This is a genomic window from Sphingomonas horti, from assembly GCF_009753715.1.
Taxonomy (GTDB): Bacteria; Pseudomonadota; Alphaproteobacteria; order Sphingomonadales; family Sphingomonadaceae; genus Sphingomonas_B; species Sphingomonas_B horti.
Genome location: NZ_WQMS01000001.1, coordinates 169,488 through 227,158, shown reverse-complemented (window position 1 = coordinate 227,158; position 57,671 = coordinate 169,488). Strand labels below are relative to the sequence as shown.

The following is a 57,671-nucleotide window of genomic DNA, read 5'->3' as shown; positions in this document are numbered from 1 at the left end:
TGCCCGGCTACGAGGTGCGGCTGACGCTGAGGCCGGCGGGCACCGGCCCCGGCGAGCTGGTCGGCGACGTGACCGTTGTGCGCACGCCCTATCTGGTCGATTTCAACGTCCAGAACCTCGCCGCCCACGACACCGGTCCGTGGGGCGGTCAGCTCCGCGCGCAGTTCTTCGGGCTGACCGGGCTTGGCGACCGCACCAGCATCGCATTCTATTCGACCCCCGATTTCGACGAGCAGCAGATCCTGCAGCTTTCGCACGACTTCCGGCTGGGCGGCGAGGGGCTGACGCTCGGCGCCCGCTTCAATTACGCGTGGACCCGGCCGGATATCGCGCCGCAGGTGCCGGGCGGCGCCAGGCCCGACATCGTCGCGCACACGCTGTTCGCCAATGCCGAGGCGAGCTATCCGTTCGTCCGTACCCAGGCCGCCAATCTGCGCGGCGCCGTCGGGCTCGACTTCGTCAACCAGAATGTTCGCTTCGCCGGGGTGCCGCTGAACCGCGACCGGCTGCGCGTCCTCTATCTGCGTCTGGATGCGGATGCGACCGATCCGACGATCGGCGCTGTTCCCGCCTGGCGGCTGACCGGCAGCCTGGAGCTGCGTCACGGGCTCGACATTTTAGACGCGTCGGAGCGGGGCATCGTCGCCGGCCGCACGCCGCAGAGCCGGGCCAATGGGGATACGGAAGGAACGCTGATCCGCGCCACCGCGACCGGCGAAGTGCAACTGGTCCCGAATCTGGCTTTCTCGCTGACGCCGCGTGCGCAGATCGCGTTCGATCCGCTCTTGAGCTTCGAGCAGATCTCGGGCGGCAACTACACGGTCGGGCGCGGCTATGATCCGGGCACGATCATCGGCGACAGCGGCTTCGGCTTCGCGGCCGAGTTGAAGGTCAACCAATGGGCGCCGTTCCCAGGCCGCGAGATCGCGCTGCAGCCCTTTCTGTTCCTCGATTCCGCCTGGGTCTGGACTAAAAACGCGCCGGACGGGCGCAACAACCTCGTGTCGGTCGGCGGCGGCATCCGCTCCAGTCTGTTCAACCGCGCCCGGCTCGACATGACGCTGGCGGTGCCGACCAGGCGCGCCGGCCTGCAAGCCCGCCGCGGCGACGTCCGCTTTCTCGTCTCGCTCACCACCAAGCTGCTTCCTTGAGGAACCTTGTCATGCGTAAGATCGACAAGAGCCGCTTTTTCCGCCGCGCAGCGACCGGCACGTCCGCACTGGCGCTCGCCACCGCGCTGGCGGCAACTCCCGCCGGCGCGCAAACCGCGTTCAACGCGCCCGATCCGGGCGTTCCCTCCGGCAGCGTCACCTTCGTTCGCGGACAAACGCCGGGCGTCGATGTGTACACGGTGCAGACGCCGACGGCGGTGCTGGACTTCACGCCCAGCGACCAGAATGGCACCGGCGTCATCAATTTCCAGAATGCCGGCACGACGGCGGTGTTCCAGGGCAGCGGCAACTTCACGGTGTTGAACCGGATCGTGCCCACGGAGCCGAGCCGCGCGATCCAGTTCAACGGGACCGTCCGCAGCCTGGTCAATTCGACGACCGGCGGCGCCGTCTGGTTCTACGCGCCCGGCGGCATCATCGCCGGCAGCGGCGCGGTGTTCGACGTCGGCAGCCTTCTGCTGTCGACTGCCGATCCGACGCAGGGGACCGGCACGATCGGCTCGACGACGAGCTTCTCGCTGTCCAGCGCGAACGGCAACGCGGCCGTAACCATCCAGCCCGGCGCCCAGATAACCGCCTCGCCGGAAGGCAGCTACGTCGCGCTGGTCGCGCCGGTTGTGAACCAGAATGGCGCGGTGCGGGTGAACGGCTCCGCGGCCTATGTCGCCGCGGAACAGGCGACGCTGTCGATCAACCAGGGTCTGTTCGACATCAACGTGACCGTCGGTTCGGACGGCGGCGCCACGCCGCTTGTCCACAACGGCACCACCACCGGTCCTGCGAGCACCGGCAGCGGCGATCGCCAGGGTATCTTCATGGTCGCGGTGCCGAAGAACACGGCGATCACGATGCTGATCGCCCCGAACGGGCAGCTCGGCTTCGACGTGGCCGGCGGCGCCACGGTAGAGAACGGCGCCATCTACCTCCAGGCCGGCGGCAATTTGTCGGTCAACCCGAACGAGACCATCGTCAACCGGATCGTCGATCTGCCGGCGAGTACGCCGGGCGCCAGCATCCAGATCGATTCGGGCGATTTCACGTCCCCGATCGCGGCCCAAGCGAGCCGGGACATGCTGATCAACACCGGCGCCTCGCAGGGGCTCACGCTCGCGGGAGATGCTTATTTCTATGGGGCCAACCAGGCGCATCTTGTCGCCAACACCGATGGCGTGTTGACGGCGGACAAGAGCCTGATCCTGAACTCCTTCGGCGCCGCGCCCGGCACGGCCCAGATCGACGCGCTGGCCGGCAGCACCATGACGTTCGCCAGCCTTGATGTGCGTGCCGATACCCTGTCCGGACGCTTCTTCACCAATGCCGTCGACCCGAGCAGGGGCGGCACGGCGGCGCTGCGTAGCACGAACGGCAACATCACGGTCAACGCGGACCTCACAGTCAGCGCGATCGGCAGCTCGCCCGACGCGGTTTCGACCTTCGGCGGCAATGCCGACATCACCGTGATCGGCGGCACGATCACCGCCAAGGCCGACACCTTGGTGGACGTGAGCGCCAGCACCTCAGGCGCTTCGATGGAGGGCACGGGTGGGCAGGCGAATGTGTTCGCCAATGGCGGCGGTTCGCTCAGCTTCACCAACCTGCTTTCGCTGAGAGCGACCGGTTCCGCTACCAACGGGGCGTCGGGCGCCGGTGGCACAGCCTCTGTCGTGACCGGCCCCGGCGGCGGCTCGATCGCGGCCGCGACGATCAATCTGGATGCGACCGGCCTCGGCGGCTCCTACTCCGACGGTGCCGGGGGTGCCGGACGGGGCGGGCATGCGCTTCTCCAGACGCAGGACACCAGCGCCACGGCATCGATCACCACGGCCGGCCTCACGGCCAGCGCGTTCGGCTTCGGCGGCGATGCCACGATCGGCGCGGGCGCGGGGGGCGCAGGCGTGGGCGGCGTCGCGCAGGTGCTGATCGGCGGCAGGGGAAGCTTCACCAACAGCGGCCAGACCACCATGGATGCCTCGGCGCGCGGTGGAGACGGTGCGCGCGGCGCCGCGGGCGGCACGGCCACGGCGGGCAATGTCCAATTTTCTGCAACCGGCGGCGCGATCTCGGCGAAGGGCCTCGACCTGTCGACATCGTCGGCGGGCGGCGTCGGCGGCTCCGGCCCGGATGCCACGACGCCCGGCGGAGCTGGCGGAAACGTGCTGGCGGGCGGCGGCGTCTCGATCTTCGCAAACGGGGGCGGCACGATCAGCGCGACCTCGGTGTCGCTCGATTCCTCCGCACTGGGCGGGACCGGCGGCGACGGCTTCGAGAGCGGCGGCCTGGCGGGCGCCGGCGGGGCGGCCACCTCATCAGTATCCGGCATCAGCATTAGCGGGTCCGGCCAGATCACGGCAGATTCCGTCAGCATGATCGCGAACGCCTTTGGCGGCAGCACCGGCTCGGGCACCGCGCAGGCAAGCCTGTCCGGCGGCGCGGCAACCTCGGGCGACTCGTTCGTGTTCGCTAGCGGCGGCGCCATCCAGCTTGGCTCTCTCTCGGCACGCAGCGATGCGACTGGCGGCTTCGGCGCCGCGGACGGCAGCAGCGGCGGCGATGCGACCGGCGCTACCGCATCGCTTGGCGCGGATGTGGACGGCACGGCCAGAATCCTCGGTGGCTCCCTGTTCCTGTCGGCCGATGGCCGCGGCGGCTCGGTGAGCAGCGCATCAACCGGCGCTGGCGCCGGCGGCAAAGGCATTGGCGGAACCGCCGTGATTTTCGCCAATGCGAACAGCCTTGTCGATTCCGCCGCGACCTTCGTTGAGCTCGACGCCAGCGGCAGCGGCGGTTCGGCCGCCGGTTCGGGCAGTGGCGGGCTGGGCCAGGGCGGCAGCGCGCGGGTCAACGCCGGCGGTGGCGAGATCAAGCTGGCGAGCGGTCTCGAGCTGTTCGCGGACGGCAGTGGTGGTTCGGCTTCCGGCACCGGAAATGGCGGCGCGGGGATCGGCGGCGAAGCTCGGCTGGGCACGTTCAACGCGATGGCCTCAAGCAAGGTCACGGTGGCCGGCGATGTCGAGATCGACGCGTCCGGCAGCGGCGGCTTCGCCAGTGCCGGGCGAGGCGGCGACGGCCGCGGCGGCGCGCCCGCAGACCTGACGAACGGCCCGTTCGACAAGGGAGCCTACCTGGTCGCTACCGGCGGCAGCGTCTCGATTGGCGGCGAGCTCGACATGGACGCGAGCGGCAGTGGCGGCAGCGGGTCTGCAGGCGGAGGCGCCGGCATCGGCGGGCTGACCAACCTGGTCGAGTTCGGCGCGGCGGTCGACGCGCTCGGTTTCGTGTCGCTCGATTCCTCCGGCAGCGGCGGCAGCGCCTTCGGCGGAAACGGCGGGGCAGGCGGAGCAGGCGGTGCCGGCACCGGCGGCACCTCGATCATCTCGGCAAGCTCGGGCGGCGATTCCCAGGGCGGCGGCGTGGTGCCGACCGGGCAGCCCGGGAGCGTGCGGCTCGGCACCCTGGCCCTGGACGTGTCAGGCTCCGGCGGCGACGGCGGCACCGGCCTGACCGGCGCGGCGGGCGGCGCCGGCGGTGCCGGCCTTGGCGGCGTCACCAACCTGGTCGCGCAGGCCGGCAGCGGCACGCTCGTCACCGGCGACGTGACCATGGATATTTCCGGCTTCGGCGGAGAGGGCGGCCAAGGCGGCAGCGCGGCTGCGCCCGGCGGCCTCGGCGGAAATGGCGGCCGCGGCGGCGATGGCACCGGCGGCTTCACCAATTTCGGCACCGTAAGCGGACCGGCGACCACCAACAATGACGGCAGCGCGACGATGGGGATCGTCCAGGTCACCGTGTTTGGCGGCGGGGGAGCCGGCGGCGACGGCGCGAACGGCGGCAATGGCGGCGCGGGCGGTTCCGGCATCGGCGGCCAGGCGACCCTGCTTTCGCGGGGTGCCCCCGTGGTCACGCAGGCGGTAAGCCTGATCGGCATCGCGACCGGCGGCAATGGCGGCGCGGGCGCGACGGCGGGGGCTGGCGGCGACGCGGTCGGTGGCAGCGTCGGCCTGCTCGCGACCAACCGTTTCCAGCGGACCGAGCGCGGTTCCTACCAGGGGACCGATTTTTCGGCGACGGCCTTCGCCCAGGGCGGCACCGGTAGCACGAACGGCATCACGACGGGCGGCCAGGTCTTTGCCCAGGTCACGCAGGCGGACGTCAGCCTCGACACGCTCAGCCTGTTAAGCTTCGGCATCGATGCGCCGGCACCGGGGGAGGAATCGAGCCTGCTCGTCGATGGCGGCACGCTGACGGTCGGTACCTCGCTGGGCGTGTCCGCGACCGGTGATCTCCGCTTCGGCGCGGTCAATGGCGGCGTGCTGCGGACCAGCAGCCTGGAGCTGACGGCAACCGGCTCGCTGCTGCCGCCGCCCGGCGGCACGCCCGGCACGATCGACCTCAGCAACGGCTTCTTCGCCCAATTCGGGGGCGATTTTGTGACGAGTTCGAATTTCACCGCGAGCAGCTTCTTCCAGGTCAATGCCGGCGGACAGCTGCAGGTGGGCGACGTGACCACGGACGGCAATGTCTCGTTGTCCAGCGAGAACGGTTCGGTCACGGCCGGCAATATCGTCGCGGTCGAAGGCATCAGCGTCAGCGGGCAGACGGGCGTGACGGCCGGCAGCCTCAGCACCGAAAGCGGCTATGGCACCATCTCGCTTCGTTCGGACGCGGGGAACGTCGCGGCGGGCGATATCCGGTCGGCGGACGGCCTCTCGGCGCTTGCCGGCGGGGACATTGCGCTCGGCGACGTGACGGCCGGGCTGGGCGACCAGGAGCTCGTCTCCGGCAATGTCCAGATCGGCGCTTCGGGCGGAATTGATGTGGGCGACGTTCGCGCGCCGCTGGTGAACATCTTCACCGACGACGGCGCTATCGCCCCGTTCCGGGACATCCGCACCGGCGCGATCACCGCCGAGGCGATCACCGTCGACGGGCAGGGCAGCGTGACGACCGGCCCCCTGAAGACCGGCGACTTCTACAGCGGCATCGCGACCGATTTCGCCGATTACCTGATCGGCCTGACTGCAGGGGATGCCGTGAACGTCGGCGCGATCGATGGCGGCGGAACGGTGCTTGTGGCCGCCGGCAACCTCGCCACCTTCACCGGCCCCGTCGCGGGCACCGATATCAGCGTCACGTCGAACGACCTCCAGCTGGGGCCGTCCGGCGCGATCGGCACCGCCGCCACGACGCAGCTGGCGCTCGTTTCGACCAACGCGACCGGCCTCGCATTCGGCGGCCCGACGCCCGATGGCGGCTACAGCATCAGCGCGTCGGAAGCGCAGTCGCTCAGGGCGCAACGGATCGACATCGGCGCCTCCGGGCCCGTGACGATCGGTGCAGTGACGCTGAACGGGTCGGATGCAGGCGCGGACGCCAATCTGGTCGGCGGAGCCGGTCAGCTGACCATCGGCAGCGAAAGCGGCATCCGTGTGAACGGCGCTTTCACGCTCGCCAATGCGGCAAGCGGCAACCGGGTGACGTTGCGCGCGGGCGGCGGAATCGCGGTCGCCACGGACAGCGGCGGCGGGATCGCCCTGACCGGCTCCGGGCCCGGCTCGCTGGGCGGCACGCTCGAGCTTACCGGTAGCAGCATCGCCGTTGCGACGGCCAGCCTGCTCGACCAGCTTGCCGAGAACCCCAATTTCTCCGGGCGCAACCAGGCGCTGGCAACGCCGCCGGGCGGCCCCGCCAATCTTGCCGGCAATGTCCAGGCGAACCGGCTGGAGCTGAGCGCCACTCGCCTGATCGCAGTCCAGAACAGTGGATCAGCCGAGCAGTTCGCCGGCTTCTCGGCCGGTGCCGGAGGAATGCGGGTCACCAGCAACGCTCCCGGCAACGCGCCGCTCGACCTCGTCGCTTTCGGGCGCGTGGCGGACGGCAGCGGCGTCTTCAGGATCAACCAGGACACGCTGGGCGCGATCACCTTCACCAACGGCGAAGGCAATGGCGGCTTTTCCGCGGCTTCGATCGTGAACAACTGCGTGGTCGGCGGCTCCGGCTGTGCCGCGGCGCCGCCACCGCCACCGCCGCCACCACCGCCACCGCCACCACCGCCGCCGCCACCACCGCCGCCGGACACGCCGCCGCCGGCAGTGATCGCGCCGATCTCGACCGGCGTGGTGGACGCGGTTCAAGGCAATCTCGACAGCGCGGCCGATCCGGAAAAGGTCGCGGCGCTGCCGTCGGTCACGCTCATCACCACCATCGATACGGGCCAGCTTCGGACCGATCCGGTCATTTCCGATCCGGTTTCGGGCGGCGGCAATCCCAGCCTGTGGGATGCCCCCGACCAGCAGAACGACCGGCGCGAGGACGAACCCAGGCCCCGTAAGGGAGGCGACAAGTGATCAGGTCCTGTCTATTCGCAGCAGCGGCTGGCGCGGCGCTCGCGCAGCCGGTTCATGCCGCCCCCGGCAACCCGTTGAGCATTCAGGAAAGCTTCCGGATCGGCAATGCCGGGGTGCGGTGCACGGCGCAGCTCCGTCCGCTCGACGCTAAGCTGAAAGGCATGTTCGACCGCGGCTATGCGATCGTCTGCCGCGACGCGGCCGCGCCGGTCGGCAGCCTCTACGCGCTCAAAGGGGGTGATCAGGCCCGGCTTGCCGAAGCGGATCGACGCTGCGAGGCGCCGAAACCCGCCGAGGTGCCGGGCCTGGCCGATGTTTCGGTCCAGGACTGCGAAGGGGTCGACAAGCTCAATTACCGCACCTACAGCGTGGCCCGGGGCGGCACGCTGTACGCGTCGCAGGGCCTGACCGGCTATGATTCCGCGCTGAAGCTGGGGCTCGCCAGCATCGTAACCGACCAGCCGGTCGAGGGCGAAGTGCAGGTTGCCGTCACTGCCGCTGGCGATCCCTCGGCTTTCGCGCGGGTGCAGGCCGGCGCGCTCGACCCCGAAGGCGCGCTGACCGAGGCCTATGCCCGCAACAATGCCGGCAGCTATGCCGAGGCGGCCGAGTTCTTCCAGACGCTCTATGAGCGCACCGCCGGCAGCGGCGACGCGAGCCGGGCGGCCGAGTATCTGGTCAACCAGGGGTTGCAGCAGTCGAACCTCGGCAATGTTCCCGCCGCCGACGCGGCTTTCGCCGAAGCCGAGCAGCGCGGCGCCGCCGCCGACCCGATCGCCGGCCGGTTGCTGCGCAACTACCGCGCGATCCACCAGATGAACCAGCGCAAGCCTGGCGAAGCGTTGCAGGAGCTGGATCGCAAGGTCGCGGCCGTCGATCGCTATGCACAGGAAGCGATCAGCGGCGCCGAGATCACGCCCGAACTCGCCAAGGAAATCAACCGAACCAATACGGCGCTCAACCGCACCGGCGGCCTTGATACGCGGCTGACCCCGTACGAGCGCGCGCAGATCCTCGACGCCCAGGCCGAGCAACTGCGCGGCGTCGCGCTGCGCATGCAGCGGCGCTATCCGGAGGCTCTGCAGCTGCTGGAGCGCGCCGATCGCGATTTCGCCGGCGTCCGCCAGGGCCGGGTGATCTCGACCGCGTTCATGCGCGCCGACGCGATGGCGGAAGCGGGACTGGTGCGGGAGATGACCGGCAACCCCGGCGCCGCCGAAGCCTCGTTGAAGAGCGCGGTCGCGCTGCTGGCGACCAACTATCCGCAATCGGCTGCCCTGCTGCAGGCGAAGAGCCGGCTCGCCGCCTTCTATGCCCGTCAGAATCGCGCCGAGGAAGCGATCAAGCTCTACCAGGAAGTGGTCGGCGAGAGCGAGCGCGTCCCAGGCGCCGCCGCGGCGGTTCGCCAGGCACTGACGCCCTATTTCGCGCTGCTCGCCGCGCGATCGGCTAGCGATCCTGCCGCGCCGGCCGCGATGTTCGCCGCGAACCAGGTGTTCGTGCGGCCCGGTGTCGCCCAGACCCAGGCGGTGCTCGCGCGCGAGCTGTCCGAAGGCGACGATGAGGCGGCAATGCTGTTCCGCGAGGCGGTCAACCAGTCTCGCGAGGTCGTGCGCCAGAGCGGCGACGTCGCCCAGCTCGCCGCTGCCAACCCGGCCGAGGGCAGCGATGCCGCCAAGGAATTGACGGCGGCGCGGGACAAGCTTGCTGCACTGGAGCGCGAACAGACCGCGCTGCAGTCGCGGCTCAGCAAATATCCGCGCTATCGGGTGCTGTCGCCGCAGACGCTGACGCTCGCAGATCTGCAGAAGACGCTGAAGCCGGGCGAGGCCTACTACCAGCTCCGGCTGGTCGGCGACGATGCCTATGCCGTGTTCGCGACGCAGGATCGCGCCCAGGCCGTGAAGCTCGACCTGACCGCCGCCCGGCTCGGTGACATGGTCGCGAAGCTGCGCGACACGATCGTCACGGTCGACAGCGGCCAGCTCGTCACCCTGCCGTTCGACGTGCTGCGGGCGCGCCAGCTTTATCGGACGATGTTCGACCCGCTCGGCGCCGGCGCGCTGAAAGGGATCACGCATCTGATCGTCGAGCCGGACGGGCCGCTGCTGCAGCTGCCGCCGACGCTGCTCGTCACCGACCAGGCCGGGGTCGATGCCTATGAGGCGCGGATCGCGAAGCCCGGCGCCGACAAATTCGACATGCGCGGCATTGCCTGGCTGGGCCGCGACCGCGAAGTGACGACAGCTGTCTCCGCCCGCTCCTTCACCGACGTGCGCCAGATTGCGCCGTCAAGCGGCACGCGCGCTTATCTGGGGCTCGGCGAGAACGCGCCGCCGGTGACGGCCGCGAGCTTCCTGTCGACCACCGCGCCGGCGCGCGGCGATTGCGACTGGCCGCTCGAGACCTGGAGCCACCCGATCTCCGCCGCGGAGCTTCGTTTCGCCCGCACCGCGATCGGCGGTGCCCAGTCGACCGTGCTGACCGGGCAGGACTTCTCCGACACCGCGATAGAGCGGCTGCCGGACCTGCGCGACTATCGCGTGCTGCACTTCGCCACGCACGGCCTCGTCACGGCCCCGCGGCCGCAATGCCCCGCACGGCCGGCGCTGCTGACCTCGTTCGGCGGCCCCGCCTCGGACGGGCTGCTAAGCTTCAAGGAGGTGTTCGACCTGAAGCTGGACGCCGATTACGTGATCCTGTCGGCCTGCGACACCGCCGGCATGGCGACGGTCAAGGAAACGCGCGAGGCGGGAATCGCGACCGGCGGCAATTACGCGCTGGACGGGCTGGTCCGCGCCTTTGTCGGCGCCGGCGCGCGCGGCGTGATCGCCAGCCACTGGCCGGTTCCGGACGATTATGAGGCGACCAAGCGGCTCATCACCGGCCTGTTCAGCGCGCCGCCCGGCACTGCCGCCGGCGAGGCGCTCAGGGAAGCGCAGGTCAAGCTGATGGACGATGCGAATACCTCGCATCCCTATTATTGGGCGGCCTTCGCGATCGTTGGCGATGCCGAGCGGCCACTGCTCCAGAAGTAGGAGATCAGGCGGCGTCCTTCAGCGAATCCAGGCAGCTGCGCACGGCGTCCTCCAGCTGGTGCGGCCGGAACGGCTTGGGCAGGTAGATCGTGTCGGGCAGCTTCTCGCCGCCGCTCGGGAAGCCGGAAATATAGATGATCGGCAGGTCCGGCTTCAGCGCGCGGGCCATCTCCGCGACCTGCCAGCCGCTGATCCCGCCCAGCCTTATGTCGGTGATCAGCAGGTCGATGCCGGTAGGCGAGAAGGCGTCGAGCGCTTCCTCGCCGTTGGATGCCTCGACCGGCTCCAGACCCAGGCCCGCGACGCATTCGGCCAGGACCATCCGGATAAACGGTTCATCGTCAACGCACAGTACGCGGCGGCCCACAGTCGATCGGCTCCCTTGGATGATGTCCGCAAGCTAAGTGCCGAAGCGTGCCGGGCAACATCGTAGAAACCGCACCGGTAACGTAATGAAGGTGTCGGGAATCCTAACTTTCCCGCAGGCGGGGCATCAGCTCGACGAAATTGCAGGGGCGGTGCCGGCTGTCGAGCTGGAGGGCGAGAATGCCGTCCCAGCCGTCCTTCACCGCGCCGGTCGAGCCGGGCAGCGCGAAGATATAGGTGCCGCGCACCACCGCCGCGCAGGCGCGAGACTGGACGGTCGAGGTGCCGATCGACTGGTAGCTGAGCCAGCGGAACAGCTCGCCGAAGCCCGGAATGTCCTTGCCGCCCAGCGCCTGCAACGCCTCGGGCGTCACGTCGCGGCCGGTCACGCCGGTCCCGCCGGTCGAGATCACGCAATCGACATCGGGATCGTCGACCCAATTGTGGAGCCGGGCGGTCAGGTCCTCCAGCTCGTCGCGCACGATCGCGCGCGCGGCGAGGACGTGGCCGGCCCGGGTCAGCCGCTCGACCAGCACGTCGCCGGACGTGTCCTCCGCCGGCCCGCGCGTGTCGGAGACGGTCAGGACGGCGATGCGGACCGGCCGGAACGGCCGGCTCTCGTCAATGGGCACCGGGCGCCATCGTCCGTGCGTCGGCCATTTCGATCGGCGCGCGCGGCTCCAGCCGGACCCCCTTCGCGCCCGGCAGGCCGGGGAAGCGCGGCCACATGTCCTGCGCCAGCGCCTTCAGGCTCGGCGACTTCTGTCCAGAATTGCGCTCGTACATCCAGTAATTGCGCATCACGGTGACGGCATAGCCGCGCGTCTCCCAGAACGGGATCGATTCCATGAACAGCAGCGGGTCGTTGCCGCCTTTCACGCGCACGTTCCACTCGTCGAGCATGCCCGGCCCGGCATTATAGGCCATGATGACCTTCGGCAGCAGGCCACCGGTCGCGCCATAGTCGCGGACGTGCTCCAGCCGCGCCTGGCCGAAATCGAGATTGATGGCGGGATCGAGCAAAGCGGTGCGATCGGGCGCGCGTTCACCCCGGCGACGGGCGATCAGCTGCGCGGTGCCGGGAAGCACCTGCATCACGCCATAAGCCCCGGCGGGGCTGATCGCGTCGGGCCGGAAGCGGCTTTCCTGGAGCGCGTGGGCATAGATCAGGCTCTTGTCCACGCGCCAGCCGCCGACCGGGCGCCAGTCCGGCATCGGATAGCGGGCCGAGCTGCTGGGCTGCGCCCCCGACGGTCCGTTGTGGGCGAGGTACAGCTGCGTCTCCGGCAGATTGAGGCGTGCGGCGAGCGATGCCAGCAGCGCATGGTCCTCCGGCCGGCCGAGCCGCGCCTGGAATTTCAGCGCCTGCGAGGCGCGGTCGCGCTCGCCGATCTCCGCCAGCGCCTTGGCGACGCGCACGTTCGGTACGGCGGCCAGCCGCGACCATGCGCGGGTCAGGTCGTCCTGCTCGCCCGGCGGCAGTTGCTTCAGGCCAAGCGCCTCGGCCGCCAGGATGCCGTAGAAGGTCTCGCCATATTGGGCCGCCGCGCGCAGATGCGCCTGGATCTTCTGCGGCTCGGCGGCCGCCATCAGGGCGCGGGCGGCCCAGTAATGGCCCGCTGCCCGGATATCGGGATCGCCGCCGCGGCTGGCGACCGCCGAAAAGGCCTCTGCCGCGTCGGCATAGTCGCGCAGGCGCCATGAGGCGAGGCCGGAGGTCCAGTCCGCCTGCACGCGCCATTCGCCTTCGCCGCCCTTGCGGGCGAGATCGGCGAGCCGGCGCGCATTGGTGTCGTCGCCGTTCAGATAATAGGACCAGGCCACGCGCTGCCGCCACTCGGTCAGCGCCGGGCCGGACAGGTTCGGCGCCTGCTCCGACAGGATCGCTTCGCAGCCGGCCGGGTCGTCGATCTTGATCAGCGGCAGGATCTTGGGCGCCAGCTGCGCCGCGACCGGATCGTTCCTGATCGTGTCGGCGCGCTCGCGGGCCGGCGCCGAGCCGAGCCAGATCAACCGCTGCTGTGCCGGCAGGTCGGGGATTGCGGCCGCGCCGCGCGTGCGTGCGAGCGCGACCAATTGCGGCGCCTGCGGAAGCCACGGCGCGGCCGCCGCCAGCGACGTCAGCTCGTCGGGATTGGTGACCTTGGGCGAGCCCTTTTCCGTATAGAGCTCGGCACGCGCGTAATATTTCAGCGGACCATCCGGCAGCGCGTCGATCTTCGCCGCGGCTTCGGTCCAGAGTCCTGCCTTCATGTCGGCAAAGACGCCGAGATAGGCTGCCTTCTCGGAATCGCCGAGCACGGCGGGCAGCTGCCCGATGCCGTGCGTCTCGACGGCCGCGTTCCGCGAACCGTCCGCAAGCGCGGGCACGGAGACGGCGGCGAGCAGACAGGCGGCGTACGGCGCCAGACGCATGATCATAGCCCCTTCATCACGAGCTGCAGGTCTTTCCACGCCTGCGCCTTCGCGGTCTGCCGTTCGTGCAGGAACCGCGGGTGGTAGGTTGCGACGGCTTCCACCGTCGCGTCCTTCAGTTTGATCGCGTGGATTCGGCCCCGTGCGGGCACCACTTCGCTGCCGAGCAGGCCGCGGCTGGGCGCATCGCCCATGATCAGCAGCCGCTTCGGCGCGACCAGGCCGATATGATGGCGCGCGATCGCGGCCAGCCGCCGCAACGCGTCCTGGGGAACCCGGCCCACCGGCCGGATCGTAGCGAACGGCGCCAGCCAGATCGTGCCGCGATCCCGGCCGATCGCTTTCAGCATCTTGTCTAACAGCGCGCCTGTCTCGCCGCCGACCAGCTCGGTTCCGTCGGGCGCGTCGATCATGATCATCAGGTCGGACTTGGGGTTGCCCGCCGCGACCACGCGGTGGCGGCCCCAGCGGGCCTCGGGCACGTCGGCGCTCTCGCGCATCCAGTCCAGGAGCTCCGGCAGGGTGGCGGGCAGGACCTCGGGCTCGGCAGAGAGGTGCTGCCGTGCCGGCGCGGAAGTCGGCCGCTCCAGCGCTTTCGCGGGGCTGCCCTGCTCGTGAAGCGGCAGCGGCTTGGGCGCCGCCAGCCAGTTGCGCGGCGTGTCGTCGACCAGCGTGTCGACTCCTACATCCCGCCACCAGCGGATCAGGCTGGCCGCGGCTGTGCGGTCATCTATAGCTAACGCCCCTACCATCGCCGATACTAAGGTCCGCGGTTGACGCTTGGGTCAACCGACTGCATCGGTTAACCGCCACAAGCCGTGGCCGAGGCGCGACGAAGCGGGCCCGTAACGAGGAACGACGAATGAGCGAACGCGAAGCGATGCCGTATGACGTGGTGATCGTCGGCGCAGGCCCGGCAGGGCTGGCGGCCGCCATCCGGCTGAAGCAGCTCGCCGAAGCGAATGGGCAGGAGCTGTCCGTCTGCGTGCTCGAAAAAGGCTCCGAAGTCGGCGCGCACATCCTGTCGGGCGCGGTCGTCGACCCGGCCGGCCTCGACGAATTGCTGCCGGACTGGCGCGACACCTGCTCGCTTGCCCAGACGCCGGTCACGGAGAACCATCACTGGGTGCTCACGAAGCACAAGAAATACGAATTCCCGCACCTCCTGATGCCGCCTTTCATGAACAACAAGGGCACTTATACCGGGTCGCTCGGCAATCTCTGCCGCTGGCTGGCCGAGCAGGCCGAAGGGCTCGGCGTCGAGATCTTCCCCGGCTTTGCCGCCGCCGAGATCCTGTTCAACGAGGACGGGTCGGTGAAGGGCGTCGCCACCGGCGACATGGGCGTGGCGCGCGACGGCACCCATAAGCCCGATTACCAGCCGGGCCTGGAGCTCCACGCCAAATACACTTTCTTCGCCGAAGGCGCGCGCGGCCATCTGACGAAAGAGCTCAAGCGCATCTTCGAGCTGGATGCGAACAGTCAACCACAAGTCTATGGCATCGGCCTGAAAGAGTTGTGGGACATCAATCCGGCGAAGCACAAGCCGGGCAAGGTCGTCCACACCCAGGGCTGGCCGCTCACCGACGCGTGGGGCGGCGGTTTCCTCTACCACCAGGCGAACGGGCAGGTCGCGCTCGGCTTCGTCGTTGCGCTCAGCTACAAGAACCCGCATCTGTCGCCGTTCCACGAATTCCAGCGATGGAAGCATCATCCGGCGATCAGGGAAGTGCTGGAGGGCGGCAAGCGCGTGTCCTACGGCGCGCGGGCGATCAACGAGGGCGGCTGGCAGTCGGTACCGAAATTGGTCTTCCCCGGCGGTGCGCTGATCGGCTGCTCCGCCGGCTTCGTGAACGTGCCCCGCATCAAGGGCAGCCACACGGCGATCAAGTCGGGCATGCTGGTGGCCGAAGCCGCCGTCGACGCGATCCGCGCCGATCGCTCCGCCGACGAGCTGACCGCCTATCCGCAAGCGCTCGAGAACAGCTGGGTGGCCAGGGAGCTGAAGAAGGTCCGCAACGTTGAGCCGGCGATCGCTAAGTTCGGCGGCACGGTCGGAACGCTGTTCGCCGGCATCGACATGTGGATGCGGCAGCTGGGGCTGGGCTTGCCGTTCACCTTCAGGCACAAGCCCGACCACACCAAGCTGTGGCGCGCGGACCAGACGCAGAAGATCGACTATCCGAAGCCCGACGGCGTGATCAGCTTCGATCGCCTCTCCTCGGTTTTCCTCTCGAACACCAATCACGAGGAGGACCAGCCGATCCACCTGACGCTGAAGGACGCCGACGTTCCGATCGCCTACAACCTGCCGGTTTATGACGAGCCGGCGCAGCGTTACTGCCCGGCCGGCGTTTACGAGGTTGTGGGACAGGACGAGGGAAATCCGCGTTTCGTGATCAACGCGCAGAATTGCGTTCACTGCAAGACATGCGACATCAAGGACCCCACCCAGAACATCAACTGGGTCGTGCCGGAGGGCGGTGGTGGACCGAATTACCCCAATATGTAGCCTGTCCCTGGCCGTCGCGCTGCTGGCGGCGTCTGGCGCCGAAGCGAAGAAGGTGACCGCGATCGACTCTGGGTCGCTGCTGCAGGCCTATGCAAGGGCGCGGCTGGCGGGATCGGAAGGGGCGCTGGACATGGCGGCCAGCGCCTATTCGGCGGTGCTGACGGCGCGCCCCGACGATGCCGCCATCGCCGCGCGCGCCTACCGTCAGGCCATTGTCGGCGGCGAATTTCCCCTCGCGCTGAAGGCCGCTGCGGCGCTCGACAAGGCCGGCGCGCTGCCCGCCGACGGCCAATTGCTGTACCTGTCACGGGCGCTCAAGGCGAAGGACTGGCCTGCCGCCGACGCGGCGCTGGTCGCGCTGGGCAAGGACGGCAGCTTCGATTTCGTGATCCCCGTGCTCCGCGCCTGGGTCGCGCAGGCGAGCGGGCAGGGCGACCCGTTCGCGATCCTCGACGCGCCGACCGGGAGCGCGCTGACATCGGCTCTCGCCTCGGAGCAGCGCGCGCTGATCCTGGTCGCGTCGGGCAAGCTCGACGAAGCCGCGACGGTCGCTCAGGCACAGGCGCTTGCCTCGGGCGGCGGTTCGGCGGCGCTGAAGCTGACCGTCGCGTCCGCGCTTCAGGCGGCCGGTCGCCACGATACGGCGCTGATGCTGCTGCGCGGCGACGAGCCCGAGATCGCGGCGGCACGCGACCTGCTCCGGGCCGGCAAGCCGCTGAAGGTCGGTTCGCTGGATGCCGCAGGCGGCATCGCCAATCTGTTCGTGCGGGTCGGCGAGGCGATCCAGTCGGATCCGCGCTCGGCGGTCGGGCTGACGCTGGCCCGGCTCGCCCATTATCTCGACCCGTCGAACGACGGCGCGACGGTGATGCTGGCGCGCCTGCTGGCGAATGTCGGCCAGTCGGACCGGGCGCTGGAGCTTGCCGCCGCAATCGGGCCGGACAGTCCCTGGTCGGGCGCGGCGATCGACACGCGCGTCGGCATCCTGACGGTACTCGACCGTCGTGACGAGGCGCTCGCGCTTGCGCAGGCAAAGAGCATTGGCCCGGGCGCGACGCTCGCCGACATGGTACGCGTCGGCGACTTGCTGGAGGCGCTGGAGCGTCATGCCGAGGCAGCGCAGGCCTATGACCGGGCAATCGCGCTCGGCGAGAAATCGCCCGACATGGCCGACAAGCTGTGGAGCGTGTGGCTGCTGAAGGGCAGCGCGCTGGAGCAGGGCGGGGATTGGGCCGCGGCCAAGCCCGCGCTCGAAAAGGCCGTGCAACTCGCGCCGCTGCAGCCGGTCGCGCTCAACTATCTCGGCTATGCCCAGCTTGAGCGGCGCGAGAATGTGAAGGCCGCGATGGCGCTGATCGAGCGGGCGAGCCAGCTGAAGCCCGACGATCCGGCCATCACCGACTCGCTCGGCTGGGCGCATTATCTGATCGGCGACGTCGCCAGCGCGATCCCGACGCTCGAAAAGGCGGTGCAGGGCCAGCCCGGGGACGCCACGATGAACGAGCATCTGGGCGACGCCTATTGGGCGGCCGGCCGCAAGTACGAGGCGCGCTACGCCTGGAACGCGGCCGCCGTGCTTGCCGACAATGCCGATGTGGCCGCACGCGCGAAAGCCAAGGCCGAGGGCGGCTTCACGCCGGCACTCGCCGCGCGCTGACGATGGCGGATCGGCGCGCTACGCGGCGCGGTCGAGCCTTTCCAGCAGCGGCAGCAACTCGCGATTCTCGCGCGCAAGGCGGTTCCTGAGCGCGTCGAGTATGCCGCGTGTGTCGCGGCAATAGCCGGCCCAGTCGGCGTCGATCGTGCCTGCATTCCATTTCTCGGAATAGGCGAGGAAGGCCGGCGCGAGCCCGCCCATCTCATCCTTGAACCATTGGCCGGTGGCGGAAATCGTCGGATCGGCGCTGCCGATCAGTCGCGGGTAGAGCGCCCAGTCCTCCAGCTTCAGATGGGCCAGCAGGGTGGAGACCAGCTCGCGCCGGAGCTCGAACAGCTCGACCTGCGGCGGCGGGTCCTGCTGCTCGATCACGTCGCCCAGCCGCCGGAACAGCCGTCCCAGCGTCAGATGATCGTCCCGCAGTCTTGCAAGTTCCGACATGAGGCATGTCCCATGCGACAAGGGGGCCACAAGCGCCCGGCGAATAAAACGGCCGCGGGTCATCGGGCTTAAGAACCTCGCCGATTGCCTGAGCGACGCTTGGCGACGGCAGGCGGTTGGGCGATAGCGCGCTCATGTCGCTTGCGAATGAGCTCACCGAGACTGCGCCTGCCAAGATCAACCTGGCGCTGCATGTGCGCGGCCGGATGCCGGACGCCTATCACAGGCTGGAGACAATCTTCGCGTTCGCGCAGGAGGGCGACCGGCTGTCTGTGGAGCCCGATGCAGCGCTCTCGCTTCGCATCGAGGGTCCGTTCGCCGCCGGGCTGGACGCGGGGCCGGGAAACCTCGTGCTCCGGGCTGCGGAGGCGCTGCGGCAAGCCGCGGGCGTTTCCGCAGGCGCAGCGCTACGGCTCGCGAAGAACCTGCCGGTCGCCGCCGGAATCGGCGGCGGGTCGGCCGATGCGGCGGCGGCGCTGCGGCTGCTGGCGCGGCTCTGGGGCACGGAAGTTCCGCTGGAGCCGATCGCGCGGAGTCTGGGGGCCGACGTGCCGGCCTGCCTCGCCGGACACACGGTGCGCGGCGAGGGAAGGGGTGACGTGCTGACGCCCGTCGATCCGGGCCGCCTGAGCGGCACGCCGTTGCTGCTGGTCAATCCGGGCGCGGCCATGCCGACCGGGCCGGTCTTCGCCGCCTGGGACGGCATGGATCGCGGGGCACTGGCCCAGGGCGAGCCGCTTGCGGCGGCGCTGGCCGGGCGCAACGACCTCGAAGAGCCGGCAATCCGCCTCTGCCCCGCGATCGGCGAATTGCTCGCATGGCTTCGCGCCCGGCCGGGCGTCCTGCTCGCCCGCATGTCAGGATCCGGCGCGACCTGCTTCGCGCTCTTCGAACGAGACGAGGATCTCGCCCGCGCCGAAGCCGCCGCGCGACGCGATTGGCCCTGGTGTCTCGCAACGATACTGGCCTGACCCGCCTGTCTCGCTCCGGCACAGTCTCCCTTTATCTGCGCCTCCTAAAATCAATGGTTTAGCATTTGGCACGGCCATTGCTGATCAGGACAGAGCGGATCGGCCTGCCCGCCAGCATCGCCCGTCCGCCCAAGGTCCATGCGCGGCGTTTCTCGCGCATGCGTCGGGCATGGGGAGCGGCGCCCCGTTGGCGCTGCTCCCCAAACCCGCGTGACATTCGCGGCGCGACCGGGCAGCAGCACTGGCGTGAGCGAAGCCTATTCCATTCTTCCCGGCGACGCGGCCACAGGCCTGCTGATCGTCGTCGATCATGCCTCCCGCGCCATTCCGGCCGATATCGATCTCGGCATCGACCCGGCGCATGCCGACAAGCATATCGGCTGGGACATCGGCGCTGCGGACCTGGGCGGCGCGCTGTGCGCGCGGCTTGGCTGTCCGGGGCTGTTCGGCGCCGTTTCGCGGCTCGTGCTCGACCTGCACCGGGAAGAGGACAGCCCGGCGCTGATCCCCGTGGCCAGCGACGGCCACCATATCCCGGGCAACGCCGCTCTCGATGCCGCCGGACGCGACGCGCGGATCGCGCGCTTCTGGCGCCCCTATCATGCGCGGCTGGCGGACATGGTCGCGGAAAATGCGCCCGCCCTGATCGCCGCCGTTCACAGCTTCACGCCGCGGCTGGAGATGTCGGACGGGCCCGACCGGCCGTGGCAGGTCGGCATCCTGTACAACGGCGACGATCGCGCCGCCCGGATCGCGATCGAGGAGCTCCGCGCGATGGGCTTCGAAACCGGCGACAATGAGCCCTATTCGGGCAAATTGCTGAACGCGACGATGAACCTGCACGCCGAAGCGCACGGCATCCCCTATCTGGCGATCGAGGTACGCAATGATCTGATCAGCGACACCGCCGGCGTGGCACGCTGGGCCGAAGTGCTGGAGCATGTGATTGTGCACTGCCGCAACAAGCTTGCGCCCGCGGCGCCGTTGCGGACATAGCAGGGCGCGATGACGACGCGTTTCGACAAGACCAAGCTTCCGTCGCGCCACGTTTCGGTCGGTCCCGAGCGTGCCCCGCACCGCAGCTATTATTACGCCATGGGGCTCGACGAGGAGGCGATCGCGCGGCCGTTCGTCGGCATCGTCTCGGCCGGCAACGACAGTGCGCCCTGCAATATCACGCTCGACGCCCAGGCCGATGCCGCGCGCGCCGGCGTGGAGGCGGGCGGGGGCATGCCGCGGCGCTTCAACACCATCACCGTCACCGACGGCATCGCGATGGGCCACCAGGGCATGAAGTCATCGCTGGTCAGCCGCGAGGTGATCGCCGACTCGGTCGAGCTGAGCGTGCGCGGCCATTGCTATGACGCGCTGGTCGGCTTTGCCGGCTGCGACAAATCGCTGCCGGGCATGATGATGGCGATGCTGCGCCTCAATGTGCCGAGCGTGTTCGTCTATGGCGGGTCGATCCTGCCCGGCAGCTTCCACGGCCGCGACGTGACCGTCGTCGATGTGTTCGAGGCGGTCGGGCAGCACGCGGCCGGGAATTGCCCGCTGCGCGAGCTGATCGAGCTGGAGAAAGTGGCGTGCCCCGGCGCCGGCGCCTGCGGCGGCCAGTTCACCGCCAACACCATGGCCTGTGTCGGCGAGGCGATCGGGCTGTCGCTGCCGAACAGCAACATGGTGCCCGCGCCCTATCGTGCCCGCGACGAAGTGGCCGTGGCGGCGGGCCGGGCCGTGATGGACCTGCTCGCCCGCGCGATCCGCCCGCGCGACATCTGCACGCGGGCGGCCTTCGAGAATGCGGCGCGCGTGGTGGCGGCAACCGGCGGCTCCACCAACGCGGCATTGCACTTGCCGGCCATGGCCCATGAAGCCGGGATCGATTTCGACCTGCACGACGTGGCGGCGATCTTCAAATCAACGCCTTACCTGGCGGACCTGAAGCCGGGCGGGAAGTATGTCGCCAGGGACATGCATGAGGCCGGCGGCGTCTACATGCTGATGAAGACGATGCTGGAAGGCGGTTTTCTCGACGGCGACTGCCTGACGGTCACCGGCCGTACGCTCGCCGAGAATATTGACCGCGTGACCTGGAATCCGGACCAGAAAGTGATCCGCGAAGTCGCCAATCCGATCACCCCCACGGGGGGCGTGGTCGGGCTGAAGGGCAGCCTCGCTCCCGAAGGCGCGATCGTGAAGGTCGCGGGCATGCACCGGCTGCAGTTCGAAGGCCCGGCGCGGGTGTTCGATTGCGAGGAGGACGCGTTCGCCGCTGTCGAGGCGCGCCGGATCGCCGAAGGCACCGTCATCGTCATCCGCTACGAAGGACCGAAGGGCGGCCCCGGCATGCGCGAGATGCTGTCGACCACTGCCGCGCTCTACGGGCTCGGCATGGGCGAGAAGGTCGCGCTGATCACCGACGGCCGCTTCTCCGGCGGCACCCGTGGCTTCTGCATCGGCCATGTCGGGCCGGAGGCGGCCGACGGCGGCCCGATCGCCCTGGTCGAGGACGGCGACGTGATCCGCATCGACGCGGAGGCGGGGACGATCGATCTCGACGTGCCGGAAGCCGTGCTGGCGGCACGCCGCGCCCGCTGGCAGCCGCGCCGCAATGACTATCAAGCGGGCGCGCTCTGGCGCTACGCGCAGAATGTCGGGCCCGCTTGCAACGGCGCCGTCACCCATCCGGGCGCGAAGGCCGAAACGCACATATTTGCGGATATCTGATCCCTCGCTAGGGGGAGACATGGCTCGACCGATCCTCACTGCCGCCGAAATGCGCGCCGCCGAGGAGAGCGCGATCGCCGGCGGCACAACGGTCGAGCTGCTGATGGAGCGCGCCGGGTTCGGCGTCGCCGAGGCGGCGTGGCGCTTCGCCGGCCCGATCGGGACTTTGGTGTTGTGCGGTCCGGGCAACAACGGCGGCGACGGCTATGTCGCGGCCCGCTATTTGGCCGAGCGCGGCATGGACGTTTGCGTGGCGGCAGTGGGCGAACCCAAGGCCGGAGCGGCCGCTGCGGCGCGCGCGGTGTGGCGCGGTCCGGTCGTGTCGATCGAGGAGGCAAGGCCGGCGCCGCTGCTGGTCGACGCGCTGTTCGGCACCGGCCTGTCGCGCGGGCTCGACGACGGACTCGCGGCGCGATTGCGGAGCCTTGCCGATGCCGCTCGCGTTCGCGTTGCCGTCGACCTGCCGAGCGGCGTCGACACCGACACTGGCGCCTTGCTGAGCCCTGTGCCCGTCTTCGACCTGACGGTCACCTTCGCGACGCTGAAGCCCGCGCACCTGCTGCAGCCCGCTGCCGCGCGCTGTGGCCGGATCGTGACGGTCGACATCGGCATCGAGGCGAAAGCCGAGCTCAACGCGCTGGAGCGGCCGGATCTGCCGCCGCCCGGCCCGGAGGACCACAAATATACGCGCGGCATGGTCGCGGGGATCGGCGGCGCGATGCCCGGCGCGGGCGAGCTGGCGGCGCTTGCCGCCGCCCATGCCGGCGCCGGCTATGTGCTGCTGCTGGAGTCCGAGCCGCGTTTCGCCTCCCCCCACGCGATCGTCCGCCGCGTCGCGCAGGACCCCGCCCGGGCGCTGGCGGACGAGCGGATCGGGGCGGTGGTGATCGGACCGGGGCTCGGGGGCGGCAGTGACGCCGAGCGGGCGCTGGCGGCTGCGCTGGACAGCGGGCGGTCGCTGGTTATCGACGGGGACGCGCTGCACCTGCTCGGGGGGCGTAAGCCGGAAGCGCCGGCGGTCCTGACGCCGCATGAAGGCGAATTCCGCGCGATATTCCCCGACGTGCGGCTTGCCTCCAAAGTCGATCGCGCCCGCACCGCCGCGGCCCGCAGCGGCGCCGTCATCATCTACAAGGGCGCCGATACCGTCGTCGCGGCGCCGGACGGCCGGGCGGTGCTGGCCGGTGAGGCCTCGACATGGCTGTCCACGGCCGGAACCGGCGACGTGCTCGCGGGCGCGGTGGCGGCGATGCTTGCGCGTGGCCTGGCGCCGTTCGAAGCGGCCCGGGCGGCCGTCTGGCTGCACGGCGAGGCGGCGCGGCGCGCGGGCAGCGCCTTTTTGGCGGACGATCTGGCCCGGCGCCTGTCGGACTGCCTGTGACCGACCTCAACCTCATCGTCCGGGTTGCGGCGCGTGGCGACGGCGTGACCGCCGATGGCCGGTTCGCGCCGCTGGCCGCGCCCGGCGATCGCCTGCTTGCGGACGGCTCGGTCGAGCCGGGGCCGCATCACCAGCCGCCGCCATGCCGCCATTTCCCGGAATGCGGCGGCTGCCAGCTCCAGCATCTGGACGACCAGAGCTATGCCGGATTCGTCCGCGACCGGATCGCGAACGCCCTGGAAGGACAGGGCCTGAAGCTGCCCGACTTCGCCCCCGTTCACCTGTCGCAGGCGCGCACGCGCCGCCGCGCGAGCCTCAGCGCGCAACGGATCGGCCGGCGCGTGCTGCTCGGTTTCAAGCAGGAGCGCAGCAATCGGATTGAGGATATGCGCGAGTGCCATATCCTTCATCCGGAGCTGTTCGCGCTGGTGGAACCGCTGCGCGCGTTGCTGGCCGCGCTGCTGCCGGACAAGCGCGCCGCCACGGTGAAGATGACCCTGGCCGACCAGGGCGCGGACCTGCTGCTCGAAGGCGCATCGGCCGACACGCTCGCGGCCGCCGAAGCGCTGACCGGGTTCGCGGACCGGCATGGCCTTGCGCGGCTGTCGCTGGACGACGGTTTCGGGCCCCAGACCCGCTGGGAGCCGCAGCCGGTGACGGTCACGCTGAGCGGCACGCCGGTCCTGCTGCCGCACGACGCGTTCCTTCAGGCGACTGCCGATGGCGAGGCGGCGCTGGTCGCCGCCGTCCGCGAAGCCCTGGGCGATGCCGCCGTCACGGCCGACCTGTTCGCGGGCATCGGCACCTTCGCGCTCAGCCTTGCCGGCAAGCTTTACGCTGCCGAAGCCTCGCGCGATGCGGTGCTGACGCTGAAGTCGTCGGGTCGCGGGCTGTTCGTCGAGCATCGCGACCTTTATCGCCGCCCGCTCTCGACCGCCGAGCTGAACCGCTTCGAAGCCGTCGTGCTCGATCCGCCGCGCGCCGGCGCGGAAGCGCAGGCGCAGCAGCTCGCCGCGTCGACGGTGCCGCGGATCGCCTATGTCTCGTGCAATCCGGCGAGCTTCGCACGTGACGCGAAGCTGCTGGTCGCCGGCGGCTACAGGCTCGCGCACGTCACGCCGGTCGGCCAGTTCCGCTGGTCGACCCATGTCGAGCTGTGCGCGGCATTTGCCCGCGGTTGATCACCGCCGGGAAAAGCCTGTGGACGAAACCGGGAATCAGCCGAGCGTGCGGATCAGCGCCATCACCGTCAGCCCCAGCAGAGCAAGGGTCCCGGCGATGAACAGCGGAAACCGGACTGCGATGCGGTTCGACGTGGCCTGAACCAGGCTGTGCACGATCCGGATCACGACATAGGTCCAGGCGAGCGCAACGGAGACCGCGCTGACCTGCCCCAGGATCGCGAGCATCGCGACGACCGCGTAGAACAAGGTCGGCTGCTCGACTAGGTGCGCGTAATTATGCGCCTTCCAGTTGACGCTCGCCGGCAGCACGCCTTCCAGATCCTGCCCGCGGCCGCCGACTGCCTTCGACATGTCGATTCCCGCCGCCTTCAGCGCCGGCAGCCGCGTCGCCGCCGTCCATACCAGCATCACCAGCGTCCACAGCACCAGCACGGCGGCCGGCGCCAGAATATCAGCCTTCATGTCGTTTCCTCCCCGTTACGACACGAACCTGCGTCAGGGGCGGGAAGCGGTCAAGCGGCCAAGCGGTCAGCGTGACGCGGCCGATCTGGCATCGGCAAGCAGCGTGTCGAGCGCCGTGCGGTCATAGGCCCGGCCCTTCACCACCACGGCCCGGATCGCTCGCGTCGCCGCAATGTCGGAGAGCGGATTGGCGTCGAGCACCAGGATATCCGCCGCCTTGCCGGGCGCGAGCGCGCCATAGCGTGCCGACTGGCCCAGGAAAGCCGGGCCGGTGACGACCGCCGATCGTAACGCCTGTGCGGGTGTCAGCCCGGCCTCGACATAGCGTGCCAGTTCGTCATGCAGCCCCTGGCCGGGATAATTGAACGAGTTGAGATAGCCCGCGTCAGTGCCAGCGAGAATCTGCAGGCCCGCCTCCTCGACCAGCGGCATCAGCGAGGCTGTCAGCTCATATTTCGCGTGGCGGCGGGCGACTTCCTCCGGGGTCGCCTTGGCCGCCCGCTCGACCCGCCACTCATAGGTCTTGCGCAGCCCCGGGCCGATCAGCGCCAACGCCTCGTCATGCGAATGATCGTCGCGGTCGAGATAGGCGAGGATCCGCGTCATGTTCAGCGTGGGCGTGACGTAAAGGCCCTGCGCGGCGAAGCGGCGATAGGCAGCCTTGGCCCGTGCAGGGTCAAACCCCTCGACCAGCTTGGCCGACGCGTCGCCGTAGCTGATCCTTCCCGCCGCATAATCGGCCGAGATCGCCGCCTCGTCGCGCGAGCCGGCCTTGATCAGGTAATCGAGATGCTCGATCGAACCGAGTCCGGCGTCCGCCGCCTGCCAGATCGTTAGGGCATAGGGAATATGCGCCGAGGTCTTGAGGCCGCGCGCCTTCGCCGCCTTCAGTGCGTAGAGGAAAATGTCCGGTTTCAGCGTGTTGTCGGTGATCTTGACGAAATCGACCCGCATCTCGTTCTGCAGCCGGTCGAGCGCGGCATCCACCTCGGCCGGGGTGCCGACCTCGATCGTGCCTTTCCAGATCGGCTTATAGCCTTCGAGCTTGGGGCCCGAGGTGAAGATGGTCGGCCCCAGCAGCGCGCCCTTCGCGACCTGGTCGCGCCACAGCAGCACCGCGTCGCTGATGTCGGCGGCGCAGTCGCGCACGGCCGTGATCCCATAGGCGACATAGACCGGCAGCAGCGCCTTGTTCTCGCCGATCAGCTCGGGCCCGCCGCCGAAATGGACGTGCATGTCCCACAGGCCCGGCATGACGAACCGGCCGTGCGCGTCGATCGATCGCGCGGCCGCGTAGCTCCGGTCGATCTCGCCCGGCGCGCCGACGGCGACGATCGTGTCGCCTTTGACCGCGATCGAGCGGTGCGGGACAGCCTGTCCGCCCGCGACGTCGATTAGCGTCGCGTCGCGGACGATCAGGTCCGCCGCTTCCTTCGCCGCCGCCGGTCCGGCGATGAATCCGGCCAGCGCGGCGGCGAAGGCGAGCAGCGTCTTCATCACGCGAACAATTTCGCCCAGCGGCGTTCCGGCCGGGTCTTCCACGCGCCGCGGTGATAGGCGTCGCTGGCGAGCAGCGGCATCACGCTGCCGGCCTCGGCATAGACCATCTGCTCCAGCGCGGTGTCGACCTTGCCCCAGCTCGCCGCTTCCTTCAGCGTCGAGGAGGAGCAGGCGCCGTCGCGCACGTCGGCGACGGTGATCTGCACCGCATATTTGTGCATCTCGACATCGTCATGGCCCAGGATCTCGGCGCAGACGACGGTGTCCTGGATGAAGTTTTTCGGCACGCCGCCGCCGATCATCAGCAGGCCGGTGGTGCCCGCCTTGATCTTGATGTCGGTCAGCTCGCGGAAGTCCGCGACCGCGTCGATCATCAGATAGGGCTTGCCTTCCTTCATCCGCTCGACCTGGTGCTTGACCAGCCCGAAGCCCGCCGACGAGTCGACGAAGGCCGGGCAGAAGATCGGCACGTCATGCTCATAGGCGAGCTTGACGAGGCTGTTCTCCTTCTTGCCGTGCTCTTTCAGGTATCGGCCCATCTCGCGGATGAAGGCGCGCGAGGAGATGCCGCCGGCCGGCAGCGAGTCGGCGATGCGGCCGATCGTGTGGTCGCAATCCTGCAGCTGCTCTTCGTCGATATAGGTGTCGTAGATGCGGTCGATGTACAGCGAGCGCAGCGTGTTATCGTCAGGGATTTCAAGTGCCTGGTAATGCTTGTGGCCAAGCCCTTCGAAGAAATCCATGTCGACGATCGACGCGCCCGTGGCGACGATGCCGTCGACCATGTTCGACCGCACGAGCTCCGCATACAGGTCCATGCAGCCGCCGGCCGAGGTCGAGCCCGCGATCACCAGAAAGATGGTGCAGTCCTTGTCCTCCAGCATCGTGTTGTAGATGCGGGTCGCGCGGGCGAGGTCGCGGCTGGTGAAGCTCATCTTCCCCATCGAGTCGATGATCGGCCGCGCGTCGAAGCTGCGGATATCGACATGCTCGACCGTGGTGGAAAGCAGCTCCGCCTTGCGGGTGTCGTTGAGGGGCGTGTCGTTCATTCAAATCTCCATGTGCTCCGGCGAAGGCCGGAGCTCTGGTCAGCATAGGTGAGCAACGCTCCGGCCTTCGCCGGAGCTCAGCGAGCCAAACGGGAACGCCGGTTACAGCGTCACGACGTTCGAGGCGACCTCGGGCTCCGCCGCGGCGTACAGCGACACCATCGGCTCGTCCTCGACCTCGACCGTCTCGGCGCGGCCGAAACCGTTGAAGCCTGTGCGCATCGCGCAGCCATAGGCGCCGAGCATCCCGATCTCGAGATAGTCGCCCGGGCCCACATCGGCGGGCAGCATGAACGGCCCCGCCATATGGTCGAGATCGTCGCAGGTCGGGCCGTAGAAGCTGAACGCCATCGGCTTCGCGCGGCTGTCCGGCTCGCGCAGCAGGCTGACGGGGAAGCGCCAGCCGACATGCGCCGCATCGAACAGCGCGCCATAGGCGCCGTCGTTGATGTACAACTCGTCGCCGCGGCGCTTCTCCACGCGGACCACCAGCGAGCTGTACTCGGCGCACAGCGCGCGGCCGGGTTCGGCCCACAGCTCCGCCGAATAGCTGATCGGCAGGCTTTCGAAGGCGCGGTGGATCGTCTCGAAATAGAGCTCGAGCGGCGGCGGCTCCATGCCGGGATAGGAGGAGGGAAAGCCGCCGCCGACGTCGATCACGTCGACGGTCACGGCCGCCTCCACGATTGCCTGGCGCACCCGCTCCATCGCCTGGGCATAGGCGTCTGGCGTCATCGCCTGCGAGCCGACATGGAAGCAGATGCCGAGCGCGTCCGCCGCCTGGCGGGCCGCGAACAGCAGCTCCTTCGCTTCTGAGGGCGCGACGCCGAATTTGGAGGCGAGGCTGAGCTTCGAATGCTCCGAAGACACGCGCAGCCGCACGCAGAGCGTCAGGTCGGTCGCGCCCTTGGTCGCGCGCACGATCTTGTCCAGCTCCTCCATCGAATCGAGGGAGAAGGTGCGGACGCCATGCTCGAAATAGGCTTCCTCGATCGCTTCCTCGGCCTTCACCGGGTGCATGAAGCACAGCACGGCTTCAGGCAGCGTCTCGCGCACCATCCGCACCTCGGCGATCGAGGCCACGTCATAATGCGTGACGCCGCTGTCCCACAGGATGCGGATCAGGTCGGGCGAAGGATTCGCCTTGACCGCGTACAGCGTCTTGCCCGGAAACTTCTCGACGAAGAAGCGGGCAGCGCGCCGGGCGGCGTGCGGACGAATGAGCGTGACCGGCTGGACCGGTCGCCCGTTTGCGATTTCAAGGCCGCTTGCGGCCTTGTAGGGGTCGGCAGCTAGCCCCAGCGCGCTATGGTGCTTGTGCAACTCAAGGGACCTCCATGTGCCCGGCAACCGGGCGTCGTTGGCAACAAAGCTGCCTTGCGGTGGAAGTCCCATGGGGCAGCGGCGCGCGATATATGAACGGCGGACCCCCCTGTAAAGCGGTGAATTGAAGCCTGTTTCAAAACGGAGACAAAGCGTGATTTCAAGGCGACAGCCTGACCGGTCCGGTGCCGTTAGAGCACTGGAAAAGCTAGAGAAGATCGTGCCGCCGACGCCATTGCTGCAAGGCGAGATCGGCGGCCGGGCGGTGTATTTCAAAGCCGAATCGCTGCAGCCGATGGGCGCGTTCAAGCTGCGCGGCGCCTGGCACCGACTCACCGACCTCAGCGCGGCGGAGCGGGAAAGGGGAGTCGTCGCCTTTTCCTCCGGCAACCATGCGCAGGGCGTGGCCTGGGCCGCGCGCCGTCTCGGCATCCGCGCGACGATCGTGATGCCGGCCGATTCGCCCGCAAAGAAGCTCGACAATACGCGCGCGCTGGGGGCCGAAGTCGTCACCTATGACCGCATGACCGAAAGCCGCGAGGCGATCGCCGCGCGCATCGCCGAGGATCGCGGATCGGTCGTGGTGCCGAGCTTCGACGATCCCTGGGTTGTCGAAGGGCAGGGGAGCGCGGGCCTGGAGGCCTGCCGGCAGATGGCGGCGCTGGGCGTCGCGCCGCCCGACCGGATCGTGACGCCGTGCGGCGGCGGCGGTCTCGCATCGGGTCTCGCCCTGGCGGTGCCGGAAGCCGATCTGGTGATCGCGGAGCCGGAAGGCTGGGACGACATGACGCGGTCGCTCGCGGGCGGCGAGATCGTCCCGGTCGGGCAGAACCCGCCGCCGACTGCGTGTGACGCGCTCCAGACGCTGAAGGTTGCGCCGCTGACGTTCGACATATTGAAGGTGCGCGGCGTGCAAGGCGTTGCCGTCACCGAGGCTGAAACGGCCGCGGCGATGCGTTGGGCCTTCGACAATCTGCGGCTGGTGCTGGAGCCGGGCGGTGCCGTCGCGCTCGCCGCACTGCTGGCCGGCAAGACGGCGCCGGCCGAGCGGACGCTGGTGATCCTGTCGGGCGGCAATGTCGACGCCTCCACCTTCAGGCGTATGGTTGTCGATCACTGATATTGCAAATCGCTCTCAATAGCAGCTAAGGCGCCCGAAACATTGTTGCGGGGAGTCGCTGGTGCGCCGTCTGTCTTTGGAGTCCGTTCTCATTCCGCTTGTCTGCGCCGCTTCGCCCGCCTGGGCGGATGACGCGGTTGCCGACAGCGGTGAGGCCGAAATCGTTGTAACGGCCGCGCGGTCGGTGCTGCCGGCCAGCGCGCTGCCGCTGACGGTCGACGTGGTCGGGACCGAGGAGCTGGCGCAGCAGGCCGCGATCAGCGGATCGGTGGTCGACGCGGTCTCGACGCTCACGCCCTCCTTCTCGCCGACGCGGCAGAAATTGTCGGGCTCCGGCGAGACGCTGCGAGGACGCTCGCCGCTTTATGCGATCAACGGCATCCCGCAGTCGACGCCGCTGCGCGACGGGTCGCGCGACGGCTTCACGATCGATCCCTTCTTCGTCGACCGCGTCGAGCTGATCTTCGGCTCGAACGCGCTCCAGGGGATCGGCGCGACCGGCGGCGTCGTCAACCAGGTGACGGTCGGCGCGCCGAAGGTCGAGGGACTGAGCGGCCGGGCGCTGGTGCGCGGCACGGCGGACGATGGCTCCCACGGCGACGGCTTCGGCGGCAAGGTCGCCGGCCTGCTCAGCTGGAAGAGCGGCCGTTCCGACGCGACCGCGGGCGCTGCCTATGAGGCGCGGGGCGCCTTCTACGACGCGCGCGGTCGGCGCATCGGCGTCGATTCGACCCAGGGCGAAATCCAGGATTCCAAGGCGCTCTCGCTGTTCGGCCGCTTCGGCTATGAGCTCGGCGATACGGCCCGGCTGGACCTGATCCTCAGCCGCTTCGAGCTGAAGGGGGACGGCGACTATGTCGCGGTCGCGAACAGCGCCGATCGCGCGCGGCGCATTCCGACCACGGCGGTGCGCGGCGACCCGCCGGGCGTGCCCGCCACCAACCGGACCGAGACCGCATCCCTGTCGCTCACCGATCCCGATCTCGGCGGCGGCAATTTCGTCGCGCAGATTTTCTTCAACCGCTCGCGCGACACGTTCGGCGGCGATCCGACCCCGATCGCGACTTTCCAGGACCCGCGGATCGCGCCGGTCGGCACTTTGTTCGACCAGTCGCAGAACCGCTCGCGCAAATATGGCGGCAAGATCAGCTATGAACGCGAAGTGCCCGGCATCCCCGGCCTGACCGCGATCGCCGGCTTCGACGCGCTGTTCGACAAGACCGAGCAGCGTCTGATCGCGACCGGCCGCATCTGGGTGCCGCCGACCGACTTCCGCAGCCTCGCGCCGTTCGGGCAGCTCAACCTGAAGCTGTTCGACGGCAAGCTCCGCCTGGCCGGCGGGGCGCGGTGGGAGAATGTGAAGATCACGATCGATGATTTCACCACGCTCTATTCGGCCGGATCGACCGCGGTCGCGGGCGGCAGCCCCAGTTTCAGCGACGTGCTGTTCAACGGCGGCGTGATCGTCGAGCCGGCGCCCGGCATTCGCGCTTATGCCAGCTATGCCGAAGGCTATACCGTGCCCGATGTCGGCCGGATCACGCGCTCGATCAATCGGCCCGGCGTCGACATCGACAATTTCCTCGACATCAGCCCGATCGTCTCCAACAACCGCGAAGTGGGCGTCGAGGCGAAGCGCGGGCCGCTCGACGCCAGCGTCGCCTATTTCTGGTCGTCCAGCGACAAGGGCCAGCTGCTGGTGCTGAACGGCGGCGTGTTCGACGTGCAGCGGCTGCGGGTCGAGATCCAGGGGCTTGAGGTCAATCTGGGCGTGCAGACGCCGATCCCCGGCCTGCGCGTCTCGGCCGGCTATGCGCATATCGACGGCCGCTACGACAGCGACACGCCGCCCGACGGGGTCGTCGATACCGATCTCGATGGCGCCAACATCTCGCCCGACCGGCTGAACCTGGCCGCAAGCTATGCGCGCGGGCCGTTCACGGCGCGGCTGCAGACCCAATTCTATCTCGGCCGCAGCTTCACGGGGAAGGTGCGCGTGCCCGAAAATGACTTCGAAGGCTATGCGGTCGCCGACGCCTATCTGGGCTATGATACCGGCCTGGGGCAGCTGACCTTCGCCGTCCAGAACCTCTTCGACCGGCAATATATCGACTATAGCAGCGACACGACTCGTGCGGGCGACCGCTCGCGCTTCTTCGCCGGCCGCGGCCGCACCTTCACCCTTGGCTGGGATTATCGCTTCTGATGCGCTGGATCGACCTGCTCCACCGCTGGACGGGCGGCCTGATCGGCCTGCTGCTGGCGCTGCTCGGGCTGAGCGGGACGATCCTGCTGTGGAAGGACGCCTGGCTGCGCTGGACGCTGCCTGGAGCGGCGGACGCGCGGGTGACCGACCCGGCGGCGCTGGGTGACCTGACCGCGCGCCTGATGGCGGAAGCGCCGGCCTCGGTCCTGTTCGCGAGCGACAGCTTCGGCCTCAATCGCGTGAACTTCGGTGAGCGCGGCGCCTATTTCGACCAGGCCGGCCAAGTCGTTGCGCGCTGGGACTCGGTGTGGGGCCGGCCGGAGCTGTGGCTGTTCGATTTCCATCATTACCTGTTCAGTGGCGAGACCGGCGAGACGATCGCCGGGATCGCCGGCCTGATCGGGATCGGCTTCGTCGTGACCGGCATCCTGCTCTGGTGGCGGACGCGGCGCACCTTCCGCTTCCGCCTGGTCCCAAAGCGGATGAGCCGCCCGGCGATCGTCACTCACCACCGCGATCTCGGCATGGTGATGGCGCCGCTGTTGCTGCTCTCGATGACGACCGGCACGATGATGGTGTTCCGCCCGTTCGCCGAGCTGGTGCTGCGCCCGATCTCGCCGCCCGGCGAGGTCGCCGCGACCCTTGCTCCCCCGAAAGTCAAAGGCGGCGCGATCGATCGCGCGGCGCTCGACTGGCGCCGGATCGTGCCTGAAGCGCTGGCCCGCTATCCCGATGCGGAGCTGCGCGTCATCGCGCTTCCCAAAAAGCCCGGCGATCTCGTCTCGATCCGGCTCAAGCGCCGCGCGGAGTGGCTGCCCAACGGCCGCACCGGCGTGTGGGTCGATCCCGCGACCGGCCGGATCGTCGCGGCTCGCGACGCGCTTGCCATGCCGACCGGCGCGCAATGGTTCAACAAGGCCTATCCGCTCCACTCGGGCAAGATCGGCGGGACGCTGTATCGCCTGCTGATTACGCTGGCGGGCCTGACGCTGACGATGCTCGGCAGCTTCGCGGTCTGGAGCTTCTGGACCGAGCGCGGCCGCAAGCGCGCGGGCTCGCGGCGCAAGCGCGCGGTTGCTATCGGGACTGCATGACCGGCCCGCCGCCCTGGATATTGTCCGTCCTGATGCTTGCCGCCGTCGCGCTGGCGTTCGGCGGCATCGCGCAACTTCGCCGCAAGGAACGGCGCGGCTGGCTGATGCTGGTGATGACCGCCGTGCTGGTCGGCAACGTCCTGATCTGGACGATTTAGCTGTCCTACACCGGGTCCGATGTGCGATGTTCCCGGAATGTTCGGATTCGCGACAGGACGCACGCACGCGCTGTTGATCGAGCGGATCGATCAATCGGCTTGGATTGATAGAGCGGATTTTTGCCGCACGCCGAACCTTCCTAACCTTCCGCTCAGGCGGAGGCCGCGGCGCGCTCCGGCAGGTTGTCGAACACGCGACGGATCTCCTGGAGCACCTCGACGGTCCGTGCCAGGTCTTCGTCGGCGAACTCGGACATCAGCGGTTCGATCTCCGGCGCCATCCGGGCCACTGCCGCGGCGTGGGCGGAACGGCCGGCCGCGGTGATGCCGACGATCTGCCCGTCGCCTTCGCCGATCCGGCCGACCAGGCCCAGCTGCTCCAGCGCGCCCAGATGCACGTCCATCTCCTCGACCGTGACCTGGAACATCCAAGCGAGGATCGACTTGCGCTCCTGCTGGCGGTTGTTGCGGATGAAGTAATTGAGCGCGCCGAACTGGCCGGCGGTCAGGCCGGAGACCTCGATCGTGCCGAGATGGTTGCGCACCAGGTGCTCGACCACCGCGATCTCGGTGAACAGGTCCAGCAGCAGCTTTTCGCGATCGGCCATGACGCGCCTCCCCGCAGGCTCACCGGATCGGGCAGCTCGGATCCAGCCGGAAGTCGAGATACCGGTCCACGCTGCCCATCAGCTGCGGCATCTCATGTTCGAAGAAGTGGTTCGCGCCCGGGATGGTGTCGTGGTGGATGGTGATGTGCTTCTGCGTGCGTAGCTTGTCGACCAGCTTCTGCACGGCCGACGGCGTCACCACTTCGTCGGCCTCGCCCTGCACGATGATGCCGGAGGCTGGGCAGGGCGCGAGGAAGCTGAAATCGTACATGTTCGCCGGCGGCGCGATCGAGATGAAGCCGCGCACCTCGGGCCGCCGCATCAGAAGCTGCATGCCGATCCACGCGCCGAAGCTGACGCCGGCGACCCAGGTCTGCTGCGCCTCGGGATGGAAGCTCTGCACCCAGTCGAGCGCGGCGGCGGCGTCCGACAGCTCGCCGACGCCGTTGTCGAACGTGCCCTGGCTCTTGCCGACGCCGCGGAAATTGAACCGCAGGGTCGCGAAGCCGCGACGCGCGAAGGTCTGGTACAGCGCCTGCACGATGCGGTTGTTCATCGTCCCCATCGCCTGCGGATGCGGGTGCAGGATCATCGCGACCGGCGCGCGGGGGCGGGGCGGGGGAGCGAAACGACCCTCGAGGCGGCCCTCCGGGCCGGGAAAAATCACTTCGGGCATAGCACCTTGATCGAAAATGCGCCCGGAAAGGTGGCGCTGAGTTGCGGCGCTATATAGGATTGCCGCGCAATTTCGCAAACGAGTCCGCAACAGTTGAGCCAGCGTCTCTATCTCGACCACGCCGCGACCACGCCGATGGTGCTTGCCGCACGCGAGGCGATGCGCGCGGCGATCGCGCGCTGGGCCAATCCGTCGTCCCCCCATGCCGAAGGACGGGCGGCGCGGGCGATGCTGGAGGATGCCCGCGCCCGGATCGCCAAGGCGCTCGGCTGGGAGGGAGACATCATCCTGACCAGCGGCGCCAGCGAAGCGATCCGCATCGCGCTGACCCGGACCCGGTGCGACGCGCGCCTCGTCTCGGCGGTCGAGCACGAGGCGGTTCACCGTGTCGCCAGCGACGCCTTCTTCCTGCCGGTGCAGCAGGACGGGACGGTGCTGCCCGATGCGCTCACCGGCCGGTTGGGCGCGCTCGGGGCCAAGGCGCCGTTGGTCGCGATCCAGTCCGTCAACAACGAAACCGGCGTCTGCCAGCCGCTCGACCGGCTGGCGCCGATCGTCCGCAAGGCGGGGGGCCTGTTGTTCGCCGATTGCGCCCAGAGCGCCGGCAAGGCGCCGCTGCCCGATGCTGATCTGATCGCGATCTCCGCGCACAAATTCGGGGGGCCGCCCGGTGTGGGGGCGCTGCTGGTCCGCGATCTGGGCGTGCTGGAAGCGAGCGGCGGGCAGGAAAAGGGCTATCGCGCCGGCACCGAGAACCTGCCGGGCGTCGTCGCGATGGCCGCGGCGCTGGAGGAAGGCCGCGGCTGGGTCGACCGCGCCGCCGACCTGCGCGCGCACCTTGACGGCGCGATCGAGGCCGCGGGCGGCGAGGTCGTGGCCAGGCGTTCGCCCCGGCTGGCCACGATCGGCGCCTATCGGATGCCGGGCGTCGCTGCGTCGGCGCAGCTGATCCAGCTCGACCTCGCCGGCATCGCGATCTCGGCCGGCAGCGCCTGCTCGTCCGGGACGCTGAAGACCAGCCACGTTCTTTCCGCCATGGGCTGGGGCGAGGCAGAGGCAGGGCAGGTGATCCGCGCCAGCTTCGGCCCGGAGACGAGCCGCGCCGACATCTACCGCTTCGTGGAGGCCTGGAAACGGATCGCGGAAAGTGCCCGCAGCCGGGCAGCCTGATGACCCCGATCTATCTGGACTATCAGGCGACCACCCCGCTCGCGCCCGAAGCCCGCGCCGCGATGGAGCCCTGGCTGGACGAGAAGTTCGGCAATCCCCATTCGCCCCACCGGATGGGCCGGGAAGCGAAGGCGGCGGTCGCGGTGGCTCGCGATCAGCTTTCGTCATTGCTGGGGCTTCGGCAAGGGCATGTTGTCTTCACCTCCGGCGCGACCGAAGCCGCCAACCTCGCGCTGAAAGGCGCCGCCTGGGCCGCACCCGCCGCCCGCCGCAAGATCGTCACGCTCGCGACCGAGCACGCCTGCGTGCTCGATACGGTGCTCTGGCTGGGCAGCCACGGCTTCGAAGCGGAGGTGCTGCCGGTCGGCCGCGAGGGGCTGGTGGACCTGGATAGCGTGCGTCAGTCGGTCGACGACCGCACCGCGATCGTGGCGGCGATGCTGGTCAACAACGAGATCGGCGTGATCCAGCCGGTGGCCGAGATCGGCCGCATCGCGCGCGAGGCAGGGGCGCTGTTCTTCTGTGACGCGGTGCAGGGGCTCGGGCGAACGGCCTTGCCGGATGCCGACCTGATCGCGGTTTCGGCTCACAAGCTGTTCGGTCCGAAAGGCATCGGTGCCCTGTGGGTGCGCGATGGCGTCGCGCTGGAGCCGCTGATGCACGGCGGCGCGCAGGAAGCGGGCATCCGATCGGGGACGCTCAGCTCGGCGCTGTGCTCGGGCTTCGGCGCGGCAGCCGCGCTTGCGCAAAAGCGGTACGATCAGGATGCCGCGCATATCGATCGGCTCTGGTCCCTTGGCACCGCGAAGCTGCGCGGCTGGACGATCAACGGTTCGACCGAGCATCGCTACCGCGGCAATCTGAACGTCCGCGCCGATGGCCTCGACGCGGCGCGCCTGATCTCCGACGTGCGCACCGTCGCCTTCTCGGCCGGTTCGGCCTGCGCCAGCGGCTCCGGTCGCCCCAGCCATGTACTGAAGGCGATCGACTTGTCGGATGCCGAGGCGCGGTCGAGCATCCGCCTCGGCTTTGGCCGCTATACGACCGAGGATGAACTGGACCGCGCGCTCGACCTGGTCCTGGAAGCGGCAGCCGCACAGGGGCTGAAGGCCGCGTGACGCGGGTCCGGTTCGTGAGCGCAGACGGGGCGACCGTCCGCGAGGTCGATGCCGCGCCGGGCGAGCGGCTGCTCGATGTCGCCCAGGCCGATGGCCAGCCGCTCGAAGGCACGTGCGAAGGCCAGATGGCCTGTTCGACCTGCCACGTGATCGTCGACGCGGCCGATTTCGCGAAGCTGCCGCCCGCATCCGAGCCGGAGGAGGACATGCTGGACCTTGCCGCGGGCGCCACCCGGCACAGCCGGCTCGCTTGCCAGATCTACCTGACCGAACTGCTCGACCAGCTGACCGTCCGCATCCCGCCGGAAGCGCGGGACATGCAGCGCCGTTAGCCGCACAAGCGGCTTACTCCCATCGGAAAAGCGGGTTAGGTGAAGCACATGCACCGGGGTGGCGACAGCGCGATTGGCGGCGAGGACGCCTCCGGCATCCGGCTGGACGCGATCCTCGATGCCGTTCCCGAAGGCTATTGCATCGTCGATCGCGACTGGCGCATCCGAAGCTTCAATCGCGCCGCCGAGGCGTTCTTCGCCTGCGACCGCGCCGAGATGCTCGGGCGCCTGTTCTGGGATGCGATCCCGACCGTCGCGGGCACCGCATTTGAGACGAACTTCCGTCGCGCCGCGGCAGGCGAGACAATATCCTTCGAAGCGGAATCAACTGCCTTTCCCGACCGTGACGTGTCCCTGACGGCATCGCCGCTGCCGGGCGGCGGCATCGCGATCGTGTTCAACGACGTGACCGAAGGCCGGCGTGCCGAGCGCACGGTGCGCGAGAGCGAAGCGCGGTTCCGCCTGATCGCCGATTCCGCGCCGGTGCCGATGTGGGTCACGTCGATCGATCGCACGCGCTGGTTCGTCAACCGAGCCTATGTCGATTTTCTGGGCGTGAGCTATGAGGATGCGCTCGTATTCGACTGGCGCGGCATCATCCACCCCGACGATATCGGCCGGATCCTCAAGGAGCAGGTGGAGAAGGAGGCTGCCCTTCAGCCGTTCGCGCTGGAGGCACGCTACCGTAAGGCCGACGGGGACTATTGCTGGATCCGCTCCTATTCCCAGCCGCGCTGGGGCACCGCCGGCGAACATACCGGCTTTATCGGCGTGGCTTTCGATATCACCATCGCCAAGGAAGCCGAGCTGGCGTTGCAGCGACAGGTCGCCGAACGCACCGCCGAGCTGGAAGCCCTGTACAACAAGACGCCGACGATCCTGCAGTCGCAGGATGCCGAGGGGCGGCTCGTCAGCGTTTCCGACCGATGGTTGGAGTTCATGGGCTTCGACAGCCGCGACCAGGTGATCGGCCGCCCCTCGCTCGATTTCGCGGCGCCAGGCAGCGGCGAGCGATTCCTGGAGCATGATTGGGCGGCCCTGCTGGCGGGACGCGAGGTCAGGGATTCCGAATACCGCGTCGTCAAGCGCGACGGTGAGATCGCGGATGTGCTCGTCTCCTCGCGGCCATGGCATGACAGTGAGGGCCGGTTCGTCCGGACCATGGCCGCGATCGTCGACGTGACCGGCCGCAAGCGCACTGAGGAGGCGCTGCGGCAGGCGCAGAAGGTTGAGGCAATGGGCCAGCTGACCGGCGGCGTCGCCCATGATTTCAACAATCTTCTGTCGCCGATCATCGGCGGCCTCGACCTGATGCAGCGCCGCGGCATCGGCGACCCGCGCGCGCAGCAGACGGTCGCGTCGGCCTTGCAGGCGGCGGAGCGCGCGAAGACGCTGGTGCAGCGCCTGCTTGCCTTTGCGCGCCGCCAGCCGCTGCAGCCGGCGCCCGTCGATGCCGGGCGGCTGATCGAAGGCATGGCCGAGCTGATCGGATCGACCGTGGGCCCGCGCATCCGGCTCGAGCTGGACGTTCCCGCCGGCCTGCCGCCGTGCCTGGCCGATCCGAACCAGGTCGAGATGGCGCTGCTGAACCTGAGCGTGAACGCGCGCGACGCGATGCCGGACGGCGGCACTCTCCGCATCGCCGCCGCGGTCGAGCAGGCGGGTGAGGAGGCGGAGGACCTCGCGCCCGGCAATTATGTGCGTCTGTCGGTCGCGGACACCGGTTGCGGCATGGACGAAGCGGTGGCCGCGCGCGCGATCGAGCCCTTCTTCTCGACCAAGGGGATCGGGCGCGGCACCGGCCTTGGCCTGTCAATGGTGCACGGGCTCGCCGCGCAGTTGGGCGGCGCCCTGCGGCTGAGGAGCGCGCCCGGGCAGGGCACGGAGGTGCAGCTTTGGCTGCCCTGCGCGGCGGCTCTTCCGGCTGCGGCCGCGCAGGCCCAGTCGCCGCGCGCGATAGCGGGCGCCGGCACCGCGCTGCTGGTCGACGACGAGCCGCTCGTCCGCGCTTCGACCGCCGAGATGCTGGAGGATCTGGGATTTACCGTCATCGCGCTGGAATCGGCCGACGAAGCGGCGGCGCGCCTGGCCGGCGGCCTTGCCGTCGATCTGGTCGTCACCGATCACCTGATGCCGGGCATGACGGGCGCCGAACTCGCACGGACGATCCGCGCGCGCGGTGCAGGCACCCCGGTGCTGATCATTTCCGGCTATGCCGACGCGGGCGGCATCGACGCCGACCTGCCCCGCCTCGCAAAGCCCTTCCGCCACGCCGATCTGGCAGCGATGCTCACGGCAATCCTCGGCTGACCCGAAGCGGCGACCAAGCCCATGCCGAGCCGGCGCGGCAGCGCCACGGGTTCTTCGTCCCGGCTCGCCCGGGCCGAAGAACCCGTTGCGGTTGGCCTGCGATTTCTGGGCTGCTAGGCCTATGTGGACCAGAGCCGTGAGACGCGCACGTTGCGGTTGGCCTGCGATTTCTGAGCTGCTAGGCCATCGGGTCGGGCATGCTGCCGAGCGTATCGGTTGCGGTTGGCCTGCGATTTCTGAGCTGCTAGGCCGTCGTCGCGGAAGGCGTCAACCAGCCAATCGTTGCGGTTGGCCTGCGATTTCTGAGCTGCTAGGCCGATCGAGGTGTACGACTATACCCACGGCGAGTTGCGGTTGGCCTGCGATTTCTGAGCTGCTAGGCCGCAGGTCGGCGATTGCCAGTGCGGCGGGCGGTTGCGGTTGGCCTGCGATTTCTGAGCTGCTAGGCCCTTCCCGCGCTTCGCGTGCCAGATGCCTGTGTTGCGGTTGGCCTGCGATTTCTGAGCTGCTAGGCCCCTGCGAGGGCGCGTCTTCTTCTCCGCCGGGTTGCGGTTGGCCTGCGATTTCTGAGCTGCTAGGCCAGAGCCAGCGCAGCCACGACGGCTGCGGCAGTTGCGGTTGGCCTGCGATTTCTGAGCTGCTAGGCCCGATGGCGATTTCTCGTCATCGCTCGAGCCGTTGCGGTTGGCCTGCGATTTCTGAGCTGCTAGGCCCTCGACCTCGACGCGGGCGACCTCGATTGCGTTGCGGTTGGCCTGCGATTTCTGAGCTGCTAGGCCTTTGGGGAGCGATGGGAACGGCCACCTACGGTTGCGGTTGGCCTGCGATTTCTGAGCTGCTAGGCCGGGTGTGTCGCTAAGTCGTTCTTCTGGAATGACAAAGCGACACATCCGGTCCAGCAAAAATGCCCCCCCATTTCAAAACATCGCCAGCTGATCAGGGTTTTTGCGCTGCTTCCTGCGGCGCTGGCTCGAGAATCGGACGATATTCTCATACTGCCGGTCGGTGAAGGTGAGGACGTGGATGTCGCCCTTTTCGGGTAGGTTGCGTTCGATGCGCTTGAGGTGCGCCTGAAAGCTGTCCTGGCCGTTGCAGAAGCGGGCATAGACGGAAAACTGGCTCATTTCGAAGCCCTCGTCGAGCAGGAACTCACGGAATTTGGTGGCTTCCCGCATCTGTTTCTTGGTGCCGACCGGCAGGTCGAACATCACGAAAATCCACATCAGCCGGTACCCGCTGAGATAGCTGGCCGGCCGGGCATTCATGCGGCCTCGGCCAGGGTCGAGCGCGGGAGGCTCCCCCATTCGATCGGGCTTGGCGGGTCGAACAGTGCCAGCGCGGGCGCGCCGGTTTCGAAGCTGCGGGCGAGCGACTGGGCGAGTCGTGCCGCCGCCATGGAGACGGGCGAGGCCTCGCCCTCGACGCGCAGATCGAAAGCGATCAGGCGCGCGAAACGGCGCTTGGCGGCGGGATCGAGGGCCGTCACGCCGTCCTGCACCATGCCGCAAACCAGCGCGTCGACCAGCGGCCGAAACGGCTCGACCAGGTCGTCCGCGAGCGCGAAGGCGTTGCCGCGATTGGCGTGGTGAACGCCGATCGTCGGGTGCAGACCGGCCGCGACGACGGCGCGAGCGACGGACGCGCGCATGACGGCATAGCCATAGTTCAGCAGGGCGTTCGCGCCGTCCTGGTCGCGATCGCGCCGGAAATCCCGCCCCATCAGCAGCGGCCAATAGCGCTTCGCGGCCTGCGCCTCGATATTGTCCGGGTCGCCGGAGCGGACGCGGCGGGCGAGGAATTGCAGCGCCTCGGCCTCGCGCACGCCGCGCGCTTCCAGCAGCGACGCCTGGGTTCGGACCTTCGCGACCACCACCAGCCGCCACAACTGCTTGGCGAGCGGGCGCGAGGCGTTCCACTGCGCCTGGATTCGGGCGCCCTGCGCATGGTGCCCTTCCAGCGGCAGCGTAACCGCGACCGGGCTGTGGTTCGTGCCGCAAAAGACGATTGGCGCGCCGCGCTCGGCGAGGGCGGCGACCAGGTTCGCGCTCCAGGTGGTGCCGTGCGCGTGGACGATCAGCGCGTGGATATCGTCGAGCGCGACGCGGCCGATTTCCTCGCCGTCCTGCTTCACAACCATGAAGCCGCGAAACAGCGCCAGATGCCGGCCGTCGGTGGCGATGTCGACGATGCGGTCCATGCTCCCCCTTCTGGGGAAGCTATGGAAATCAGCGCCCTTTGTCAGCGCGGGCCGGGATCGAAAATCCTCCCTAATGGATCAATCCGCACTTGACGGGCTTTCAGGTTCTTCAGTCCGCCGCCAGAGGAATAGATATATTTGAACGGGTCCACCTCTGATGGGGCGGCATCGCGGGCCTTGAGCGCGCCGCCTTCCTGGTGGAGGGCCAGTGCGATCGCTCCGATGGTCGAGAACTTGACCACGCGCACGATCTCCGGCGCGCCGCCGTTACGCTCGATCGCAAGCATATCGTTCTGACGAAGGCTCAAGACCTTCTTGGCGGCAGGATGCGGTCGCTTCGGTTGCACCTTTTTGCCTGCCGCCTTCTCCTCTTCCGTGAGCTCATGCGGCCGCTGATGCGCGTCGAACATCGAGACGATGTCGTGCATCCACTTGCCGTTCGGCATTTGCCAGACATCGTAGCGGGCATTCGCATCGCCTTTGTAGGCCTTGTACGGCTTGCCGTTCCTATCGTGGATCCGGATCACGTTAAGAGGTTCGCGAACGCGAACGCGACGGATGCCGGCGAATTGCGGATGGGTTTTCGCGAAGCCAGCGAGGGCCGCTTCATAGGCCTTGCCGCTCAGACCATCGGTGGCCCGATGCAGTGCTGCGCGAAGGGTGGGATCGGGAATCCGATCCGGATCGGAGATATCGGCGGGCTTGATGCTCATCAATGGGACGCGGTGCACGACGATCGGTGTCCTCCCGTCGGTCGCAACATCGCCAGTCAGGCCATAGGCGGTGTCGTTGTGGAGCCGGCCGGCCGTCACATCGCGATCCTTGGGCGGCACGCCTTTGCGTCCGTGATCGGGCTTATGGCTGACGGTCACGCGGGCGAGGCGTTCCCCAAGTTCTTCGCGGAAGCCGTCCCACGGCTGCGGCAAGTCCTCGAACAGGCGATCGAGGTCCTTGTCCTCGGCCCTGCCGGCCACGTGGGCGATTTCCTGCAGCAGGCCGCGCGTCGTGACTGCCACCACTGCTGCGTCGATCGCATGGTGGCGATGATCGAGCCGATTCTTCGGCGCGTTGCTATGCTGGTTCTCGACGAAGTTATGGTCCGGCAACAGGCTGTTGAGTCCCCAAAGGCGGCGCAGCATGGCCGTCATCCGGCCGGGGATCACATAGACGCTGCCGTCGTCCTTGGTCGGATAGAGGCTGGACAGATAACGCCCAGCCAGTCGCGACAGATATTGCGTGTCGGTGAGCTGGCGGGCGATGAAGCCGCCATCCTTTTCCACCCGCGCCATTGCGTCCGGCCCGAAGCGCCATTGCTTCGATTTGTGCAGCCGCGCGACCTGAGTGGAGATGATCTCCCATCGGCCGGGATCGTGGCCCCATTTCTCGTAAGGCGTACGGTTGCCCTTGACGCGGTTGCAGTTGCGATGCGCGACCACCTTGTTGCCGGTGCTGTCGTCGAGCGAGCGGGAATAGGGAATGATGTGGTCGATATCCGCCTCGCCGGTGAACAGCATCCGCATGCCTACCTGCTCGCCGCAATAGGGGCAGCGGCGGTCGAGCACTTCGTTCGGGTTCAGCTCTTCCCACATGCGCAGCAGCATGCGGTTGGCGCCCGTGTCAGGGATGCCTTCGCTCTGCAGCTTGGAGGAGCGGAGCTGCGCCGCCGCGGTGTCTCGGCGGATGCGGCGGTTATGCTCTTCCTTGTCCTTCTCGTTCAGCTTCAGTTCGCGGGCGAGTTCGACAACGATCTGGTCCGGGCGGCCGTAGACCTTGATGATCGCGTTCACCAGCTTTTCGAGCTGGCGGAGGCCGATATGGACGGTGGGGTTGGTGATCTTGCCCCAGCGCTGTTCGGGCGGGTCGTTCGGGTCCTGCGTGCCGGGCGGAATCTCGCGGGTCAGCAGCTCGCCATAATAGGGGAGCTGGGGCAGGATTTCGCCGGTGCGATCGTCGGAATGATGCCATCCGGCCCGCTTCACCGCCTCGTCATAGGTGACGACGCCTTTCTTCAGCTCATCCAGAATCCGTGCGGTGGCGGTTGGGCCGAGCCGCCCGTAAAGCTCCGGTAGCGGCGCCCTGGCAGTTGCGACGGCTTGGTCGTGCGTCAGTCCGCATTCGCCGGTCAGGAAAGCGTGGAGCTTGTCCGGGTCTTCCTCGTCGATGATCCGCTCGATGATCGACCATTGTCGGTCGCGGTCGAGGTGCGGCCAGCGACCGCCGAAGCGCTTCTTGTCCGCCATCACGGCATAGACTTCATCGCCCTTCAGATCGGTTCGGCTCTCGCTCGCCTTGTTGAAGCTCTGCCCCGGCTCCAGCTTCAGCCGCTTGGCAAGCGCATCGAAGCTCCGTTCCCTGCGGCTGCGCAGTTCGAGGATCAGCGCGTCGCGTTCGCCCATCCTCAGCTTGCGATTGGGCGCACCGGGCGTGGTGATCTCCAGCTGGTTGACCTCTTCGTAGAGGCGGCGTTCCTGGAACAGCGGATGTGCCTTCGGTAGCCGGCGTTCGTTGTGCACGAAGGTGCAGACGCCGACTTCCTGTTCCTTCAGCGGTCGCTGGAAGAACAGGGTGTCGTGGAGTTGCTTGTGCGCTTCGTCGGTGAGCAGGGCCGGGTGGTGCGGCTTCTGACGCTCCCAGATTGTCTCGAACTCATATCCGACATGCCGGCGCTGCGGATAGAAATCATAGCCCTGCGCATCGCTGCCCATGCGAACACGCTTGGTGTCGCGGCCGGCGAGAAACTGGCCCAGCGTTTCGGCGCCCTCTTCGGCCATGGCCTGGTCGAGCGCCTTCGCTCCGCTGGCGATCTTGCCGTCCTCGGCATCCTTGGTCTTGCGCTCCGCTTTGCGGTTCGATTTGAACCCGCGGCGCTGGTTCAGGTGAAACAGCGCGCGCCCGATCTCGTACGGCTCCAGCCGCTCGTAGAGCGCGCGGGCGCGGAGCTCATAGGGGTCGCGATCGGCGAGCAACTTCGCCGCGCTCTCGTCCGCCGGCATCAGGCCGTGGCGCTTCAGTGCCTTCAGGAAGGCCGCGCGCCGCCCGAGATACCGATCCCGCCGCCGCCGCATGGCTCGCGCCGCCCGACGGTCGACCGCGAGCGAAGCGCCGGACTTCGGATCGCGCCCGTCGCTGAAGATGCGGACGCCGATGTCGACGATCCGCGCGTCGTCTTCGATCAGGCACCAGCCGATGCTGTTGGTGCCGATATCGAGTCCAAGCCTCCTCATGTGCTTACCCCCTCACGCTCATGTTTGCAGCGAAGGGAGGCGGAGGCAATCGGCAAAGTCGCCGATTCGGTCGAACCGCAGTCCGGGGTCTGCCATTACCAAGCGCGGGTTTTCAGCCCGGCAGCCATTCCACGTCGATACGGATATCGAGCGACGGCTTGTCCAGCCGAGCGACGGTCGCGCGGAGTGCCTCGCCAGCGTCGATCAGACGCGCAGCCGCGGAGTTGTCGACGCGCGCAATGTAGCCGAGCTTACGACCTTTTCGGTCGAGCACCTCGATTGCACGGCTGTCATAGCGATTGGTCGGCTCGCGCCGAAGCTGGACGGGATCGCCCACTGCCAAGCCGCCGATAGCCAGCGCCGCGTCGTAATAGCATTCGCCATTCACGCGCGTCTTGAGCAGCAGCACCGGTGGCCGCGCGGCCCGGGCCGGCTTGGCCGTCGCCGCGATCGGCGCTGCGCCAAGCAGGCCGAGCAGCTTGCGTCGGGTTGGGCGAAGGGTAAGCATTGCTTTCGTTTCGGTGCCGAAAAGGCAGGGCAATTAGCCCCAAACCGCACGCGAGGCAAATCGCGTGGGCGCGTTGGTGTGAACGCACGGCGTATTGACAATCGCGGCCGGCCGAACGAACCTGTGCGCCTCAGAAATCGCAGGCCGGCTGTTAACAAGCAGTCTGAACTGCACCAAATCAGGCGGGGGCTACGGCCCCCGCTTTTCATTTGGGCGCGGCGCGGCGCCTTGCGTTAGGGCGGTCGAGCGTGCCGGTGCGGAAGTCCTCGAACGAGAAGATCGCCGAGCCGCTGTCGCCGAGCGGGACGAGTGCGGTGCCGAAGATGCCGCGCGTGCCGCCGGTGCCGATCACTCCGCCGATCTCGCCGTGGATGCCGCTCGGGCGCGGGTTTGCGTTGCCGAGGGCGGCGTCGAACTCCGCCTCCTTCGCGCGGCGCTCGTTGTCGGCGAGGATGCGCTCCTTCTCCTCCGGAGAGAGGCGACGGACCTGGGAGGAATCGAACGGTTCCGCGGTCTGGGCCGATGCGGCGGTGGCGATCAGGGCGAGCGCGAGCGCGGGGAGAAACTGGGTCACGCGCCAAGGCCTGTGCCCCGCGCGATGAAGCGCGGATGAACGAAAGCCGTCCGGTTGTCGCACCGTCGCGGCTCGGCTAGGCGAGAGGCGCGATGCGTTCCGCGTATGCCTTTCCGCCGGCCCCGGATCGCTCGCTTGATCGACGGCGCGCGCCTGCGCTCCTGCTGACGCTGCTCGTCCACCTGCTGCTGTTGCTGATGCTGCTGAAGTTGTCGCCGCCGGACTGGGTGCGCCGCAGGCAGGAGATCGGCCCGATCACGTTCCAGCTCTCGCCCGATCTGCCGAAGGGGGAGCGGCCCCGGCGCGCCGCCGGCGAGGTAAAGCGCGCCGGCAAGGCGCCGCCTGCGTCGCCCGAGAAGCCGCCCCCGCTGCCTGCACCGGCAATGCCGTACCTCGTCCCGGGGTTGGAGCATTTCGATCTTCGCCAGGTACGCTCGAGCGCGACCGATACCGCGGCCGCGGATCAAGGTCGCGACAGTGCCGCTGCCTATGGACCCGGCGAAGGTCCAGGCGGCGCCCGCCTCTACGCCGCCGAATGGTATCGCGAACCGACTTCGGCGGAACTTTCCTATTATCTGCCGCCGGGCCGCGTCGTTGGCTGGGCCATGATCGCCTGCCAGACGGTCGAACGCTACCATGTCGACAATTGCCGGACGCTCGGCGACTCTCCGCCAGGCTCGGGCCTCGCGCGGGCAATCCGGCAGGCCGCGTGGCAATTCCTGGTCCGCCCGCCGCGGATCGACGGCAAGCCGGTGATCGGCGCCTGGGTGCGCATCCGCATCGAGTTCACCGAAGAGGGTGGAATCAGCAGCGCCGCGCAGCACTGAGCGGCGTCACTCGTTCGGGGCCGGTTTCAATCCGGTCGAGGCGATGTGCCATGCGCGCTGCTCTGCGGTGCAGCCGGGCACGTCGTTGCAGCGGCGCAGCGTCACCGGCCCTTTCATCCGGAACGGCTCGCCCGACTTGAGCCGGCCATAGGCGACCACCGGCACGTCGACATAGAGCGAGCCGGCAGCGCCTTCGATGCGGCCCGGCGCGCCGGTCTCGGCATGATATTCGGCATATTTGGCGAAGCTTCGGGCGAATGCGTCCGCGGCCATGCCGCTGGCGCGCCCGCCATCGGACCAGAGCGCCAAGGCCTGGTCGTAGCGGCCGGACTCGATCAGCGCGAAATAGGTCTGGACGACCTGGGCGGCGCCTTGCGCGCTGTCCTTGTCGATCGCGCCTTCGGGGAGGGGCACCGGCTGAGCGGCGGGCGTCGGGCTCGATGGTGGTGTCGGGCTGGCGGCCGGCGAAGCCAGCGCGGCGAGCGGATCGGCTTCGTTCTGTTCGGAGGGCGCGGGGGCGCTGCAGGCGGCCAGAACGGCCAGCAAAAGCGGGGCGAGAGGCTTCATGGCAAGAGCAACTCGCCGGCGGCATTTCGGCTCCCGGCCGGCTGCTTGACTTCCCCCGGGAAGCAGCCATGTTGGATCAACGATGACCCGCAATTTCTGCCCTTTTCGCAACGAATTGCATGCCGGGAGCAGCACGGCACGCCTGCCTGCCCCGGGCCGCGCGGCGCGCTGAGCCGGACGCGGCCCGGGGTCGATCGCCGGGCGGGCCAAGGCTCGCCGTGATGCGGCCCGATCGGGTCGCTCTTTTCCCTCGCGGAGCCCGACGGGCGGCCCGGTGCCGCCGTCTCCCCGAGGGCGTGGTGATGGAGGCAATGTGTCAGATCGTTTCCTGGTCGAGTTCGAGCGTCGGCCCGTGGGCGTCGCCGTGCGTGGCGAGGGCGGCTTTCGCTTCTTCGCCTCGGACCCCGATTTCGGCGCGCTGGAAGGGCGCGTGTTCCCGCGCGTCCGCGGGCTGATGGGGCAAGTGACGCGAACCGGGCGCAAGACGCGCCGCCGCGTCCCGATCCGCCGCGGCCTCAGGCCCCGGCCTTGTTGAGAGGAGAGTTGCGATGCTGGAGAGCGTTGCGCTCGCCGCGCATGGCCAGGCCGAGCTCTGGGCGGCCCTGCACAAGGACACGCCGTTCCACCTGGCTGAATGCGAGCGGCACTGCCTGATCGCGCTTGCCCTCTCGGCCGAGGACGATGTCGCCGCGCACCTGCTGCTGAAGAAGGTGCGGCTGGCGCGGGTCACCGATCGTCCCGGGCTGCCGCCGCGGGTCGCCCGGCTCGAAAGCCGCGTCGCCTATCGGCACGGCCGGGGAGCGGCGGGCCAGGCCCGGCTCTGCCACCCGTCCGCGACCGGATGCGAGGGGCTGGACGTGACCAGCCTGCTCGGCGCCGGGCTGATCGGGCTGGAGGCGGGGCAGGCCGTGCTCTGGCCGGGCGACGACGGCCGTCTCGCAACCCTGGAAGTGCTGGCGGTCGAGAATGGAGAAGCCGATGGCCGATGACGACCGAGCACAGCGACCGGAGCCGCGGCGGCCGGCACGCGTGATCCCGTTCCCTCGCCGGCCGCTGCCGGTCCGGGACGAGAGAGGGCCGGAGCCCCCGCCGCCCAGCGCCGCCTGACCGTCAGGCCGCGGCCTTGCGCCGCTCGGCCAGTTCCTGGTTCAGCATTTCGGCGAGCAGGAAGGCCAGCTCCAAGCTCTGCGCCGCATTGAGACGCGGGTCGCAATGGGTGTGGTAGCGGTCGGCCAGCGCCTGCTCGGTCACGGCGACCGCGCCGCCGGTGCATTCGGTCACGTTCTGGCCGGTCATCTCGCAATGGATGCCGCCGCCGAAGCTGCCTTCGGCGCGGTGGACGGCGAAGAAGCCGCGCACTTCCGCCAGGATCCGCTCGAACGGCCGCGTCTTGTAGCCGTTGGCGGCCTTGACGACGTTGCCGTGCATCGGGTCGCAGCTCCAGACGACCGGATGGCCTTCGCGGCGCACGGCGCGGACCAGCGGCGGTAGGCCCGCCTCGATCTTGTCATAGCCGTAGCGGCTGATCAGCGTGACGCGCCCGGCCTCGCGCGCCGGATTGAGCGCGTCGAGCAGGCGCAGCAGCGCGTCGGGCTCGAGGCTCGGTCCGCACTTGATGCCGATCGGATTGCCGATCCCGCGCATGAACTCGACATGGGCCGAGCCGTCGAAACGGGTGCGGTCGCCGATCCAGAGGAAGTGCGCCGACGTGTCGTACCAATCGCCGGTCAGGCTGTCCTGCCGGGTCAGCGCCTGCTCGTAGGGAAGCAGCAGCGCCTCGTGGCTGGTGTAGAAGGTCGTGCCCTTCAGCTGTGGCACCGTGTCCGGGTTGATGCCGCAGGCGGCCATGAAGTCCAGCGCCTCGCCGATGCGGTCGGCAAGGTCTGTATATTTCCGGGTCCAAGGGCTGCGGCCCATGAAGTCGTGGGTCCAGCGATGGACCTGGTGCAGGTTCGCATAGCCGCCCTGGGCGAAGGCGCGGAGCAGGTTCAGCGTCGCCGCCGACTGGCTGTAAGCCTTGACCATTCGCTGCGGGTCGGGGCGGCGCGCCTCCGGCGTGAATGCGATGTCGTTGACATTGTCGCCGCGATAGGAGGGGAGGGCGACGCCGCCCTGTTCCTCGGTATCGGCCGAGCGCGGTTTCGCGAACTGGCCCGCCATCCGGCCGACCTTCACCACCGGCAGCTTCGAGGCGAAGGTGAGGACCACCGCCATCTGCAGGATCACGCGGAACGTGTCCCGGATGTTGTTGGGGTGGAACTCGGCGAAGCTTTCGGCGCAGTCGCCGCCCTGGAGCAGGAACGCCTTGCCCTCCGCAACCTCGGCCAGGTCGCGCTTCAGCTCGCGCGCCTCCCCGGCGAAGACTAGCGGCGGATAGTGGCGCAGCTCCTCCTCGGCGGCGGCCAGCGCCGCCGCGTCGGGATAGGTCGGGAGCTGGCGGGCTTCGTGCCGGCGCCAGCTGTCGGGAGTCCATTTCTGCGCCATAGCCCTTCGCAATTGCGGAATGGGGAACGCGATTGCAAGCGGGCGAAGCTATTCCCTTCCCTTTTGGGGAGGGGAACGCGTCACACGTAGCGTTCGCGTACCACCCGCTCCAGCACGCTGAGCGGCATCGCGCCCAGTTTCAGCACGTCGTGGAACTGCTTCAGATCGAAGCGGTCGCCCTGCCGTGCCCTGGTCTCGTCGCGCAGGCGGGCCCAGACGGTGTGTCCGATCTTGTAGCTGCACGCCTGGCCGGGACGGATCGTATAGCGGTCGATCTCGCCCTGGCTGCGGCCGCGGGCAATGCCGGTATGCGCCATGAACCAGTCGGTCGCCTGCTCCCGGCTCCAGCGCTTCACGTGCATGCCGGAGTCGACCACCAGGCGAGTCGCGCGGAACAGGAAGGACTGGAGATAGCCGACGCGGCCCAGCGGATCGCCATCGAACATGCCCATCTCGTCGGCCAGCTGCTCGGTGTAGAGCGCCCAGCCCTCGCCATAGCCGGAGAAAAAGCCGCGGCGGCGGATCAGCGGGATTTCGGTCGATTCCATCGCCAGCATCACCTGCATGTGATGACCCGGCACCGCCTCATGGTGCGACAGGGTGGCGAGGCCGAATTTGGGCCGGTCGAACGTGTCGCGCAGGTTGATGAAATAGATGCCGGGCCGCGAGCCGTCGAGCGTGGCGTTCTGGTAATAGCCGCCCGGCGCGCCCGCCTGGATCGACGGCGGCACGCGGCGCACCTCGACCGGCGCCTTGGGCAGCGTCGCGAACGCTTCCGGCAGCCGCTTGTACATCGCCGCGACCTGGGCGCGGAGCTGGTTCAGCAGCGCTTCCTTGCCTTCGTCGGTGTTCGGGTAGAGCTGGTCCGGCCGCTTGTTGAGCGCAACCAGCCGCTCGCCGACCGTGCCCTGGCTCATCCCCTCGGCCTTCAGGATCGCGTCGATGCGGCCCTCGATCTCGGCGACCTGCTCGAGCCCGAGCTTGTGGATCTCGTCGCCGGTCATCGACACGGTCGTATAGCCCTCGGCAGCGACCGCGTAATAGGCTTCGCCTTCCGGCAGGCGCCACACGCCGGCATCGTGCGTCGCCTTCGCCCGCAGCTCCCGCACCAGCGCGCGCTGCCGGTCGAGCGCGGGGAAGACCTGCTCGCGCACGATCTTCTCCGCCTCCGCGGCGCGGGCGGGCGGCAGCTTGGCGTCGGCCAGCTTCTTCGCGAACGAGGCGACCATCACCGTCTTGGTCGGCTCGACATCGCGCACATCGCCCAGCAGCTTCAGCGTCGTGTCGAGGATATAGTCAGGCGCGAACACGCCCTTGGCGGTATCGGCGCGCTGGCGGTCGGTGTCGTTGTCCACTGCCTTCGCCATCTGCGACAGGCGCGCCAGATAGGCGTCCGCATCGGCGGCGTTCGTCACCCGGTGCGCGTTGTCGAGGAAGTCCGGAACGTCCTGATAGGCGCCGTTCTGCTGGCTGAGGATATAGGGCGAAAAGCCGTCGCCATAGGGAAAGCGCGCGCCCGCGATGGTGCGATCGAGCTGATACTGGACGACGTCGTAATCGACCTGACCGTTAAAGCTGAGGCCGGTCCGGTCGATCTTGCCGAGCGCCGCGCGTTCCGCTCGGGTGCGGGCGAGGTGGCGCGCCTGGCCGGCGGCCGAATTGTCGCTGAGGCGCGCGCGAAGCGCCGCGCGCTCGCCCTTGTCGAGGCCGAGGCTGGTCGCCTGTTCCGGACTGTCCTGCAGCCGGTCGTAGAAGAAGCGGTCGAGCAGCGCGCGCAGCTCCGTATCGGCTGCGCCCGGCGCCGTCTGCGCCAGCGCCTCCGGCATCAGGCCGATCGCCGCGACCGCTCCGCCCGACAGAAGAAATGCGCGACGATCCATGAAGCTTAACTCCGTTGATGAAGGGGGTCCGGCCTTCCTGCCCAGAGCGGGCGCGACACGCAAGCGCGGTTTCGCTACAGCCGCGGAACGGGATGGCGGCGCAAGCGCTTGGCCTTGCCGATGGACGGGAGAGTATCGATGGAATTGCGTGATGCGTTCGCCGCGGCGGGACTGGCCCTGGCTTTGACGAGTGCGCCCGCGGCGGCGCAGACCGCCAGCGACGACGTGAAGTGCCTGCTGGCCGCGAACCTGTTCGTGAAAGCGGAAAAGGACCCGGGCAAGCACCAGGTCGCGGTGCTCTCCTCCTATTATTATCTCGGCCGCGTCGACGCACGCCTGTCCGGCGCGCAGCTATCGGCCGCGCTCAAGGCGCAGGCGCCGACGATCACTGCCGAGAATGCAGGCCCGACCATGACCAGCTGCGCCAAACGGGTTCAGGGATCGGCAATGGCGATCCAGACGCTCGGCAAGTCGCTGACCGCGCCCAAGTAGCGAGGCGCCCCGGCCAGCCCGAGCCGCCGGCGGCGGCCGGGCGTGAGCGGCGGAAGGTTAGGAAAGTTCGGCGTGCGGAAAGAATCCGCTCGATCAATCCCGCGCGTTTGATCGAGTGGAACGATCAGGAGAGGCGCGAGCGGGAACATATAGGGAACAGTTAGCATAGCCGGCGCGATGTAGGACAGGCTTTTTTCGCGCCGCGCGACTTGACTCTATTGCGAATGATTAGCAATAGCGACCTCAACAAAGCGCAACAGCGCGTGAAGGGGTTCAGCTCGTGTCTCATTCCACCGCCGCAAACGGTGCCTACCTCGCCTTGGGGTGCATCGGCTTTCTGGCGACCGCGCCAGCCGCGCCAGCCGCGGCAGCCGATGCCGCCGACGCGCAGGTCATGCTGGCGAGCGCCGCCGACATGCAGGCGATCATCGTCAACGGATCGTCGTCTGGCGAGCTGGAGAGTCCCAAGGCAGTTGCGCCGCTGCTCGACACGCCGCAGACCGTCACCGTCATCAGCGACCAGGTCATCCGCAAGCAGAACCTGCTGAGCCTGCGCGACGCGCTCTCCACCATCCCAGGCATCACCTTCGGCGCCGGGGAGGGCGGGGGCGGCTATGGCGACAGCATCAACCTGCGCGGCTTTTCGGCCAATAACGACCTGACCCAGGACGGCGTGCGCGACAGCGCGCAATACAGCCGCACCGATCCTTTCAACCTGCAGCAGGTCGAGGTCTATAACGGCGCCAATTCGGTATTCAACGGCGCCGGATCGGTCGGCGGCACGATCAACCTCGTGTCCAAGGCGCCGCAGCCGAACGACCTGACGATCGTGCAGGGCAGCGCCGGCACCGACGATTATTACCGCGCGACGGTGGATTCGAACTGGCGGGCGAGCGACCTGATCGCGGTCCGGCTGAACGCGATGGCCCACCGCAACGACGTGCCGGGCCGCGACGTGGAGCGGTACCGGCGCTGGGGCATCGCGCCGTCGGCGACGATCGGCATGGACGGCCCGACCAGCCTGACCCTCGCCTATCTGCACCAGCAGGATGACAACACGCCGATCTATGGCGTGCCTTATTTCAGGAACCAGCTGAACGACGGGCCGCTGCCGGGGACCAGCCCGAGCGACTATTACGGCTATCGCAACCTGGACGAGCAGGACATCCGGGTCGATCGGCTGACGGCGACGTTCCGCCACGATTTCGGCGGCGGCGCCGAGGTGCGGAACCTGACGCGCTGGCAGCGGGTGAAGCAATACAGCCAGACCAGCGCGCCGCAGGGGACTTTCTGCCTGGCCGAAACCGGGCGGCAGCCGGTGTCGGCGAGCGCGAACGACGCGGTCGGCGCGGCGTGTCCGGCGGGGCTGGCACCCGGCTTCTGGCAGCCGTCCGGCCCGCGCGGGCTGGTGCGCGATCAGGAAAACCAGCTGCTCTACAACCAGACCGACCTGCGCTGGGTGGCGGGCGAGAAGGGCGGGCTGCGCAACACGCTGGTGGTCGGCGCCTCCTTCACCTGGGAGGATTATCGGATCGAGACCGCGTCGCTGCCGCGGAACCCCGACGGGTCCGCCGTGACGCTGCCGATCGAGCGGGTCATCGATCCGGTGACGGTCTATTCCGGCCCGATCAATTATACCGTCACCGCGCAGTCGAAGAGCGAAAGCCGCAATCGAGCCGTCTATCTGTTCGACAATCTCGAGATCGGGCGGTTCGAGCTGAACGGCGCCGTCCGCTACGAGCAGGACCGGGCGCAGTTCCGGCCGATTCCGCTGCCCTTCCACGCGCCCGGCGACCGGGTGCCGACCCCCGCGGAGCTGGCCGTGCAGCGGAGCCGCGAGAACCTCTTTTCCTATCGCCTCGGCGCGGTGTTCAAGCCGGTCGAGACGGTCAGCCTGTATGCCGCCTTCGGCAATTCGAAGACGCCGTCATCGGCGACGGTGCGGCTCGGCTGCAGCAGCGGATCGGGCGCGAACTTCGTCAATTTCTGCGACGTCGCGCCCGAAAAGGCCCGCACCTACGAAGTGGGCGTCAAGGCCGACCTGCTGCACGGAGTGCAGGCCACGGCGGCGCTGTTCCGCAACGAGCGGACCAATTTCCGCGTGCCCTCCAACGACCCGGCGCAGCCGGCCGGGCTGCAGGTGCTCGACGGGCGCTCGCGCGTCGATGGCGTGGCGCTGGGGCTGACCGGAACGATCGCCGAGGGTTGGACGATCTTCGCCAACTACACCTATCTCGACAGCAAGGTGCTGCAGAGCGTCTCCGACACATGTCTCGCCAGCCCGAGCGCGGATTGCCGGAACAGCGCGGCGATCCCGGACCCGCAGCGAGGCGACGAGCTGGTCCAGACGCCGGAGCATTCCGGCAGCCTGTTCACCAGCTACCGTTTCCCGTTCGGGCTCGAGCTCGGCTACGGCCTGACCTATCAGGGCAGCTTTGCGCTCAACCAGCGGACGCTGCTGCAGCGGATACAATACCGGTCCGACGACTATCTGGTGCACCGGCTGTACGTCGCCTATCCGTTCGCGCCGGGCCTGACCGCGCAGCTGAACGTGCAGAATGTGACCGACGAGCATTACTTCACGGCGATCCGCAACAATGTGAACGCGACCTCCGGCGTCATCACCGGCGGCTGGGCCGCGCCGGGCGAGGCGCGATCGGCCGTGTTCAGCCTGGTGTACAGTTTTTGACGCGCGGGCCCTCTCCAGCCGTCATGCGGGACTTGATCCAGCACCCGCCTTCTTCAAACAAGGCGAGGAAGGAAGGTCGGCCCCGGATCAAGTCGGGCGCGGCGGAGGTGTTTGGCCCATGATGATCGCGATTCCCGACGTGCTGAACGCCGAGCAGCTCGCGCGGGTGCGCGCGATCATCGACGCGGCGGAGTGGGTGGACGGGAATGTGACGTCCGGCCGCCAGGCGGCGCTGACCAAGAACAACCGGCAATTGGCAGACGACAGCCCCGTCGCGCGCGAGGCGGGCGGCATCGTGCTCGATGCGCTGGGGCGCTGCGCGCTGTTCATCGCCGCGGCGTTGCCGGCCAAGGTGCTGCCGCCGATGTTCAACCGCTATGCCGGGGGCCAGGCATTCGGCGCGCATATCGACAATGCGATCCGCATCCGCGGCGATTTCCGGATGCGCGCGGATCTGTCGGCGACGCTGTTTCTGGACGACCCGGACGCCTATGACGGCGGCGAGCTGGCGATCGAAGGCACGTTCGGGGAGCAGCGCATCAAGCTGCCGGCCGGGCACATGGTGCTGTATCCGTCATCCAGCCTGCACCGGGTCGAACCCGTGACGCGGGGCGCGCGCACCGCGAGCTTCTTCTGGATCGAGAGCATGGTCCGCGACGACGCGGCGCGGCGCAGCCTGTTCGAGCTGGACGGCGCGATCCAGTCGCTCGGCGCGCGCGTCGGGCAGGGCGATGCCGCGATCGTGCAGCTGACCGGCGTGTACCACAACCTTTTGAGACGGTGGGCGAACAATTGAGCAAGATCGAGCTTCGGAACCTCTGGTTCAGCGTGCACAAATGGATCGGGCTGCTGCTCGCGATCCTGATCATCCCGGTGAGCCTTAGCGGATCGGCGCTGGTGTGGCACGACTGGCTGGACGCGCAGGTGAACCCGGGCCGCTATGCGGTCAGCGGGCCGGCCGTCCTGCCGCCGAGCCGCTATGTCGCGGCCGCCCAGGCGGTGCTGGCGCCGGGCGAGCGGATCGCGTCGCTGCGCTATCCCGAAGGGGGCGAAGGCCCGGTCGTGGTCAGCGCCGCGCCGGCCAAGCCGGGAGCGCGGGAGCGCGTCAACGTCTATCTGGACGGCGCGAGCGCGCGCGTCCTCGACAAGGTCGGATCGAACGACGGCGTCGTGCGCGTGCTGCACCGGCTGCACGGAACCCTGATGGTGCCGGGCATGGGCCGGCAGATCGTCGGCTGGATCGGCGTGGCGATGCTGGTCTCGTCGCTGACCGGCCTGTGGCTCTGGTGGCCGCTGACCGGCAGCGTGAAGCGGGGCTTTCGCTGGAAGCGGCGGCCGCAGCTCGACGCCAACCTGCACCACCAGCTCGGCTTCTGGGTGTGCATTCCGCTGGCGATGCTGAGCCTGACCGGCGCGTGGATCAGCTTTCCGGCCATTTTCGGTCAGCTGTCCGGCGCCAGGCCGCCGCAGCGCCCGGCGCCTGCCGCGCCGCTGACGGAGACGGTGCAGCGCATCGACGACGTGGTGCGCGGCGCCGGCGGGCAAGCGGTCGCGATCACCTGGCCGACCGGCAAGAGCCCGGCCTGGAAGCTGACGCTGGCGCAGGGCGAAGCCGAGATCGCGGACGCGAGCGGCGCCGTCACCACGCGCCCGCCCCGCCCGGAGACGATCGCGCGCACGATGCGGCGCTGGCATGACGGCACCGGCATGGGAGCGGTCTGGCAGGTCGTGATTTTCCTTGGCGGGATCATCCCCGCCGTGCTGGCGGTGACCGGCGTGACCATGTGGGTCGGGACGCGCCGCTGGCGGAGGCGGCCGGCGCGCAAGCTGGCGCCGGCGGAATAGAGCAAAAGCCCTCCCCCCGTCGGGGGAGGGCTGCTTGCCTTACCGTCCCAGCAGCACCCGGGCCTGCCCCGCGACCTGGGCCAGCATCGCGGCGTTGGGAGAGGTCGTCGCCCGCGCACGGTGGATCAGGTCGCGGAACTGGGCGACGCGGCCGGCCTGGCGCGACAGCCAGTCCTGCGCATAGGCCTGTGGGTCCTTGCCGCCGGCCCGGGCGAGGAAGTCGAGCCGCATCTGCTGGAAATCGCGCGCGAGGCCGGCCGCGAGCAGCCGCTCCCACGGATCGCTGGGGCTCAGCCGGTTCGCGGTCGCCTGCGCCCAGTCCAGCCCCAGGGCTTCGCCGAGGCTGGTGAAGGCGCGGGTCAGCACGACCTCGTCGGTGTTCGTCTCGACGCCCAATGTGGCGAGGCCGACCGCGCCGTCCATCTCGTAGAGCCGCGCGACCTGGCGGACGAGATCGCCCGGCGCGCCGGCACCGACCAGCCGCTGGGTGAGCGCCGCAGACGAGGCCTGCGCTTCCTCCTCCAGCAAGCCCTCGAGCTTGGCGTCGAGCCGTGCGATGCCCGGCCCGAGCCGCGCGACGATGTCGCCCGGGCGCGTGCCCGGATCGGTCGAGCGCAGCAGGTCCGCCATCTGCGCGCGCACGCCGAGCGCGAGCGCATCCAGCAGCGCGATGCGCGCCGCCTCGGTCATCGGCGCGACGTCGATTGCTTCCCACAGCGCGCGCAGCCCGTAGAGCTGCTCGGCGGCGACGAATGCGGCGGCGAGGTCGCCCAGCGCCGCGCCTTCCTCCTCCGCCAGCTCGAACGGGTGGATCACGCCCAGCCGGTTGATCAGCCGGTTGGCGATCTTGGTCGCCAGGATCTCGTTGCGCAGCTGGTGCTGCTCGACCGCGGTCGCGAAGCCGGCCCGCATTTCCGGCGGGAAGGCGGCGAGCAGGGCAGGGACGAGGCTGGGATCGTCGCCCAGCCGCACCGTTTCGATCGCATCCTGCAGCGACAGCTTGGCCGTCGACAGCAGCACCGCGAGCTCGGGCCGGGTGAGGCCGCGATT

At 68.7% G+C, this 57,671-nt stretch carries 45 protein-coding genes and 1 CRISPR repeat array (2 of these 46 cut by a window edge); of the genes, 25 read left to right on the top strand and 20 right to left on the bottom strand.

Features of this window, described 5'->3' with window-relative positions; all coding sequences use genetic code 11:
• The 3 genes in view from GON01_RS00980 to GON01_RS17290 are tightly spaced (at most 11 nt apart) and all read left to right on the top strand, a layout consistent with a single transcriptional unit that may run on beyond the window.
• Positions 1–1,151 carry the 3' portion of a ShlB/FhaC/HecB family hemolysin secretion/activation protein gene (locus GON01_RS00980; RefSeq protein ID WP_309503697.1) on the top strand. The gene continues 502 nt to the left of window position 1, outside the view, so the window shows 1,151 of its 1,653 coding nt (coding positions 503–1,653); its start codon lies beyond the left edge, outside the window; its stop codon occupies positions 1,149–1,151.
• 11 nt (positions 1,152–1,162) lie between these two features.
• The gene (locus GON01_RS17140; protein ID WP_157025147.1) at positions 1,163–7,516 is read left to right on the top strand and encodes a beta strand repeat-containing protein; all 6,354 of its coding nucleotides are present in this window, start codon (positions 1,163–1,165) and stop codon (positions 7,514–7,516) included.
• Positions 7,513–10,554: a CHAT domain-containing protein gene (locus GON01_RS17290; protein ID WP_157025145.1), complete on the top strand. Its 3,042-nt coding sequence runs from the start codon at positions 7,513–7,515 to the stop codon at positions 10,552–10,554. Before GON01_RS17140 ends, GON01_RS17290 begins: the two co-directional genes overlap by 4 nt.
• Positions 10,555–10,558: 4 nt before the next feature.
• On the opposite strand, the gene GON01_RS00965 is transcribed toward GON01_RS17290, so the two are convergent.
• The 4 genes from GON01_RS00965 to GON01_RS00950 all read right to left on the bottom strand — a co-directional run bounded on the left by GON01_RS00965 (position 10,559) and on the right by GON01_RS00950 (position 14,087).
• Positions 10,559–10,921, bottom strand: a complete 363-nt coding sequence (locus GON01_RS00965; protein ID WP_309503694.1) for a response regulator — start codon at positions 10,919–10,921, stop codon at positions 10,559–10,561.
• A 103-nt stretch (positions 10,922–11,024) separates the two neighbouring features.
• The gene (gene moaB, locus GON01_RS00960) at positions 11,025–11,552 is read right to left on the bottom strand and encodes a molybdenum cofactor biosynthesis protein B (protein ID WP_181600157.1); all 528 of its coding nucleotides are present in this window, start codon (positions 11,550–11,552) and stop codon (positions 11,025–11,027) included.
• Positions 11,542–13,335 carry a lytic transglycosylase domain-containing protein gene (locus GON01_RS00955; protein WP_157025141.1) on the bottom strand — a complete coding sequence of 598 codons (1,794 nt, stop codon included), beginning with the start codon at positions 13,333–13,335 and terminating at the stop codon, positions 11,542–11,544. The genes moaB and GON01_RS00955 overlap by 11 nt, the downstream gene beginning before the upstream one ends.
• A gap of 2 nt (positions 13,336–13,337) precedes the next feature.
• Positions 13,338–14,087 carry a uracil-DNA glycosylase family protein gene (locus tag GON01_RS00950; protein ID WP_157025139.1) on the bottom strand — a complete coding sequence of 250 codons (750 nt, stop codon included), beginning with the start codon at positions 14,085–14,087 and terminating at the stop codon, positions 13,338–13,340.
• 110 nt (positions 14,088–14,197) lie between these two features.
• Here GON01_RS00950 and GON01_RS00945 point away from each other — a divergent pair, with 110 nt between their 5' ends.
• Both GON01_RS00945 and GON01_RS17285 read left to right on the top strand, forming a co-directional pair.
• Positions 14,198–15,847, top strand: coding sequence for an electron transfer flavoprotein-ubiquinone oxidoreductase (locus tag GON01_RS00945; RefSeq protein WP_157025138.1), 1,650 nt, complete (start codon positions 14,198–14,200; stop codon positions 15,845–15,847).
• A complete protein-coding gene (locus GON01_RS17285; RefSeq protein ID WP_157025136.1) occupies positions 15,822–17,504 on the top strand; it encodes a tetratricopeptide repeat protein in 1,683 nt (560 codons plus the stop codon). Before GON01_RS00945 ends, GON01_RS17285 begins: the two co-directional genes overlap by 26 nt.
• Before the next feature lie 18 nt (positions 17,505–17,522).
• On the opposite strand, the gene GON01_RS00935 is transcribed toward GON01_RS17285, so the two are convergent.
• The gene (locus GON01_RS00935; protein ID WP_181600156.1) at positions 17,523–17,945 is read right to left on the bottom strand and encodes a hemerythrin domain-containing protein; all 423 of its coding nucleotides are present in this window, start codon (positions 17,943–17,945) and stop codon (positions 17,523–17,525) included.
• A gap of 134 nt (positions 17,946–18,079) precedes the next feature.
• On the opposite strand from GON01_RS00935, the gene GON01_RS00930 reads away from it, so the two are divergent.
• The 5 genes from GON01_RS00930 (at position 18,080) to GON01_RS00910 (ending at position 24,205) form a co-directional block, all read left to right on the top strand.
• Positions 18,080–18,916 carry a 4-(cytidine 5'-diphospho)-2-C-methyl-D-erythritol kinase gene (locus tag GON01_RS00930; protein ID WP_157025133.1) on the top strand — a complete coding sequence of 279 codons (837 nt, stop codon included), beginning with the start codon at positions 18,080–18,082 and terminating at the stop codon, positions 18,914–18,916.
• A gap of 246 nt (positions 18,917–19,162) precedes the next feature.
• Complete coding sequence (locus tag GON01_RS00925) at positions 19,163–19,912, top strand: N-formylglutamate amidohydrolase (RefSeq protein WP_309503691.1); 750 nt, start codon at positions 19,163–19,165, stop codon at positions 19,910–19,912.
• Positions 19,913–19,921: 9 nt separating this feature from the next.
• Positions 19,922–21,643 (top strand): dihydroxy-acid dehydratase, encoded by a 1,722-nt coding sequence (gene ilvD, locus GON01_RS00920; protein ID WP_157025129.1) that lies wholly within the window; start codon positions 19,922–19,924, stop codon positions 21,641–21,643.
• A gap of 19 nt (positions 21,644–21,662) precedes the next feature.
• Entirely contained in the window at positions 21,663–23,024 is a 1,362-nt protein-coding gene (locus GON01_RS00915; protein ID WP_157025127.1) for an NAD(P)H-hydrate dehydratase, read from the top strand.
• Positions 23,021–24,205, top strand: coding sequence for a class I SAM-dependent RNA methyltransferase (locus tag GON01_RS00910; protein ID WP_181600155.1), 1,185 nt, complete (start codon positions 23,021–23,023; stop codon positions 24,203–24,205). The genes GON01_RS00915 and GON01_RS00910 overlap by 4 nt, the downstream gene beginning before the upstream one ends.
• A gap of 36 nt (positions 24,206–24,241) precedes the next feature.
• Here the strand turns inward: GON01_RS00910 and GON01_RS00905 are convergent, their stop codons facing one another.
• The 4 genes from GON01_RS00905 to GON01_RS00890 all read right to left on the bottom strand — a co-directional run bounded on the left by GON01_RS00905 (position 24,242) and on the right by GON01_RS00890 (position 28,542).
• Positions 24,242–24,670, bottom strand: a complete 429-nt coding sequence (locus GON01_RS00905; protein ID WP_157025126.1) for an MAPEG family protein — start codon at positions 24,668–24,670, stop codon at positions 24,242–24,244.
• A 66-nt stretch (positions 24,671–24,736) separates the two neighbouring features.
• On the bottom strand, positions 24,737–26,212 hold the full coding sequence (locus GON01_RS00900) for an amidohydrolase family protein (protein WP_309503687.1): 1,476 nt from the start codon (positions 26,210–26,212) through the stop codon (positions 24,737–24,739).
• Positions 26,167–27,219, bottom strand: coding sequence for a 1,9-bis(guanidino)-5-aza-nonane synthase (locus GON01_RS00895; RefSeq protein WP_157025124.1), 1,053 nt, complete (start codon positions 27,217–27,219; stop codon positions 26,167–26,169). The genes GON01_RS00900 and GON01_RS00895 overlap by 46 nt, the downstream gene beginning before the upstream one ends.
• Before the next feature lie 102 nt (positions 27,220–27,321).
• Positions 27,322–28,542 carry a type III PLP-dependent enzyme gene (locus GON01_RS00890; RefSeq protein ID WP_157025122.1) on the bottom strand — a complete coding sequence of 407 codons (1,221 nt, stop codon included), beginning with the start codon at positions 28,540–28,542 and terminating at the stop codon, positions 27,322–27,324.
• Between the two features lie 157 nt (positions 28,543–28,699).
• Here GON01_RS00890 and GON01_RS00885 point away from each other — a divergent pair, with 157 nt between their 5' ends.
• Genes GON01_RS00885 through GON01_RS16515 form a run of 4 tightly spaced genes read left to right on the top strand, consistent with a single transcriptional unit; the run spans position 28,700 to position 33,120 of the window.
• Positions 28,700–29,662 (top strand): threonine ammonia-lyase, encoded by a 963-nt coding sequence (locus GON01_RS00885; protein WP_408640890.1) that lies wholly within the window; start codon positions 28,700–28,702, stop codon positions 29,660–29,662.
• A gap of 58 nt (positions 29,663–29,720) precedes the next feature.
• Positions 29,721–31,868: a TonB-dependent receptor gene (locus GON01_RS00880; RefSeq protein WP_157025118.1), complete on the top strand. Its 2,148-nt coding sequence runs from the start codon at positions 29,721–29,723 to the stop codon at positions 31,866–31,868.
• A complete protein-coding gene (locus tag GON01_RS00875) occupies positions 31,868–32,962 on the top strand; it encodes a PepSY-associated TM helix domain-containing protein (protein WP_157025117.1) in 1,095 nt (364 codons plus the stop codon). The genes GON01_RS00880 and GON01_RS00875 overlap by 1 nt, the downstream gene beginning before the upstream one ends.
• Complete coding sequence (locus tag GON01_RS16515) at positions 32,959–33,120, top strand: hypothetical protein (protein WP_181600152.1); 162 nt, start codon at positions 32,959–32,961, stop codon at positions 33,118–33,120. Before GON01_RS00875 ends, GON01_RS16515 begins: the two co-directional genes overlap by 4 nt.
• Before the next feature lie 152 nt (positions 33,121–33,272).
• Here the strand turns inward: GON01_RS16515 and GON01_RS00870 are convergent, their stop codons facing one another.
• Together GON01_RS00870 and GON01_RS00865 are read right to left on the bottom strand one after the other, a co-directional pair.
• The gene (locus tag GON01_RS00870) at positions 33,273–33,728 is read right to left on the bottom strand and encodes a hypothetical protein (RefSeq protein ID WP_157025115.1); all 456 of its coding nucleotides are present in this window, start codon (positions 33,726–33,728) and stop codon (positions 33,273–33,275) included.
• A gap of 19 nt (positions 33,729–33,747) precedes the next feature.
• Positions 33,748–34,404 carry an alpha/beta hydrolase gene (locus tag GON01_RS00865; protein ID WP_157025114.1) on the bottom strand — a complete coding sequence of 219 codons (657 nt, stop codon included), beginning with the start codon at positions 34,402–34,404 and terminating at the stop codon, positions 33,748–33,750.
• A gap of 93 nt (positions 34,405–34,497) precedes the next feature.
• On the opposite strand from GON01_RS00865, the gene GON01_RS00860 reads away from it, so the two are divergent.
• From GON01_RS00860 to GON01_RS00845, 4 genes are read left to right on the top strand one after another with little or no spacing between them, the layout of a single operon-like run.
• Positions 34,498–35,574: a cysteine desulfurase family protein gene (locus tag GON01_RS00860; RefSeq protein WP_258558442.1), complete on the top strand. Its 1,077-nt coding sequence runs from the start codon at positions 34,498–34,500 to the stop codon at positions 35,572–35,574.
• A complete protein-coding gene (locus tag GON01_RS00855) occupies positions 35,574–36,692 on the top strand; it encodes a cysteine desulfurase family protein (RefSeq protein WP_157025112.1) in 1,119 nt (372 codons plus the stop codon). Before GON01_RS00860 ends, GON01_RS00855 begins: the two co-directional genes overlap by 1 nt.
• Positions 36,689–37,024 (top strand): 2Fe-2S iron-sulfur cluster-binding protein, encoded by a 336-nt coding sequence (locus GON01_RS00850; protein ID WP_181600151.1) that lies wholly within the window; start codon positions 36,689–36,691, stop codon positions 37,022–37,024. The genes GON01_RS00855 and GON01_RS00850 overlap by 4 nt, the downstream gene beginning before the upstream one ends.
• 48 nt (positions 37,025–37,072) lie before the next feature.
• On the top strand, positions 37,073–39,334 hold the full coding sequence (locus tag GON01_RS00845) for a PAS domain-containing hybrid sensor histidine kinase/response regulator (protein WP_157025110.1): 2,262 nt from the start codon (positions 37,073–37,075) through the stop codon (positions 39,332–39,334).
• 84 nt (positions 39,335–39,418) lie between these two features.
• A CRISPR array of direct repeats spans positions 39,419–40,179; the repeat unit is 36 nt; unit sequence GTTGCGGTTGGCCTGCGATTTCTGAGCTGCTAGGCC.
• 72 nt (positions 40,180–40,251) lie between these two features.
• On the opposite strand, the gene cas2 is transcribed toward GON01_RS00845, so the two are convergent.
• From cas2 to GON01_RS00820, 5 genes are all read right to left on the bottom strand, one after another.
• Complete coding sequence (gene cas2 / locus GON01_RS00840) at positions 40,252–40,599, bottom strand: CRISPR-associated endonuclease Cas2 (protein WP_198159747.1); 348 nt, start codon at positions 40,597–40,599, stop codon at positions 40,252–40,254.
• Entirely contained in the window at positions 40,596–41,531 is a 936-nt protein-coding gene (gene cas1, locus GON01_RS00835; protein WP_157025106.1) for a type II CRISPR-associated endonuclease Cas1, read from the bottom strand. Before cas1 ends, cas2 begins: the two co-directional genes overlap by 4 nt.
• 41 nt (positions 41,532–41,572) lie before the next feature.
• Positions 41,573–44,755: a type II CRISPR RNA-guided endonuclease Cas9 gene (gene cas9, locus GON01_RS00830; protein WP_157025104.1), complete on the bottom strand. Its 3,183-nt coding sequence runs from the start codon at positions 44,753–44,755 to the stop codon at positions 41,573–41,575.
• Between the two features lie 112 nt (positions 44,756–44,867).
• Positions 44,868–45,263 carry an HIRAN domain-containing protein gene (locus tag GON01_RS00825; protein ID WP_157025103.1) on the bottom strand — a complete coding sequence of 132 codons (396 nt, stop codon included), beginning with the start codon at positions 45,261–45,263 and terminating at the stop codon, positions 44,868–44,870.
• A gap of 205 nt (positions 45,264–45,468) precedes the next feature.
• Positions 45,469–45,837, bottom strand: a complete 369-nt coding sequence (locus GON01_RS00820) for a hypothetical protein (RefSeq protein WP_157025101.1) — start codon at positions 45,835–45,837, stop codon at positions 45,469–45,471.
• Positions 45,838–45,929: 92 nt separating this feature from the next.
• Here GON01_RS00820 and GON01_RS00815 point away from each other — a divergent pair, with 92 nt between their 5' ends.
• Positions 45,930–46,664 carry a hypothetical protein gene (locus tag GON01_RS00815; RefSeq protein ID WP_157025099.1) on the top strand — a complete coding sequence of 245 codons (735 nt, stop codon included), beginning with the start codon at positions 45,930–45,932 and terminating at the stop codon, positions 46,662–46,664.
• A gap of 6 nt (positions 46,665–46,670) precedes the next feature.
• Here GON01_RS00815 and GON01_RS00810 read toward each other — a convergent pair whose 3' ends face one another.
• Entirely contained in the window at positions 46,671–47,231 is a 561-nt protein-coding gene (locus tag GON01_RS00810; RefSeq protein ID WP_157025097.1) for a hypothetical protein, read from the bottom strand.
• A gap of 313 nt (positions 47,232–47,544) precedes the next feature.
• Here GON01_RS00810 and GON01_RS00805 point away from each other — a divergent pair, with 313 nt between their 5' ends.
• On the top strand, positions 47,545–47,766 hold the full coding sequence (locus GON01_RS00805; protein ID WP_157025095.1) for a hypothetical protein: 222 nt from the start codon (positions 47,545–47,547) through the stop codon (positions 47,764–47,766).
• Positions 47,767–47,779: 13 nt separating this feature from the next.
• Complete coding sequence (locus GON01_RS00800; protein ID WP_157025093.1) at positions 47,780–48,220, top strand: hypothetical protein; 441 nt, start codon at positions 47,780–47,782, stop codon at positions 48,218–48,220.
• Between the two features lie 121 nt (positions 48,221–48,341).
• Here GON01_RS00800 and GON01_RS00795 read toward each other — a convergent pair whose 3' ends face one another.
• Both GON01_RS00795 and GON01_RS00790 read right to left on the bottom strand, forming a co-directional pair.
• Positions 48,342–49,715 carry a class II 3-deoxy-7-phosphoheptulonate synthase gene (locus GON01_RS00795; RefSeq protein WP_157025092.1) on the bottom strand — a complete coding sequence of 458 codons (1,374 nt, stop codon included), beginning with the start codon at positions 49,713–49,715 and terminating at the stop codon, positions 48,342–48,344.
• 80 nt (positions 49,716–49,795) lie between these two features.
• Positions 49,796–51,595, bottom strand: a complete 1,800-nt coding sequence (locus tag GON01_RS00790) for a DUF885 domain-containing protein (RefSeq protein WP_157025089.1) — start codon at positions 51,593–51,595, stop codon at positions 49,796–49,798.
• Between the two features lie 138 nt (positions 51,596–51,733).
• Between GON01_RS00790 and GON01_RS00785 the strand changes: the two genes are divergently transcribed.
• The 4 genes from GON01_RS00785 to GON01_RS00770 all read left to right on the top strand — a co-directional run bounded on the left by GON01_RS00785 (position 51,734) and on the right by GON01_RS00770 (position 56,621).
• Positions 51,734–52,087 carry a hypothetical protein gene (locus GON01_RS00785; protein WP_157025087.1) on the top strand — a complete coding sequence of 118 codons (354 nt, stop codon included), beginning with the start codon at positions 51,734–51,736 and terminating at the stop codon, positions 52,085–52,087.
• Positions 52,088–52,367: 280 nt separating this feature from the next.
• Positions 52,368–54,776, top strand: coding sequence for a TonB-dependent receptor (locus GON01_RS00780; protein ID WP_309503680.1), 2,409 nt, complete (start codon positions 52,368–52,370; stop codon positions 54,774–54,776).
• A 118-nt stretch (positions 54,777–54,894) separates the two neighbouring features.
• Positions 54,895–55,572 (top strand): Fe2+-dependent dioxygenase, encoded by a 678-nt coding sequence (locus GON01_RS00775; protein ID WP_157025086.1) that lies wholly within the window; start codon positions 54,895–54,897, stop codon positions 55,570–55,572.
• Positions 55,569–56,621, top strand: a complete 1,053-nt coding sequence (locus GON01_RS00770; RefSeq protein WP_157025084.1) for a PepSY-associated TM helix domain-containing protein — start codon at positions 55,569–55,571, stop codon at positions 56,619–56,621. Before GON01_RS00775 ends, GON01_RS00770 begins: the two co-directional genes overlap by 4 nt.
• A 39-nt stretch (positions 56,622–56,660) precedes the next feature.
• On the opposite strand, the gene GON01_RS00765 is transcribed toward GON01_RS00770, so the two are convergent.
• Positions 56,661–57,671 carry the 3' portion of an NAD-glutamate dehydrogenase gene (locus GON01_RS00765; protein WP_157025082.1) on the bottom strand. Its footprint extends 3,636 nt past the window's final position, so 1,011 of the gene's 4,647 nt are visible here — the last part of the coding sequence; the start codon falls outside the window, past its right edge — the gene reads right to left on this strand; its stop codon occupies positions 56,661–56,663.

Excerpts from the sequence above, each read along its gene's own strand:
- GON01_RS17140 (WP_157025147.1), top strand. The coding sequence starts at position 1,163 with ATGCGTAAGATCGACAAGAGCCGCTTTTTCCGCCGCGCAGCGACCGGC.
- GON01_RS00955 (WP_157025141.1), bottom strand. The coding sequence starts at position 13,335 with ATGCGTCTGGCGCCGTACGCCGCCTGTCTGCTCGCCGCCGTCTCCGTG.
- GON01_RS00950 (WP_157025139.1), bottom strand. The coding sequence starts at position 14,087 with ATGGTAGGGGCGTTAGCTATAGATGACCGCACAGCCGCGGCCAGCCTG.
- GON01_RS00945 (WP_157025138.1), top strand. The coding sequence starts at position 14,198 with ATGAGCGAACGCGAAGCGATGCCGTATGACGTGGTGATCGTCGGCGCA.
- GON01_RS00935 (WP_181600156.1), bottom strand. The coding sequence starts at position 17,945 with ATGTCGGAACTTGCAAGACTGCGGGACGATCATCTGACGCTGGGACGG.
- GON01_RS00930 (WP_157025133.1), top strand. The coding sequence starts at position 18,080 with ATGTCGCTTGCGAATGAGCTCACCGAGACTGCGCCTGCCAAGATCAAC.
- ilvD (WP_157025129.1), top strand. The coding sequence starts at position 19,922 with ATGACGACGCGTTTCGACAAGACCAAGCTTCCGTCGCGCCACGTTTCG.
- GON01_RS00915 (WP_157025127.1), top strand. The coding sequence starts at position 21,663 with ATGGCTCGACCGATCCTCACTGCCGCCGAAATGCGCGCCGCCGAGGAG.
- GON01_RS00905 (WP_157025126.1), bottom strand. The coding sequence starts at position 24,670 with ATGAAGGCTGATATTCTGGCGCCGGCCGCCGTGCTGGTGCTGTGGACG.
- GON01_RS00895 (WP_157025124.1), bottom strand. The coding sequence starts at position 27,219 with ATGAACGACACGCCCCTCAACGACACCCGCAAGGCGGAGCTGCTTTCC.
- GON01_RS00875 (WP_157025117.1), top strand. The coding sequence starts at position 31,868 with ATGCGCTGGATCGACCTGCTCCACCGCTGGACGGGCGGCCTGATCGGC.
- GON01_RS16515 (WP_181600152.1), top strand. The coding sequence starts at position 32,959 with ATGACCGGCCCGCCGCCCTGGATATTGTCCGTCCTGATGCTTGCCGCC.
- GON01_RS00870 (WP_157025115.1), bottom strand. The coding sequence starts at position 33,728 with ATGGCCGATCGCGAAAAGCTGCTGCTGGACCTGTTCACCGAGATCGCG.
- GON01_RS00865 (WP_157025114.1), bottom strand. The coding sequence starts at position 34,404 with ATGCCCGAAGTGATTTTTCCCGGCCCGGAGGGCCGCCTCGAGGGTCGT.
- GON01_RS00855 (WP_157025112.1), top strand. The coding sequence starts at position 35,574 with ATGACCCCGATCTATCTGGACTATCAGGCGACCACCCCGCTCGCGCCC.
- GON01_RS00845 (WP_157025110.1), top strand. The coding sequence starts at position 37,073 with ATGCACCGGGGTGGCGACAGCGCGATTGGCGGCGAGGACGCCTCCGGC.
- cas2 (WP_198159747.1), bottom strand. The coding sequence starts at position 40,599 with ATGAATGCCCGGCCGGCCAGCTATCTCAGCGGGTACCGGCTGATGTGG.
- cas1 (WP_157025106.1), bottom strand. The coding sequence starts at position 41,531 with ATGGACCGCATCGTCGACATCGCCACCGACGGCCGGCATCTGGCGCTG.
- cas9 (WP_157025104.1), bottom strand. The coding sequence starts at position 44,755 with ATGAGGAGGCTTGGACTCGATATCGGCACCAACAGCATCGGCTGGTGC.
- GON01_RS00825 (WP_157025103.1), bottom strand. The coding sequence starts at position 45,263 with ATGCTTACCCTTCGCCCAACCCGACGCAAGCTGCTCGGCCTGCTTGGC.
- GON01_RS00815 (WP_157025099.1), top strand. The coding sequence starts at position 45,930 with ATGCGTTCCGCGTATGCCTTTCCGCCGGCCCCGGATCGCTCGCTTGAT.
- GON01_RS00810 (WP_157025097.1), bottom strand. The coding sequence starts at position 47,231 with ATGAAGCCTCTCGCCCCGCTTTTGCTGGCCGTTCTGGCCGCCTGCAGC.
- GON01_RS00800 (WP_157025093.1), top strand. The coding sequence starts at position 47,780 with ATGCTGGAGAGCGTTGCGCTCGCCGCGCATGGCCAGGCCGAGCTCTGG.
- GON01_RS00795 (WP_157025092.1), bottom strand. The coding sequence starts at position 49,715 with ATGGCGCAGAAATGGACTCCCGACAGCTGGCGCCGGCACGAAGCCCGC.
- GON01_RS00790 (WP_157025089.1), bottom strand. The coding sequence starts at position 51,595 with ATGGATCGTCGCGCATTTCTTCTGTCGGGCGGAGCGGTCGCGGCGATC.
- GON01_RS00785 (WP_157025087.1), top strand. The coding sequence starts at position 51,734 with ATGGAATTGCGTGATGCGTTCGCCGCGGCGGGACTGGCCCTGGCTTTG.
- GON01_RS00775 (WP_157025086.1), top strand. The coding sequence starts at position 54,895 with ATGATGATCGCGATTCCCGACGTGCTGAACGCCGAGCAGCTCGCGCGG.